The 52,907-nt window shown below is 70.8% G+C and carries 67 protein-coding genes (1 of these 67 running past the window's edge); 9 read left to right on the top strand and 58 right to left on the bottom strand.

Annotated features, from left to right (window positions below):
* Positions 1-140: 140 nt before the first annotated feature.
* The 4 genes from groL to ACFWJO_RS08010 form a co-directional block, all read right to left on the bottom strand.
* Positions 141-1,772: a chaperonin GroEL gene (gene groL, locus ACFWJO_RS07995; RefSeq protein WP_384423038.1), complete on the bottom strand. Its 1,632-nt coding sequence runs from the start codon at positions 1,770-1,772 to the stop codon at positions 141-143.
* 117 nt (positions 1,773-1,889) lie between these two features.
* Complete coding sequence (gene groES, locus ACFWJO_RS08000) at positions 1,890-2,198, bottom strand: co-chaperone GroES (RefSeq protein ID WP_057584642.1); 309 nt, start codon at positions 2,196-2,198, stop codon at positions 1,890-1,892.
* A 174-nt stretch (positions 2,199-2,372) separates the two neighbouring features.
* Positions 2,373-2,588 (bottom strand): hypothetical protein, encoded by a 216-nt coding sequence (locus ACFWJO_RS08005; RefSeq protein WP_386863948.1) that lies wholly within the window; start codon positions 2,586-2,588, stop codon positions 2,373-2,375.
* Entirely contained in the window at positions 2,585-3,520 is a 936-nt protein-coding gene (locus tag ACFWJO_RS08010; RefSeq protein WP_386863949.1) for a polysaccharide deacetylase family protein, read from the bottom strand. The genes ACFWJO_RS08005 and ACFWJO_RS08010 overlap by 4 nt, the downstream gene beginning before the upstream one ends.
* 160 nt (positions 3,521-3,680) lie before the next feature.
* On the opposite strand from ACFWJO_RS08010, the gene ACFWJO_RS08015 reads away from it, so the two are divergent.
* Positions 3,681-4,865 (top strand): methyltransferase domain-containing protein, encoded by a 1,185-nt coding sequence (locus tag ACFWJO_RS08015; protein WP_386863950.1) that lies wholly within the window; start codon positions 3,681-3,683, stop codon positions 4,863-4,865.
* On the opposite strand, the gene ACFWJO_RS08020 is transcribed toward ACFWJO_RS08015, so the two are convergent.
* The 8 genes from ACFWJO_RS08020 to tsaB form a co-directional block, all read right to left on the bottom strand.
* Positions 4,810-5,502 carry a hypothetical protein gene (locus tag ACFWJO_RS08020; protein WP_386863951.1) on the bottom strand — a complete coding sequence of 231 codons (693 nt, stop codon included), beginning with the start codon at positions 5,500-5,502 and terminating at the stop codon, positions 4,810-4,812. The two genes, ACFWJO_RS08015 and ACFWJO_RS08020, sit on opposite strands and share 56 nt — an antisense overlap.
* A 26-nt stretch (positions 5,503-5,528) precedes the next feature.
* Positions 5,529-6,752: an RNA polymerase sigma factor gene (locus tag ACFWJO_RS08025; protein WP_386864073.1), complete on the bottom strand. Its 1,224-nt coding sequence runs from the start codon at positions 6,750-6,752 to the stop codon at positions 5,529-5,531.
* A gap of 125 nt (positions 6,753-6,877) precedes the next feature.
* Complete coding sequence (locus ACFWJO_RS08030; protein WP_386863952.1) at positions 6,878-7,243, bottom strand: YciI family protein; 366 nt, start codon at positions 7,241-7,243, stop codon at positions 6,878-6,880.
* A 105-nt stretch (positions 7,244-7,348) separates the two neighbouring features.
* The gene (locus ACFWJO_RS08035; protein ID WP_386863953.1) at positions 7,349-8,215 is read right to left on the bottom strand and encodes a polysaccharide deacetylase family protein; all 867 of its coding nucleotides are present in this window, start codon (positions 8,213-8,215) and stop codon (positions 7,349-7,351) included.
* 46 nt (positions 8,216-8,261) lie between these two features.
* Positions 8,262-8,504, bottom strand: a complete 243-nt coding sequence (locus tag ACFWJO_RS08040) for a hypothetical protein (RefSeq protein ID WP_384423044.1) — start codon at positions 8,502-8,504, stop codon at positions 8,262-8,264.
* Positions 8,505-8,524: 20 nt separating this feature from the next.
* On the bottom strand, positions 8,525-9,628 hold the full coding sequence (gene tsaD / locus ACFWJO_RS08045; protein ID WP_386863954.1) for a tRNA (adenosine(37)-N6)-threonylcarbamoyltransferase complex transferase subunit TsaD: 1,104 nt from the start codon (positions 9,626-9,628) through the stop codon (positions 8,525-8,527).
* Positions 9,618-10,103 (bottom strand): ribosomal protein S18-alanine N-acetyltransferase, encoded by a 486-nt coding sequence (rimI, locus tag ACFWJO_RS08050; protein WP_386864074.1) that lies wholly within the window; start codon positions 10,101-10,103, stop codon positions 9,618-9,620. The genes tsaD and rimI overlap by 11 nt, the downstream gene beginning before the upstream one ends.
* Before the next feature lie 17 nt (positions 10,104-10,120).
* Positions 10,121-10,789: a tRNA (adenosine(37)-N6)-threonylcarbamoyltransferase complex dimerization subunit type 1 TsaB gene (gene tsaB / locus ACFWJO_RS08055; RefSeq protein ID WP_386863955.1), complete on the bottom strand. Its 669-nt coding sequence runs from the start codon at positions 10,787-10,789 to the stop codon at positions 10,121-10,123.
* 109 nt (positions 10,790-10,898) lie between these two features.
* Between tsaB and ACFWJO_RS08060 the strand changes: the two genes are divergently transcribed.
* Positions 10,899-11,468: a hypothetical protein gene (locus ACFWJO_RS08060; RefSeq protein ID WP_386863956.1), complete on the top strand. Its 570-nt coding sequence runs from the start codon at positions 10,899-10,901 to the stop codon at positions 11,466-11,468.
* Positions 11,469-11,517: 49 nt separating this feature from the next.
* On the opposite strand, the gene ACFWJO_RS08065 is transcribed toward ACFWJO_RS08060, so the two are convergent.
* The 8 genes from ACFWJO_RS08065 to glmS all read right to left on the bottom strand — a co-directional run bounded on the left by ACFWJO_RS08065 (position 11,518) and on the right by glmS (position 19,407).
* Positions 11,518-11,718 carry a hypothetical protein gene (locus ACFWJO_RS08065; protein WP_386863957.1) on the bottom strand — a complete coding sequence of 67 codons (201 nt, stop codon included), beginning with the start codon at positions 11,716-11,718 and terminating at the stop codon, positions 11,518-11,520.
* A 111-nt stretch (positions 11,719-11,829) separates the two neighbouring features.
* On the bottom strand, positions 11,830-12,321 hold the full coding sequence (gene tsaE / locus ACFWJO_RS08070; protein WP_386863958.1) for a tRNA (adenosine(37)-N6)-threonylcarbamoyltransferase complex ATPase subunit type 1 TsaE: 492 nt from the start codon (positions 12,319-12,321) through the stop codon (positions 11,830-11,832).
* A gap of 10 nt (positions 12,322-12,331) precedes the next feature.
* The gene (locus ACFWJO_RS08075; RefSeq protein ID WP_386863959.1) at positions 12,332-13,522 is read right to left on the bottom strand and encodes an alpha/beta fold hydrolase; all 1,191 of its coding nucleotides are present in this window, start codon (positions 13,520-13,522) and stop codon (positions 12,332-12,334) included.
* An 18-nt stretch (positions 13,523-13,540) separates the two neighbouring features.
* On the bottom strand, positions 13,541-14,689 hold the full coding sequence (alr, locus tag ACFWJO_RS08080; RefSeq protein WP_386863960.1) for an alanine racemase: 1,149 nt from the start codon (positions 14,687-14,689) through the stop codon (positions 13,541-13,543).
* A gap of 36 nt (positions 14,690-14,725) precedes the next feature.
* Positions 14,726-15,589: a L,D-transpeptidase family protein gene (locus tag ACFWJO_RS08085; protein ID WP_386863961.1), complete on the bottom strand. Its 864-nt coding sequence runs from the start codon at positions 15,587-15,589 to the stop codon at positions 14,726-14,728.
* A gap of 115 nt (positions 15,590-15,704) precedes the next feature.
* Entirely contained in the window at positions 15,705-17,147 is a 1,443-nt protein-coding gene (locus ACFWJO_RS08090; RefSeq protein ID WP_386863962.1) for an NAD(P)H-hydrate dehydratase, read from the bottom strand.
* Between the two features lie 3 nt (positions 17,148-17,150).
* On the bottom strand, positions 17,151-17,519 hold the full coding sequence (locus tag ACFWJO_RS08095) for a holo-ACP synthase (protein ID WP_384423012.1): 369 nt from the start codon (positions 17,517-17,519) through the stop codon (positions 17,151-17,153).
* Positions 17,520-17,559: 40 nt separating this feature from the next.
* Positions 17,560-19,407 carry a glutamine--fructose-6-phosphate transaminase (isomerizing) gene (glmS, locus tag ACFWJO_RS08100; protein ID WP_386863963.1) on the bottom strand — a complete coding sequence of 616 codons (1,848 nt, stop codon included), beginning with the start codon at positions 19,405-19,407 and terminating at the stop codon, positions 17,560-17,562.
* Positions 19,408-19,552: 145 nt separating this feature from the next.
* Between glmS and ACFWJO_RS08105 the strand changes: the two genes are divergently transcribed.
* Entirely contained in the window at positions 19,553-20,773 is a 1,221-nt protein-coding gene (locus ACFWJO_RS08105) for an acyltransferase family protein (RefSeq protein ID WP_386863964.1), read from the top strand.
* Between the two features lie 36 nt (positions 20,774-20,809).
* On the opposite strand, the gene ACFWJO_RS08110 is transcribed toward ACFWJO_RS08105, so the two are convergent.
* Positions 20,810-21,565, bottom strand: coding sequence for a hypothetical protein (locus ACFWJO_RS08110; RefSeq protein WP_386863965.1), 756 nt, complete (start codon positions 21,563-21,565; stop codon positions 20,810-20,812).
* A 404-nt stretch (positions 21,566-21,969) separates the two neighbouring features.
* Between ACFWJO_RS08110 and ACFWJO_RS08115 the strand changes: the two genes are divergently transcribed.
* Genes ACFWJO_RS08115 through ACFWJO_RS08125 form a run of 3 tightly spaced genes read left to right on the top strand, consistent with a single transcriptional unit; the run spans position 21,970 to position 25,066 of the window.
* The gene (locus ACFWJO_RS08115; protein ID WP_386864075.1) at positions 21,970-23,028 is read left to right on the top strand and encodes an acyltransferase family protein; all 1,059 of its coding nucleotides are present in this window, start codon (positions 21,970-21,972) and stop codon (positions 23,026-23,028) included.
* Between the two features lie 56 nt (positions 23,029-23,084).
* Positions 23,085-24,116 carry a type I pantothenate kinase gene (gene coaA, locus ACFWJO_RS08120; protein WP_386863966.1) on the top strand — a complete coding sequence of 344 codons (1,032 nt, stop codon included), beginning with the start codon at positions 23,085-23,087 and terminating at the stop codon, positions 24,114-24,116.
* 2 nt (positions 24,117-24,118) lie between these two features.
* On the top strand, positions 24,119-25,066 hold the full coding sequence (locus tag ACFWJO_RS08125; RefSeq protein WP_386863967.1) for a TIGR00341 family protein: 948 nt from the start codon (positions 24,119-24,121) through the stop codon (positions 25,064-25,066).
* A 25-nt stretch (positions 25,067-25,091) separates the two neighbouring features.
* On the opposite strand, the gene glmM is transcribed toward ACFWJO_RS08125, so the two are convergent.
* The 4 genes from glmM to ACFWJO_RS08145 form a co-directional block, all read right to left on the bottom strand.
* Positions 25,092-26,450: a phosphoglucosamine mutase gene (glmM, locus tag ACFWJO_RS08130; RefSeq protein WP_386863968.1), complete on the bottom strand. Its 1,359-nt coding sequence runs from the start codon at positions 26,448-26,450 to the stop codon at positions 25,092-25,094.
* Between the two features lie 146 nt (positions 26,451-26,596).
* Positions 26,597-27,109, bottom strand: a complete 513-nt coding sequence (gene rpsI / locus ACFWJO_RS08135) for a 30S ribosomal protein S9 (protein ID WP_128985116.1) — start codon at positions 27,107-27,109, stop codon at positions 26,597-26,599.
* A 42-nt stretch (positions 27,110-27,151) separates the two neighbouring features.
* Positions 27,152-27,595: a 50S ribosomal protein L13 gene (rplM, locus tag ACFWJO_RS08140; protein WP_031076703.1), complete on the bottom strand. Its 444-nt coding sequence runs from the start codon at positions 27,593-27,595 to the stop codon at positions 27,152-27,154.
* A gap of 234 nt (positions 27,596-27,829) precedes the next feature.
* Positions 27,830-29,452, bottom strand: coding sequence for an ABC-F family ATP-binding cassette domain-containing protein (locus ACFWJO_RS08145; RefSeq protein ID WP_386863969.1), 1,623 nt, complete (start codon positions 29,450-29,452; stop codon positions 27,830-27,832).
* 56 nt (positions 29,453-29,508) lie between these two features.
* Between ACFWJO_RS08145 and ACFWJO_RS08150 the strand changes: the two genes are divergently transcribed.
* Positions 29,509-30,477 carry a hypothetical protein gene (locus ACFWJO_RS08150; RefSeq protein ID WP_386863970.1) on the top strand — a complete coding sequence of 323 codons (969 nt, stop codon included), beginning with the start codon at positions 29,509-29,511 and terminating at the stop codon, positions 30,475-30,477.
* Here ACFWJO_RS08150 and truA read toward each other — a convergent pair.
* The 33 genes from truA to ACFWJO_RS08315 form a co-directional block, all read right to left on the bottom strand.
* Positions 30,448-31,305 carry a tRNA pseudouridine(38-40) synthase TruA gene (gene truA, locus ACFWJO_RS08155; protein WP_386863971.1) on the bottom strand — a complete coding sequence of 286 codons (858 nt, stop codon included), beginning with the start codon at positions 31,303-31,305 and terminating at the stop codon, positions 30,448-30,450. The two genes, ACFWJO_RS08150 and truA, sit on opposite strands and share 30 nt — an antisense overlap.
* A gap of 82 nt (positions 31,306-31,387) precedes the next feature.
* Positions 31,388-31,858, bottom strand: coding sequence for a 50S ribosomal protein L17 (gene rplQ / locus ACFWJO_RS08160; protein WP_384421355.1), 471 nt, complete (start codon positions 31,856-31,858; stop codon positions 31,388-31,390).
* An 80-nt stretch (positions 31,859-31,938) separates the two neighbouring features.
* The gene (locus tag ACFWJO_RS08165) at positions 31,939-32,961 is read right to left on the bottom strand and encodes a DNA-directed RNA polymerase subunit alpha (protein ID WP_265864056.1); all 1,023 of its coding nucleotides are present in this window, start codon (positions 32,959-32,961) and stop codon (positions 31,939-31,941) included.
* 153 nt (positions 32,962-33,114) lie between these two features.
* Entirely contained in the window at positions 33,115-33,519 is a 405-nt protein-coding gene (rpsK, locus tag ACFWJO_RS08170) for a 30S ribosomal protein S11 (protein ID WP_003956432.1), read from the bottom strand.
* A 65-nt stretch (positions 33,520-33,584) separates the two neighbouring features.
* Positions 33,585-33,965, bottom strand: coding sequence for a 30S ribosomal protein S13 (gene rpsM, locus ACFWJO_RS08175; RefSeq protein WP_384421354.1), 381 nt, complete (start codon positions 33,963-33,965; stop codon positions 33,585-33,587).
* Positions 33,966-34,154: 189 nt separating this feature from the next.
* The gene (gene rpmJ, locus ACFWJO_RS08180) at positions 34,155-34,268 is read right to left on the bottom strand and encodes a 50S ribosomal protein L36 (RefSeq protein ID WP_003956441.1); all 114 of its coding nucleotides are present in this window, start codon (positions 34,266-34,268) and stop codon (positions 34,155-34,157) included.
* A gap of 62 nt (positions 34,269-34,330) precedes the next feature.
* Positions 34,331-34,552 (bottom strand): translation initiation factor IF-1, encoded by a 222-nt coding sequence (gene infA, locus ACFWJO_RS08185; RefSeq protein WP_003956442.1) that lies wholly within the window; start codon positions 34,550-34,552, stop codon positions 34,331-34,333.
* A gap of 201 nt (positions 34,553-34,753) precedes the next feature.
* The gene (gene map, locus ACFWJO_RS08190) at positions 34,754-35,605 is read right to left on the bottom strand and encodes a type I methionyl aminopeptidase (RefSeq protein ID WP_384421352.1); all 852 of its coding nucleotides are present in this window, start codon (positions 35,603-35,605) and stop codon (positions 34,754-34,756) included.
* Between the two features lie 96 nt (positions 35,606-35,701).
* Complete coding sequence (locus ACFWJO_RS08195) at positions 35,702-36,349, bottom strand: adenylate kinase (protein ID WP_384421351.1); 648 nt, start codon at positions 36,347-36,349, stop codon at positions 35,702-35,704.
* Complete coding sequence (gene secY / locus ACFWJO_RS08200) at positions 36,349-37,668, bottom strand: preprotein translocase subunit SecY (protein WP_384421350.1); 1,320 nt, start codon at positions 37,666-37,668, stop codon at positions 36,349-36,351. The genes ACFWJO_RS08195 and secY overlap by 1 nt, the downstream gene beginning before the upstream one ends.
* A 215-nt stretch (positions 37,669-37,883) precedes the next feature.
* A complete protein-coding gene (gene rplO, locus ACFWJO_RS08205) occupies positions 37,884-38,339 on the bottom strand; it encodes a 50S ribosomal protein L15 (protein ID WP_128985125.1) in 456 nt (151 codons plus the stop codon).
* Position 38,340: 1 nt separating this feature from the next.
* Complete coding sequence (gene rpmD / locus ACFWJO_RS08210) at positions 38,341-38,523, bottom strand: 50S ribosomal protein L30 (protein WP_005313525.1); 183 nt, start codon at positions 38,521-38,523, stop codon at positions 38,341-38,343.
* A complete protein-coding gene (rpsE, locus tag ACFWJO_RS08215) occupies positions 38,523-39,128 on the bottom strand; it encodes a 30S ribosomal protein S5 (protein WP_030201551.1) in 606 nt (201 codons plus the stop codon). Before rpsE ends, rpmD begins: the two co-directional genes overlap by 1 nt.
* A 45-nt stretch (positions 39,129-39,173) precedes the next feature.
* Complete coding sequence (gene rplR, locus ACFWJO_RS08220; RefSeq protein ID WP_386863972.1) at positions 39,174-39,557, bottom strand: 50S ribosomal protein L18; 384 nt, start codon at positions 39,555-39,557, stop codon at positions 39,174-39,176.
* A 4-nt stretch (positions 39,558-39,561) separates the two neighbouring features.
* Positions 39,562-40,101, bottom strand: a complete 540-nt coding sequence (gene rplF, locus ACFWJO_RS08225) for a 50S ribosomal protein L6 (RefSeq protein ID WP_365337575.1) — start codon at positions 40,099-40,101, stop codon at positions 39,562-39,564.
* A 20-nt stretch (positions 40,102-40,121) separates the two neighbouring features.
* Positions 40,122-40,520 (bottom strand): 30S ribosomal protein S8, encoded by a 399-nt coding sequence (gene rpsH / locus ACFWJO_RS08230; RefSeq protein ID WP_384421347.1) that lies wholly within the window; start codon positions 40,518-40,520, stop codon positions 40,122-40,124.
* A gap of 223 nt (positions 40,521-40,743) precedes the next feature.
* On the bottom strand, positions 40,744-40,929 hold the full coding sequence (locus ACFWJO_RS08235; RefSeq protein WP_003956452.1) for a type Z 30S ribosomal protein S14: 186 nt from the start codon (positions 40,927-40,929) through the stop codon (positions 40,744-40,746).
* A gap of 5 nt (positions 40,930-40,934) precedes the next feature.
* Positions 40,935-41,486 carry a 50S ribosomal protein L5 gene (gene rplE / locus ACFWJO_RS08240; RefSeq protein WP_384421345.1) on the bottom strand — a complete coding sequence of 184 codons (552 nt, stop codon included), beginning with the start codon at positions 41,484-41,486 and terminating at the stop codon, positions 40,935-40,937.
* A complete protein-coding gene (gene rplX, locus ACFWJO_RS08245) occupies positions 41,486-41,797 on the bottom strand; it encodes a 50S ribosomal protein L24 (RefSeq protein WP_282694363.1) in 312 nt (103 codons plus the stop codon). The genes rplE and rplX overlap by 1 nt, the downstream gene beginning before the upstream one ends.
* 2 nt (positions 41,798-41,799) lie before the next feature.
* Positions 41,800-42,168 carry a 50S ribosomal protein L14 gene (gene rplN / locus ACFWJO_RS08250; RefSeq protein WP_003956455.1) on the bottom strand — a complete coding sequence of 123 codons (369 nt, stop codon included), beginning with the start codon at positions 42,166-42,168 and terminating at the stop codon, positions 41,800-41,802.
* A 103-nt stretch (positions 42,169-42,271) separates the two neighbouring features.
* Positions 42,272-42,553: a 30S ribosomal protein S17 gene (gene rpsQ / locus ACFWJO_RS08255; RefSeq protein WP_386863973.1), complete on the bottom strand. Its 282-nt coding sequence runs from the start codon at positions 42,551-42,553 to the stop codon at positions 42,272-42,274.
* Complete coding sequence (rpmC, locus tag ACFWJO_RS08260) at positions 42,553-42,777, bottom strand: 50S ribosomal protein L29 (protein WP_128985131.1); 225 nt, start codon at positions 42,775-42,777, stop codon at positions 42,553-42,555. The genes rpsQ and rpmC overlap by 1 nt, the downstream gene beginning before the upstream one ends.
* Positions 42,777-43,196, bottom strand: a complete 420-nt coding sequence (rplP, locus tag ACFWJO_RS08265; protein WP_030494257.1) for a 50S ribosomal protein L16 — start codon at positions 43,194-43,196, stop codon at positions 42,777-42,779. The genes rpmC and rplP overlap by 1 nt, the downstream gene beginning before the upstream one ends.
* 5 nt (positions 43,197-43,201) lie before the next feature.
* A complete protein-coding gene (rpsC, locus tag ACFWJO_RS08270; protein ID WP_362523674.1) occupies positions 43,202-44,035 on the bottom strand; it encodes a 30S ribosomal protein S3 in 834 nt (277 codons plus the stop codon).
* Positions 44,035-44,382 (bottom strand): 50S ribosomal protein L22, encoded by a 348-nt coding sequence (gene rplV / locus ACFWJO_RS08275; RefSeq protein ID WP_031012097.1) that lies wholly within the window; start codon positions 44,380-44,382, stop codon positions 44,035-44,037. Before rplV ends, rpsC begins: the two co-directional genes overlap by 1 nt.
* 43 nt (positions 44,383-44,425) lie before the next feature.
* Positions 44,426-44,707, bottom strand: a complete 282-nt coding sequence (gene rpsS, locus ACFWJO_RS08280) for a 30S ribosomal protein S19 (RefSeq protein ID WP_023547380.1) — start codon at positions 44,705-44,707, stop codon at positions 44,426-44,428.
* Between the two features lie 12 nt (positions 44,708-44,719).
* Entirely contained in the window at positions 44,720-45,556 is an 837-nt protein-coding gene (gene rplB / locus ACFWJO_RS08285) for a 50S ribosomal protein L2 (protein WP_046908246.1), read from the bottom strand.
* Between the two features lie 39 nt (positions 45,557-45,595).
* Positions 45,596-45,913: a 50S ribosomal protein L23 gene (rplW, locus tag ACFWJO_RS08290; RefSeq protein ID WP_128985133.1), complete on the bottom strand. Its 318-nt coding sequence runs from the start codon at positions 45,911-45,913 to the stop codon at positions 45,596-45,598.
* A complete protein-coding gene (gene rplD, locus ACFWJO_RS08295; protein WP_384421341.1) occupies positions 45,913-46,563 on the bottom strand; it encodes a 50S ribosomal protein L4 in 651 nt (216 codons plus the stop codon). Before rplD ends, rplW begins: the two co-directional genes overlap by 1 nt.
* A gap of 4 nt (positions 46,564-46,567) precedes the next feature.
* Positions 46,568-47,212, bottom strand: coding sequence for a 50S ribosomal protein L3 (gene rplC / locus ACFWJO_RS08300; protein WP_031012092.1), 645 nt, complete (start codon positions 47,210-47,212; stop codon positions 46,568-46,570).
* Positions 47,213-47,225: 13 nt separating this feature from the next.
* Positions 47,226-47,534 carry a 30S ribosomal protein S10 gene (gene rpsJ / locus ACFWJO_RS08305; protein ID WP_003948644.1) on the bottom strand — a complete coding sequence of 103 codons (309 nt, stop codon included), beginning with the start codon at positions 47,532-47,534 and terminating at the stop codon, positions 47,226-47,228.
* A 495-nt stretch (positions 47,535-48,029) separates the two neighbouring features.
* Complete coding sequence (locus ACFWJO_RS08310; RefSeq protein WP_386863974.1) at positions 48,030-48,983, bottom strand: hypothetical protein; 954 nt, start codon at positions 48,981-48,983, stop codon at positions 48,030-48,032.
* A gap of 14 nt (positions 48,984-48,997) precedes the next feature.
* Complete coding sequence (locus ACFWJO_RS08315) at positions 48,998-50,191, bottom strand: hypothetical protein (RefSeq protein WP_386863975.1); 1,194 nt, start codon at positions 50,189-50,191, stop codon at positions 48,998-49,000.
* A 110-nt stretch (positions 50,192-50,301) separates the two neighbouring features.
* Between ACFWJO_RS08315 and ACFWJO_RS08320 the strand changes: the two genes are divergently transcribed.
* Together ACFWJO_RS08320 and ACFWJO_RS08325 are read left to right on the top strand one after the other, a co-directional pair.
* The gene (locus ACFWJO_RS08320; protein WP_386863976.1) at positions 50,302-50,910 is read left to right on the top strand and encodes a 2'-5' RNA ligase family protein; all 609 of its coding nucleotides are present in this window, start codon (positions 50,302-50,304) and stop codon (positions 50,908-50,910) included.
* Between the two features lie 39 nt (positions 50,911-50,949).
* Positions 50,950-52,907 carry the 5' portion of a PIG-L family deacetylase gene (locus ACFWJO_RS08325; protein WP_386863977.1) on the top strand. Its footprint extends 79 nt past the window's final position, so the window shows 1,958 of its 2,037 coding nt (coding positions 1-1,958); its start codon is at positions 50,950-50,952; its stop codon lies off the right edge, out of view.

Consider the following 52,907-nt stretch of genomic DNA (forward strand, 5'->3'; position numbering starts at 1 on the left):
GGGTTTGGGGGGAGTCCTACCTTCTGGTCTGGGTGGAGCATTTCGTCTCTGTGGAGTCCGGGGTGCCCCGCCACCTGAACGCCCTGGTTCCCGGTCCCCCACCGACGGGACCCCCGGGCCTCGGTGGTCAGCTACGAGCCTCAGTGGGAGTGGCCGTGGCCACCGTGGCTGTGGCCGTGGTTCTCCGGCTCCTCCTCCTTCTTCTCCACCACGAGGGTCTCGGTGGTGAGGAGCAGGGAGGCGATCGAGGCGGCGTTCTCCAGGGCGGAGCGCGTCACCTTCACCGGGTCGATGACGCCGGCCTTGACCAGGTCGCCGTACTCGCCGGTGGCGGCGTTGAAGCCCTGGCCCTTGTCGAGCTCCGCCACCTTCGCGGTGATGACGTAGCCCTCGAGGCCGGCGTTCTCGGCGATCCAGCGCAGCGGCTCGACGGCGGCGCGGCGGACGACCGCGACACCCGTGGCCTCGTCGCCGGTCTTGTCGAGGTTGCCCTCGAGGACCTTGACGGCGTGGACCAGCGCGGAGCCACCACCGGAGACGATGCCCTCCTCGACCGCGGCGCGGGTCGCGGAGATGGCATCCTCCAGACGGTGCTTCTTCTCCTTCAGCTCCACCTCGGTGGCGGCGCCGACCTTGATCACGCACACGCCGCCGGCCAGCTTCGCGAGGCGCTCCTGGAGCTTCTCGCGGTCCCAGTCGGAGTCCGTGGCCTCGATCTCGGCCTTGATCTGGTTGACGCGGCCGAGGACGTCCTCGGAAGAGCCGGCGCCGTCCACGATCGTGGTGTCGTCCTTGGTGACGGTCACGCGGCGGGCGGTGCCCAGCACGTCCAGACCGGCCTGGTCGAGCTTGAGGCCGACCTCCTCGGAGATGACGGTGGCACCGGTGAGGGTGGCCATGTCCTGGAGCATCGCCTTGCGGCGGTCACCGAAGCCGGGCGCCTTGACGGCGACGGCGTTGAAGGTGCCGCGGATCTTGTTGACGACGAGGGTGGAGAGGGCCTCGCCCTCGACGTCCTCGGCGATGATCAGCAGCGGCTTGGAGCCACCGGCCTGGATGACCTTCTCGAGCAGCGGCAGGAGGTCCTGGATGGAGGAGATCTTGCCCTGGTTGATCAGGATGTACGGGTCGTCGAGGACGGCCTCCATACGCTCCTGGTCGGTCACCATGTACGGGGACAGGTAGCCCTTGTCGAAGGCCATGCCCTCGGTGAAGTCGAGCTCCAGGCCGAAGGTGTTGGACTCCTCGACGGTGATGACACCGTCCTTGCCGACCTTGTCCATCGCCTCGGCGATGAGCTCGCCGACCTGCTGGTCCTGCGCGGAGAGCGCGGCGACGGCGGCGATGTCGGACTTGTCGTCGATCGGGCGCGCGGTGGCGAGCAGCTCGTCCGAGACGGCCTTGACGGCGGCGTCGATGCCCTTCTTCAGGGCGGCCGGGGAGGCGCCGGCGGCGACGTTGCGCAGACCCTCGCGGACCAGGGCCTGGGCGAGCACGGTGGCGGTGGTGGTGCCGTCACCCGCGATGTCGTTGGTCTTGGTCGCCACCTCCTTCACCAGCTGGGCGCCGAGGTTCTCGTACGGGTCCTCGATCTCGACCTCGCGGGCGATCGTGACACCGTCGTTGGTGATGGTGGGGGCGCCGAACTTCTTGTCGATGACGACGTTGCGGCCCTTGGGGCCGATCGTCACCTTCACCGTGTCGGCCAGCTTGTTGACGCCGCGCTCAAGGGCGCGACGGGCGTCCTCGTCGAACTTCAGGATCTTCGCCATGGGAGCGATTCAGCCCTCTCGGAATTCGTTGAAATAACTGCGCCCCTGGACGCCCGCGGTGAAGCCAGGGGGTCAGGGGCGCAGTTCAAAGCATCTGTGCAGGTGCCTTGAGGTGACTTACTTCTCGATGATCGCGAGCACGTCGCGAGCCGAGAGGACGAGGAACTCCTCGCCGTTGTACTTCACCTCGGTGCCGCCGTACTTGCTGTAGAGCACGACGTCGCCGACCTTCACGTCGAGCGGAAGGCGCTCGCCGTTCTCGAAGCGGCCCGGGCCCACGGCGAGGACGGCGCCCTCCTGGGGCTTCTCCTTCGCGGTGTCCGGGATGACCAGGCCAGAGGCGGTGGTCTGCTCCGCGTCGAGCGGCTGGACCACGATGCGGTCCTCGAGCGGCTTGATGGCAACCTTGGAGCTGGTGGTCGTCACGATCCGACCTCCCCCTTCGGAGATCTCACGGGGTTAACTGTCTGAGGTGGCGACCAGGTGGATCCGTCGTCGCGGGTGCCGGACCTGCCCGTCGCTGTGTTGGCACTCTCCTTCGGGGAGTGCCAGAGCCGAGACTATGACCGCGATTAGCACTCGGTCAAGCGGAGTGCCAATTCACGACCCCGTGGCGTGACGGGCCGGTGCCGCTCCCTCCCGGAGAGGGGGAACGCTCGGGCGGATCTTGTGGTTCCGTACGAGCGGGCTCACCTTCTCCGCGGCCTTGCGGCCCAGCCGTTCGATCGGGTCGACCGAGGAGGCGCAGGCCGGGACGGCGGCGAGCAGCGCGCCGGTCAGGGCCAGGGCGGCGGTCAGCCGGCGCGCCCGGCTCATACGTAGTCCTCCAGCTTCGCGACCGCGTACCCCTTGGCCGTGACCGTCTTCATCACCCTCCGGATCATGTCCGGCATGCTGCCCTTCCAGTCCTCCTTGCCCCGGAAGTGGGTGAGGATGATGTCGCCGGGGTGCAGGTCCCGGTCCCATTCGCGCCATTCCATGTGGTCGGGGAAGGCCTCGGACGCCCACAGCGGGACCGCCTTGACGCCGCAGGACTTCGCCGCGCGCAGGGTGTCCTCGTTGTAGTTGCCGTACGGCGGCCGGAAGAGCGGGGGCCGCTTGCCGTAGCGCTTCTCGATGACGTCCTGCATCCCGCAGATCTGCCGCTTCTGGTCGTCGTAGTCGAGGCCCGGCAGATAGGGATGGGTGAGGGTGTGGTTGTGCAGGGACACCCCGGCGTCCCGCATCTTCTCGAAGTAGCCGTAGTCGCTCTTCACCAGGTAGTTGCTGAGGAAGGCGCTGTACGGGATCTTCAGCTCGCTCATCATCCGCAGCAGCTCGGGGTCCTTCTCCGCGCCGTCGTCGATCGTCAGGAAGACGATCTTCTCCTTGGTCGGCACGGTGGTGAAGACCGGCGGCAGGCCCGTCCCCTTGGTCTCGAAGCCCTTGCGGGTGGTGATCCTCGGCTTCACCCTGGGCGGCTCGGGCGCTTCGAGCGGCGGCTGGGCCAGGCCCCACTTCTTCGCGGCGGCGACCCTGGCGGCGCGCGCCTTGCGGACGCGCTGGACGTACGCGTCGAGCGCGCCGGCCGCGCCCTCGACGCGCGGCTGCTGGCCCGCGGCCGGCCTGGCCGGTCCGGCCGGGGCGGGCCGGTCCTCCGCGGCGGGCCCGGCACAGGCGGCGCCGAGCGCGCCGACGAGCAGGGCGGCCCCGACCGCCCGCACACCCCGGAAGAGGGGCTTCTGTTCCTTTTGTCTGACAAGCTGCATGGCGCCGCATCCTGTCAGCGGCGCGCCCTTCCGGGCCGCCGACACCACCGGCGGCCGTCCACCGTCCCCCGGCCGGCCCGCACCCGTCCGGACCAGGGCCCGTCCGGGAGGCGGCGGCCCGGCACCCCGGACCGGTCCCGGCGCCACGGGACCCGCCAGAATGGGAGGGGTGACCGACCTCGCCGCCTTCGCCGCACTGCTCGCCCCCGAGGGGCAGGCCCTCCTCGACGCCCTGCGCGACTACGACCCCGCCCAGGAGCTGGCGGTCGCCTCGCGCCTGCGCCGCGACCACCCCGCCGAGCTGGTCTCGGCGGCGCTCGGGCAGGCCCGGCTGCGGCAGCGCGCGGTCGCCAAGTTCGGCGCCGAGGACGCCCACCGGATGTACTTCACGCCCAACGGCGTCGAGCAGTCCACGCGGGCGAGCGTCGGGGCCTACCGGGCGGAGCGGATGCGGGCGCTCGGCGTGCGCTCCGTCGCCGACCTGTGCTCCGGCATCGGCGGCGACGCGATCGCGCTGGCCCGCGCCGGGATCTCCGTGCTCGCCGTCGACCGCGACCCGCTGACCGCCGAGGCGGCCCGCGCCAACGCCGCCGCGCTCGGCCTCGCGGACCTGATCGAGGTCCGCTGCGCCGACGTGACCGAGATCGACACCAGCCCGTACGACGCCGTCTTCGTCGACCCCGCGCGGCGCGGCGGACGGGGCCGCATCTTCGACCCCGAGGCGTACTCGCCGCCGCTGTCCTGGGCGGTCGAGGCGGCCCGCAAGGCGCCGCACGCGGCCCTGAAGATCGCGCCCGGCATCCCGCACGAGGCGGTGCCGGAGGAGGCCGAGGCGGAGTGGATCTCGGACGGCGGCGACGTGAAGGAGGCCGTGCTCTGGTTCGGCACCGAGCCGGGCGCCCGCCGCGCCACGCTCCTGCCCGGCGGCGCGTCGCTCACCGGACGCGCGCTGCCCGACCCGGCGGTCCGGCCCGTCGGCCGCTACCTGTACGAGCCCGACGGCGCCGTCATCCGCGCGCACCTGGTCGCCGAGGTCGCCGAGCAGCTCGGCGGCGGGCTGATCGACGAGACCATCGCGTACGTCACCGCGGACGAGCTGCGGCCCACGCCGTACGCCGCCGCGTACGAGATCACCGACGAACTCCCCTTCAACCTCAAGAAGTTGAAGGCCCTGCTGCGGGAGCGCGAGGTCGGCACGCTGACGGTGAAGAAGCGCGGCTCGGCCGTCGAACCCGAGGAGATCCGCCGCCGGGTGAAGCCCAAGGGCCCCAACGCGGCGACGGTGCTGCTCACTCGGGTCGCGGGGGCTCCGACGATGCTGATCGGGGGTCCCGCCGGCGGGTGACCGGGCCGGTGACCCGGAGCGCCAGGCGGTAGTGGGAGACGGCCTTGGTCAGCCCGATGAGGCCGTTGATCCAGAGGATCAGCGCGACGCCCATGCCGTACGCGACGAGGCCGTAGCCGCCGTCCAGGCCGATGCCGTCGGCGTCCCGGGAGGTGCCGGCCGGGACGGCGAAGCCCAGCCACAGGCCGGTGCCGCACATCGCGGCGGACAGCAGCATCCAGGAGACGCTCAGGAGTGGCGCCCGCAGCCGCGCGTCGGTGGGCCCGTGCCGGTCGAGGACCGCCCACTGGACGAGCCGCTCGCGCGCGATCCGGTCCTGCCGCACGGACCGCACGGTCAGCCACACCGCCGGCACGAGGACGCCGATGCCGAGCGCGGCCACGATCAGGCCGACGAACATCGTGATCGGGTCGAGGATCGCGCCGCCGAGCGAGGTGAGCAGCACGCCGACCATTCCCCAGCCGAGCTGGAGCATCAGGAACCAGGCGAGGAAGAGCGCGAGCCGCCCGCCGCCGAGCAGCCGCCGCCCCAGCGCGTCGAGCGCCACCGCCCGGTCGACGAGCCGCGCCTCGCGGTCGGGCCAGTTCTGGATCTCGGCGGGCGGGGGCGGCGGAGGCATCGGTATGCGCGGGGACATGGTGGAAGACCCTACCCAGGCACTCTCTACGCCCCCGTTTCCGGGCCGAGTTCACGGGCCCGCTCGCGCAGCAGGGCGCGCTCCCGTTCGTTGCGGGTGAGTCCCGCCGCGCGCGCGAACTCCGCCCGCGCCTCCTCGGTCCGGCCGAGCCGGGCGAGGAGGTCGCCGCGGACGCTCGGCAGCAGGTGGTAGCGGTCGAGGGCGGGCCCCGCGGCGGCGGCGAGCGCGTCGACGAGGGCGAGGCCGGCGGCCGGGCCCTCGGCCATGGACACCGCGACGGCCCGGTTGAGCTCGACGACCGGTGAGGGCGCGACGGCGGCGAGCCGCCCGTAGAGCGCGGCGATGGTGGCCCAGTCCGTCTCCTCGTAGGTCGCCGCCCGCGCGTGGCAGACGGCGATGGCGGCCTGGAGGGCGTACGGACCGGTGGCGCCGCCCACCGCGACGGCCCGCTCCAGGGCGGCGAGGCCGCGCCGGATCAGCAGGCGGTTCCAGCGGGAGCGGTTCTGGTCGGCGAGCAGCACCGGCTCGCCGCCGGGTCCGGTGCGGGCCGCCGTGCGGGAGGCCTGGATCTCCAGCAGGGCGGCGAGCCCGTGGACCTCGCCCTCCTTGGGCATCAGGGCGGTGAGCTGCCGGGCGAGCCTGAGGGCGTCCTCGCAGAGCGCGGGGCGCAGCAGGTCGTCGCCGGCGGTGGCCGCGTAACCCTCGTTGAAGACGAGGTAGATGACCTCGAGGACGGAGTCGAGCCGGGCCGCCCGGTCCGCCCCGTACGGCACCTCGAAGGCGACGCCCGCCCTCGCGAGCGAACGCTTCGCGCGCACGATCCGCTGCGCGACGGTCGCCTCCGGCACCAGGAAGGCCCGGGCGATCTCGTCCGTGCGCAGCCCGCCGACCAGGCGCAGGGTCAGCGCCGTGCGGGCCTCGGCGGACAGCACCGGGTGGCAGGCGGTGAAGACCAGCCGCAGCACGTCGTCGTCGATGTCGCCGGGGCCGGAGGGCTCGGGGTCGTAGGACTCCTCCGTGAGCTCCCGGCCGGCTTCGGCGAGCTTCCGGGCGTACGTCTCGCGGCGGCGCACCAGGTCGACCGCCCGGTGCTTGGCCGCGGCCGTCAGCCAGGCGCCGGGCCGCTCCGGCACTCCCTCGCGCGGCCACTGCTCCAGGGCGGCGACGAGCGCGTCCTGGGCGATCTCCTCGGCGATGCCGATGTCCCGGACGATCCGGGCCACGGTCGCGACGACGCGGGCGGACTCCATCCGGAAGACCGTCTCCACCGTCTCTTCGACCGAGCCTCCGCGGGCCTGTGCCGTCACGCCTCACATGACAGCACAGGCCACCGACAACGCGCGGGACGGGCGCCGGGACGGGTCCCGGCCCGGGTTCAGTCGGCCGGCATCTCCTCGACCTCGCGGACCTCGAGGCCCACCTTCCAGTGCTTCGGGTGGACCTCCAGGAACCGCTTCCCCCACTCGACCGCCTCGGCCATGTCCTTGCACTGCAGCATGGCGTAGCCGCCGACGACCTCCTTGGTCTCGGTGAAGGGGCCGTCGGTGTACGAGAGCTTCCCGTCCGACCAGGTGATCCGGGTGGCCTCGGCGGTGGGCCGGAGCCCGGCGGTGTCCACCATGGCGCCCGCCTTGGTGATCTCCTCGAAGAGCGCGCCCATGCGCTCCTCGAAGCCGGGGTCGGCCGACGCCATGTCGATGGTGTTCTCCTCGATGCGGACGAGGGAGAGGTAGCGGGGCATGGTGACTCCTCGGGTGCGGGTGGCGGGGCCGTTCCCCGCCTTCCACTCATACGTCGAACGGGACGGCCCCGCATCGACACCCCGCCGGAATCTTTTTTCGAGGGATCAGACGTAGTCCTCCAGGCGCGCCACGGTGAAGCCCTGCTCCTGGATGTGCCGGAGCAGGTTGGTCATCATCTGGGTCATCGTGCGGCCCTTGAGTTCGGACGGGCCGCGGAAGTGGGCCAGGATGACGTCGCCGGGGTGGAGCTTCCGGTCGCCGCGCTGGTACTGCATGTTCTGGATCTGCATGGACTCGCGCCACAGCACGATCGCGTCCACGCCGCACTCCTTCGCCGCCGCGCGCGTGTCCTCGTTCCAGTTGCCGTACGGCGGGCGGAAGAGCCGCGGGCGCTCGCCGTATCGTTTCGCCAGCTTCTCCTGCTGCCCGCAGATCTCCCGGCGCTGGGCGTCCCGGGAGAGGGTGCGCAGGTTGGGGTGGGTGAGGGTGTGGTTGGCGAGGCCGTGGCCCTGGGCGACGAGCGGCGCGAAGTACGCGTAGTCGGCGCTGATCGCGGAGTCGGTGAGGAACATCGTCACCGGCACGTCGAGGTCCCGCATCATCGCGACGAACTCGGGGTCCTTCTCCGCGCCGTCGTCGATCGTGATGAAGACGATCTTCTCGCTGGTCGGGACGTCGCTGATGACCGGCACCTGGCCGCCGGCCGTCCGGGTCCGCGGCTTCTTCGCGGGCGGGGCGGGCGGCTCCGCGAAGGGCTCCAGGCCCCACTTGCGGTACGCGGCGGCCCGCCGGTCGGGCGCCGCCGGGGCGTCCGGGGCCTTGTCGCCGGCCGAGGGGGCCGCCGAGGGGGCCGCGGAGCCGGACGCCGGGGCCGTGCGGTCGGGGGTGTCGGCGTCCGCCGCCGACGTGCAGCCGGTCGCGAACAGAGCAACGGCGGTCAGCGCCGCCCACAGCGCGAGGGTCTTCTTCACGCGCTGTGGGATGCCCGTTCGGGACGAAAGGTTGCCTCCGGTACGACTATCCGACTGACTCGAAGCGCCATCGGTGGACCGGACGGGTGACCAGACCCGCGTCCGGCTCCGGCAGCTCCGGCAGCTCGGCGTCGAGCCCGTCCGCCGTCTCCCACCAGGTGAGGACGAGGACCCGGTCCTGCGGCGCGCGGAAGGTCTCGCGGCGCAGCGGCTCGGCCGCGAGCCGCTGCGCCCGTGCCCAGTCGAGGAGTTCGGCGCCGCGGCCCTCGGCCGCGCGCGCCTCCCACATCAGGGTGACCGTCGTCGACGTCACGAGTACAGGTTCTTCCTGCTGACCTCGTGCACGTGGTCGTGGTCGTGGACGTGCGCCCCCGGCACGTGCGACTCGGTCACCGGCAGCGAGGAGTCGGCCGACAGCTCCAGGTCGGAGGCCGAACGCCCGCGCGCGACCATCTCCGCGCCGAGCGCCGCGACCATCGCGCCGTTGTCGGTGCACAGGCCCGGCCGCGGCACCCGAAGCCGGATGCCGGCCCGCTCGCAGCGCTCCTCGGCGAGGGCCCGCAGCCGCGAGTTCGCGGCCACGCCGCCGCCGATCATCAGGTGGTCGACGCCCTCGTCCTTGCAGGCCCGGACGGCCTTGCGGGTGAGCACGTCGACGACCGCCTCCTGGAAGGACGCGGCGACGTCCCGTACGGGCACGTCCTCGCCCGCGTTCCGCTTCGCCTCGATCCAGCGGGCCACCGCGGTCTTCAGACCGGAGAAGGAGAAGTCGTACGCCGGGTCCTTCGAGCCGGTCAGACCGCGCGGGAAGGCGATCGCCTCGGGGTCGCCCTCCTTCGCGAGCCGGTCGATGACCGGGCCGCCCGGGAAGCCGAGGTCGAGCACGCGGGCGATCTTGTCGAAGGCCTCGCCCGCGGCGTCGTCGATGGTCGCGCCCATCGGCCGCACGTCGGAGGTGATGTCGCTGGACAGCAGCAGCGAGGAGTGCCCGCCGGAGACCAGCAGCGCCATCGTCGGCTCGGGCAGCCGGCCGTGCTCCAGCTGGTCGACGCAGATGTGCGAGGCCAGGTGGTTGACGCCGTACAGCGGCTTGCCGAGGGCGTAGGCGTAGGCCTTGGCGGCGGAGACGCCGACGAGCAGCGCGCCCGCGAGTCCGGGGCCGGCGGTGACGGCGATGCCGTCCAGGTCGCGCGCGGTGATCCCGGCCTGCTTCAGGGCCCGTTCGATCGTCGGGACCATGGCCTCCAGGTGGGCGCGGGAGGCGATCTCGGGCACGACGCCGCCGAAGCGGGCGTGGGTGTCGACGCTGGAGGCGACGGCGTCCGCGAGGAGCGTCGTGCCGTGGACGATGCCGACACCGGTCTCGTCGCAGGACGTCTCGATGCCGAGTACGAGCGGTTCGTCAGCAGCCATCGGAATCAGTCTCAGTTTCAGTCTCAGTTGCTTGAACGGTGTGTCGCATCACGAGCGCGTCCACGTTGCCGGGCTGGTAGTAGCCGCGGCGGAAGCCGATCGGCGCGAAGCCGAAGCGCTCGTAGAGCTTCTGGGCGCGGGTGTTGTCCACGCGTACCTCGAGGAGGACCTCCTCGCACTCGAACGCGGTCGCCGCCTGGAGGAGGTCGGTGAGCAGCCGGGCGCCGAGGCCGGTGCCCCACTGGTCGCGGGCGACGGCGATGGTCTGCACGTCGCCGAGTCCGCCGGCGGCGGCGAGCCCGGCGTAACCGACGAGCCGCCCGTCGGCCGGGTCCTCGGCGACGATGTAGTGACGGGTCGCGCGCGGCCCGCGGGCGTGCGCCAGCTCCGACCAGAACATTCCCTCCGACCAGGCGTCCTCGGGGAAGAGCTCGGCTTCGAGCGCGAGCACGGGCTCCAGGTCCCACCAGCGCATCTCACGGAGCACGGCCGTCACTTGGGGGTGACCACCTTGTAGTTCTTCGGCACCTGCGCGTCGGGGCGGCGCAGGTACATCGGCAGCGGGTCGAGGAAGCCGGCCTCCGCGCCCTCGCCGCCCGCGGCCAGCTTCTCGGCCGCGAGGGCGGCGAGCGCGGCGGCCGACTGGTGCTCGGGGTCGCGGGCGTCCGGGAAGGCGTCCGGGTAGAGCCGGGCCCCCGCGCCCACCACCGGCAGCCCGGCGAGCTGCTCGGCGATGTCGGCGGGCCGGTCGACGGAGGCCTCCGAGACGCGCGTACGGGAGTCGCCGTACCGCGCCCAGTAGACCTCCTTGCGGCGCGCGTCCGTGGCGACCGCGAAGGGCTCGTCGAGCCCGGCGGCGTAGGCGAGTCCGTCGAGCGTGCACAGACCGTGCACCGGCACACCGAGCACGGAGGAGAAGGTGGCGGCCGTGACGAGGCCGACGCGCAGTCCGGTGTACGGGCCCGGGCCGACGCCGACCACGAGACCGGTCACCGCGTCGAGCGTCAGCCCGGCCTCCTCCAGGACCCGGTCGACGGCGGGCAGCAGCAGCTCCCCGTGCCGGCGGGCGTCGACCTGGCTCGACTGCGCGACGACGGTCTCACCGTCGTGGAGGGCGACGGTCACGGCGGGTGTTGCGGTATCCATGGCGAGCAAGAGCACGCGAACAGCCTACGGCGCCGCGGCGGCGGGAGCGGCGCCCCGCCCGACCCGGGGCACGGCTGCTACGGTCGGGCACCGATACGTAGGTACGACAGAAGGTGGGCGCGCGGTGGCAAGGAGCAGCTCGGGATTCGTGGCCGGGCTCACCGTGGCGGCCGTCGCCGTGATCGGCGTCCTGGCCTATCAGGCCTCGGCCACCGCGCCGTCGCCGGCCGAGCTGGCGGCGAAGCCGTCGAAGACGAGCGCGGCGCCCTCCGCCGCGCCGAGCGGCAAGCCGACGCCGCCGGCGAAGGACCCGCTGGCACTGCCGGTGAACTCCGGTACGGGCGAGCGCGTGGTGTACGCGCTGAAGGACCGCCGGGTGTGGCTGGTCGACGCGAAGAACCAGGTCGTGCAGACCTTTTCGGTGATGCCCAGCACGGTCTCCCCGCCGCCGGGCAGCTACGCGGTGACCTCGCGGTCCGGCGCGGTGCGCGGCTCGGACGGCGTGCAGATCGAGCACGTGGTGCGGTTCGCGACGGTGCAGGACGTGTCGATCGGCTTCAGCGCGGCGGTGGACGGCTCGACGCCGAAGCCGGACCCGTCGAAGCGGACCGGCGGCATCCGGATGAAGCGCGCGGACGGCGACGCGATGTGGACGTTCGCGTCGATCGGCTCGAAGGTCGTCGTCGTCTCGTAGGACGGCGGTACGGGGCCGCGCGGAGCCCCGGGCCGTGGCGGCCCGGGGCTCAGGCGGCCTCGTCGTGGACGAGGGGCGGCACGGTCCCGCGCTCCTCGTCCTCCGCCGCCGGGGCTCCCGGCTCGCGCGGCGGGGTCGAGACGGCGCTCGCCGCGGCGCAGGAGGCCAGCAGGTCGCGCATCGAGACCATGTCCGGGGCCGCGCCCGGGACCGTGTCCGCTGTGCGTTCCGCGCGCTCCGGCGTCACCATGCCTGCCTCCCGTAGGTTAGGTACACCTAACCAAGCTCGTGCATCCATGTGACCACGGTTCGGAGCACCCGCGCAACATTTTCCCGACACGTTGTCGGAACCTACGTACGTTCAGATCAACGAGAGGTCCTCGCCGGCCCAGCGGCCGCCGATCCCGTTGAGCACGACGGTGCGCCGGTCGTCGTCCGTATCTCCCACGACGCGGTGGATCAGGACGTGCAGCCGGTCGTCGGTCAGCTCCTCGACCTTGCCGTCACCCCACTCGACCACGACCACGGAATCGGGCAGCGACACGTCGAGGTCCAGGTCCTCCATCTCGTCGAGGCCGCCGCCGAGCCGGTACGCGTCGACGTGCACCAGCGGCGGCCCCTCCACGAGCGAGGGATGGACCCGGGCGATGACGAAGGTCGGCGAGGTGACCGCGCCCCGGACGCCCAGGCCCTCGCCGAGGCCGCGGGTCAGGGTGGTCTTGCCGGCGCCCAGCTCGCCGGTGAGCATCACGAGGTCGCCGGGACGGAGCAGCTTCGCGAGGCGGCGGCCGAGCTCCTGCATCCGCTCGGGCGAGTCGACCTCGACGGTGGCCTGGATGTGCGGTGTGTCCATGCCCGCCAACTTATCCGCTGCCGGAACCCGCGTTCTCCGGGCGTGGCACCGCGCCCGCCCGGGCGAGCAGATCGGCGATCCGGTCGGTGACCGCCTCGGGATGCTCCAGCATCACCAGGTGCCCGGCGTCGGGCACGATGACCAGCTCGGCGTCCGGCAGCAGATCGGCGATGGCCTCGGTGTGCGAGCTGGGCGTCACCAGGTCGCGGTCGCCGGCGAGGGCCAGCACCGGGACCGCGCGGAAGGCGGCCAGGGCGGCCGCCTTGTCGTGCTCGGCGAAGGCCGGGTAGAACTCCGCGACGACGTCGATCGGGGTCGACTCGATCATCCGCTCCGCGAACCGGACGACCGCCGGGTCGACGTCCTTCGACGAGAACGAGTACTTCTTGATCAGCCCGGCGAACAGGTCCGCGGTGGCCCGCCGACCCCGCTCCACCAGCTCGGCCTGCGAGCCGAGCGCCCGCAGCACGCCCGGAAGGACCCGGCGCACCGCGTTGACGCCGGCCGTCGGCAGCCCGTAGTTGACCTCCCCGAGCTTCCCTGACGACGTGCCCACGAAGCCGACGCCGACGACCCGCTCGCGGACGAACTCCGGGTGCCGGTCGGCGAGCGCCATCAGCGTCATCCCGCCCATGGAGTGCCCGATCAGGACCAGCGGACCCTCGGGCGCGGCGGCGTCGAGCACCGCCTTGAGGTCGCGGCCCAGCTGGTCGATGGAGACGGTCACCCCGTCCGGCCCGCGCCCGGAGCGGCCGTGGCTGCGCTGGTCCCAGTGGACGGTGCGGACCAGACCGCGCAGGGCGGCGCGCTGGAAGTGCCAGGAGTCCTGGCTGAGGCAGTAGCCGTGGCTGAAGACGACGGTGACCGGCGCGGGCGCCTTGCGCCCGAAGAGCCTGCGCCTGCGGGAGGCGGCGGCCTTCGCGGTGGTGGGCGCCGGGCCGGCGGCCGTCGGGCCCGCGGCCGCCGGGTCGACCTCGTCCACCTCGTAGTAGAGCTCGGTCCCGTCGTCGGCGACCGCCCGCCCCGGCGTGCCGCGCAGGGCGCCGTACGGACCCTCGGCGTCGAGCGCGAGCCGCGCCTTCTCCCGTACCGCACGGCCCACCGTCAGCCGCTCGATGGCGACGCCGGCCGCCGCACCGGCCGCGAGCACGCCTATCGCGGCACCGGCCCAGCCCGCGCGCCGCCAGGTGTCCTCGCCCACGGCGTCCTCCTCCCCTGTCTACTCCCCCACGTAGACGCGCGGGACGCGCGCGCCGATCCGGGTGACGATCTCGTACGCGATGGTGTCGGCGGCCTCGGCCCAGTCCTGCGCCGTCGGCTCGCCCCGGTCGCCGGGCCCGAACAGCACGGCCTCCGTGCCGGCCTCGGGCACGTCGCCGCCGAGGTCGACGACGAACTGGTCCATGGCGACCCGCCCGGCCACCGTACGCACCCGGTCGCCGACGAGCACCGTCCCGCGGCCCGAGGCGTGCCGCGGGACGCCGTCCGCGTAGCCCAGCGGGATCAGGCCCAGCGTCGTCTCGCCGGGCGTGACGTAGTGGTGCCCGTACGAGACGCCGTGCCCGCCCGGCACCCGCTTCACCAGCGCGACGCTCGCCTTGAGCGACATCACCGGCCGCAGCCCCAGCTCGGCGGAGGTCCCCAGCGCCGGGTCGGGCGACACGCCGTACATGGCGATGCCGGGCCTGACCAGGTCGAAGTGCGCCTCGGGGAGGGTGAGGGTGGCCGGCGAGTTCGCGATGTGCCGCACCTCGGGCTCGATCCCGGCCTTCTCCGCGTAGTCCAGCATCGAACGGAAGACGTCCAGCTGCGCCGGGACCGACGGGTGTCCGGGCTCGTCGGCGCAGGCGAAGTGGGACCACAGGCCGGTGACCTTGACCAGGCCCTGGGCCTCGGCCTTGAGCGCCTCGGTGACGAGCTCGGGCCAGTCGGCGGGCTGGCAGCCGTTGCGGCCGAGGCCGGTGTCGGCCTTGAGCTGGACGCGCGCGGGGCGGCCGGTGGCCTGGGCGGCCTCGGTCACTTCCCGGAGCGCCCACATCCCGCTCACGGACATGTCGAGCCCGGCCTCGATGCCCTCGGCCCACGGGTCCCCGGGCGTCCACAGCCAGCACAGGATCCGCGGCTCGCGCAGCCCGGCCGCCCGCAGCGCGAGCGCCTCGTGCGGCGTGGCCGTCCCGAGCCACGTCGCTCCGGCGTCCAGCGCGGCGCGGGCGCAGCGCACGGCGCCGTGGCCGTACGCGTCGGCCTTGACCACGGCCATCATCTGGACGTGCGGCGCGACGCGGGCGCGCAGCGTGCGGACGTTCGCACGCAGCGCGCCGAGGTCGATCTCGGCGCGGGCTCGGCGGTGGAGTGCTGTCTGAGTCATCGCGCCCAGTCTCTCAGGTGTCGGACGCGGGGGGCGTCAGGCCTCGGGCCGCCTGCCCCAGACGTAGACGTGGTCGTCCTGGCGCAGCACGTCCCAGAGCTTCTTGGCGTGGGCGTACGACAGGTTCACGCAGCCGCGGCTGCCGGTGGGCGTGGCGATCTGCCCGTAGACGCCGTGGAAGGCCTGGCCGCCGTCGAAGAACTGGGAGTAGGGCATGGGCGTGTCGTAGATCGACGACCAGTGGTCCTTGTGCCGCCAGTAGACGGTGTGCCACCCGGTCCGGGTGCGGTAGCCGGGCCGGCCGCTGCGGATGTTGACCACGCCGAACGTGACCTTCTTCCCCTTCTGCACCCACATCAGCTCACGGTCGAGGTCGACGCAGGCGACGGGGTACGTCATGACGGGGCACCGGCCGGCGGCGTTGGGGTTCTTGCGGGCGGCGAGCAGCTCGGCGCGGGACCAGGTGACGGGGCCGGCGTACCCGTTCGCCGGCTTGATCTTCTCGCGCTGCTGGAACGCCCGGATCGCCTCGCAGTCGGCGGTGGACTGCCGTCCGTCCACCGGGAGCCGCAGCAGCCGCTCGACCCGCCGCTGGTGGGGCCCGGCCGTGGCCGTGCAGGCGGCACCGGCGGCGCTGCGGGGCAGGTACTCGACGAGCTCGTCGACCTCGCCGGCCGGCACGGGCGTGGGCCTGGACACCTCCCCTTCGGACCGGGTCGGCGGCAGCACCTGGTCGGGCGTGTCCATCGGGTACTCGGACCGCCCGGCCCCGGCGACGCCGGGCACGAGCACCTCTGCGGGCTCGGGCGCGTCGGCGGCGGAGGCGGCGGGCAGGCCCGGAACGAGAACGACGGCGAGGAACGCGGCGGCGAGCCGCCGGTGGCATCGGGATCTGATCACGCGCCCATCCCACGCCGCCGCTCCGGCGTCCGCCTGCGGTGCGCCACGTGCGGAGCAACGCTTTCGCCCGAGTGGCGGCGGGGCGCCCGCGGGGCGCCGCGGCGGCCGGGTGCCCTCAGGACCGCACGTCCCGCCACGCCTCCGGCAGCGCCGTCGCCACGTCGTTCGCGGCGATCGGGGACGTGCCGCGGGAGGTGTGGCGGGCTGCCAGGCCGTGGAGGTAGGCGGCGGCCGAGAGGGCGTCGACGGGGAGGAGACCGGCGGCCAGCAGGGAGCCGGCCAGACCGGAGAGGACGTCGCCGCTGCCGGCCGTGGCGAGCCAGGGGGTGCCCGTCGGGTTCACCCGGACCGGGCCGGTGCCGCCCGGCCCGCACACCAGCGTCGTGGAGCCCTTCAGGAGCACCGTCGCGCCGTACCGTTCCGCCAGTTCGCGGACCGCCGCGAGCCGTCCGGCCTCCACGTCCTCGCGGGCCGTGCCCAGCAGCGCCGCCGCCTCGCCGGCGTGCGGGGTGAGCAGGGTGGGCGCGGTGCGGGCGCGGACCGTCGCGGCGGTCAGGCCGCGCAGCCCGTCCGCGTCGACGAGGACGGGCACGTCGGAGGCGAGGACCTGGTCGAGGGCCGCGCCCGTGCCGGGGCCCTCGCCGACCCCGGGTCCCACGACCCAGGCCTGGACGCGGCCCGCCTTGTCCGGCGGCCCGCCGTGCACCAGCGTCTCCGGATGAGCGGCGATGACCGCCTCGGCCGCCGGCCCGACGTACCGCACGGCGCCGGCCCCGCCCCGCAGCGCCCCCGCGACCGCGAGGACCGCGGCGCCGGGATAGCGCGCGGAGCCGGCGACGACGCCGACGACCCCACGCCGGTACTTGTCGCTCTCCGCCGCCGGCTCGGGCAGCAGCCGGGCCACGTCCTCGTGCTGGAGCGCCTCCAGGTCGGGCACCGACGGAAGGGAGAGCCCGATGTCGACGAGCCGGAGCGCGCCCGCGTACTCCCGTCCCGGGTCGACGAGCAGCCCCGGCTTGTACGTGCCGAAGGTGATGGTCGCGTCGGCGCGCAGGGCCTCCCCCGCGACCTCACCGGTGTCGGCGTCGACGCCGCTCGGCAGGTCGACGGCGACGACGACCGCTCCGGAGCCGCGCGCCGCCCGGGCCACGGGCACGGCGTCGGGCCGCAGCCCGCCCCGCCCGCCGATCCCGGTGATGCCGTCCAGGACCAGGTCCGCGACCGCCAGGGCCTCGTACGGATCCTCCGCGACCCGCCCGCCGGCCGCCCGCAGGGAGGCCAGGCCCGCCTCGTGCGCCCGGGAGCCGAGCAGCACCGCGGTGACCCCGGCGCCGCGCCGGGCGAGCCGGGCGCCGGCGTACAGGGCGTCGCCGCCGTTGTCGCCGCTGCCGGCGAGGACGACGACCCGCGCCCCGTACACCCGGCCGCGCCCGAGCAGCGAGCAGCAGGCGGCGGCGAGTCCGGCCGCGGCCCGCTGCATCAGGGCGCCCTCCGGCAGCCGTGCCATCAGTTCGGCCTCGGCGGCCCGTACGGTCTCCACGCGATGAGCGGTACGCATGGGTCAACCCTCCGCGATCACCACCGCCGACGCCACTCCCGCGTCGTGACTGAGCGACACGTGCCAGTGCTTCACGCCGAGTTCGGCGGCCCGGGCGGCGACGGTGCCCCGCACCCGCAGCCGTGGCTGCCCGCTGTCCTCGACGTACACCTCGGCGTCGGTCCAGTGCAGGTTGCCCGGCGCGCCGAGGGCCTTGGCCAGCGCCTCCTTCGCGGCGAACCGCACCGCGAGGGAGGCGGGCCCGCGCCGCTCGCCGCTGGGCAGCAGCAGTTCGTGCTCGACGAAGAGGCGCTGCAGCAGCCCCGGTGTCCGTTCCAGCGACGCGGCGAAGCGGTCGATCTCCGCCACGTCGATCCCCACCCCGATGATCATCCGTTCACTGCCTCACTCGCTCGCTCACGCACACACACCTTCACTCCACGGTCACGGACTTGGCCAGGTTGCGCGGCTGGTCCACCTCGTTGCCCCGGGCCGTCGCCAGTTCGCAGGCGAAGACCTGGAGCGGCACGGTGGAGACCAGCGGCTGGAGCAGCGTGGGCGTGGCCGGGATGCGGATGAGGTGGTCCGCGTACGGGACGACCGCCTCGTCGCCCTCCTCCGCGATCACGATGGTCCGCGCGCCCCGGGCCCGGATCTCCTGGATGTTGGAGACGATCTTGTCGTGGAGGACGGACCGGCCGCGCGGCGAGGGGACGACCACGACGACCGGCAGGTCCTCCTCGATCAGGGCGATCGGCCCGTGCTTGAGCTCGCCCGCCGCGAAGCCCTCGGCGTGCATGTACGCGAGTTCCTTGAGCTTGAGGGCGCCCTCCAGGGCCACCGGGTAGCCGACGTGCCGGCCGAGGAAGAGCACGGTGTCCTTGTCGGCGAGGGAGCGGGCCAGCGCGCGCACCGGCTCCATGGTGTCCAGGACCCGCTCGACCTCGTCGCCGATCCGCGCCAGCTCGCGGACCACGGCGTGGATCTCGTCGCCCCACTTGGTGCCGCGCACCTGCCCGAGGTACAGCGCGAGCAGGTAGCAGGCGACGAGCTGGGTGAGGAAGGCCTTGGTGGACGCGACGGCGACCTCGGGTCCGGCGTGGGTGTAGAGCACGGCGTCGGACTCGCGCGGGATGGTCGAGCCGTTGGTGTTGCAGACGGCGAGCACCTTGGCACCCTGTTCGCGGGCGTGCCGCAGCGCCATCAGGGTGTCCATGGTCTCTCCGGACTGGGAGATGGCGATGACGAGGGTCCGCTGGCCGAGGATGGGGTCGCGGTAGCGGAACTCGCTGGCGAGTTCGACCTCGCACGGGATGCGGGTCCAGTGCTCGATCGCGTACTTGGCGATGAGTCCCGCGTGGAAGGCGGTGCCGCACGCGATGATGACGATCTTGTCGGCCTCGCGGAGCACGGCGTCGGGGATGCGCACCTCGTCGAGGCGGAGGCGCCCGTCGGCGCCGATCCGGCCGAGGAGGGTGTCGGCGACCGCCTTGGGCTGCTCGGCGATCTCCTTGAGCATGAAGTAGTCGTAGCCGCCCTTCTCGGCGGCGGAGGCGTCCCAGTCGATGTGGTACGCCCGTACGTCGGCGGGGGCGCCGTCGAAGTCGGTGACGGTGACGCCCTCGCGGGTGAGCTCCACGACCTGGTCCTGGCCGAGTTCGATCGCCGAGCGGGTGTGGGCGATGAAGGCGGAGACGTCGGAGGCGAGGAAGTTCTCGCCCTCGCCGACGCCGACGACGAGCGGGGAGTTGCGACGGGCGCCGACGACGACGTCGGGCTGGTCGGCGTGGACGGCGACGAGCGTGAAGGCGCCGTCGAGGCGCTTGCAGACGAGCCGCATGGCCTCGGCGAGGTCGCCGACGGAGGAGAACTCCTCGGCGAGCAGATGGGCCACGACCTCGGTGTCCGTCTCGGACAGCAGGTCGTGGCCGCGCTCGGCCAGTTCGGCCCTGAGGGCGGCGAAGTTCTCGATGATGCCGTTGTGGACGACGGCGACGCGGCCCGCGTTGTCGAGGTGCGGGTGCGCGTTGGCGTCGGTGGGGCCGCCGTGGGTGGCCCACCGGGTGTGTCCGATGCCGGTGGAGCCGCTCGACAGCGGGCGGTCCACCAGTTCCTTCTCCAGGTTGACGAGTTTGCCGGCCTTCTTGGCCGCGGCGAGGCCGCCGTCGGAGAGCACCGCGACCCCGGCCGAGTCGTAGCCGCGGTACTCGAGCCGCTTGAGGCCGGCGATCACCACATCGAGCGCCGACTGTCCGCCGACGTAACCCACGATTCCGCACATGACGGCAGCCTACGGCGGAACGTCCCGGACCGGCCGGACTCGGATCGGCTCGGGTGCGGCATGTCCGTGCTCTCTTCGTGTCCTGTCCGTGCACCGGGCGTGCACCCGGCCGTCACCCGGGCGCCGCCGGGACCGCCGAGGCTCGGTGCTTTCGCCGTACGACCCGTACGCCCCTCGCAGGACTCGTACGACCCGTACGACCGCACGGACCCGGGAGTGGGACATCGTCACCGTCATCCGAAGCCGTGGTGCGGGAACCGCGACCACCGGCGCCACGACCGCCGCGGTCGTCCCGACGCGGATGGACTCCCTCACCGGCCTGCGCTGGTTCGCCGCCTTCGGGGTGTTCCTCTTCCACACCTACGGCTACGCCAAGGAAGCCCCGGCGCTGATGCGGCTGATGACGACGGGCTACGAGGGCGTGGTGTTCTTCTTCGTCCTGTCCGGCTTCGTCATGGCGTGGGTCGCCCGCCCCGGGGACACCCCGGCCCGCTACTACTGGCGCCGCCTGGCCCGCATCTGGCCGCTGCTCGCCGTCACGACGCTGGTCTTCGCCGTCCTCGAGAAGGAGTGGCTGCGGCTGCCGGTCTCGACGGCGGACGTGGTGTGGACGCTCACGCTGGCCCAGGCCTGGAGCACCGACCACTTCTACAGCCTGAACATCGTCACCTGGACGCTGTCCGTCGAGGCCTTCTTCTACCTGCTCTTCCCGCTGCTGTTCCGGCTTCTGACGCGCTGTCCGTCATGGCTGCTCGTGGCCCTGGCCGCGCTGACGCCGCTGGTCACGGCGGCCACGCACGTGGTGGCGCCGCGCCTGGACCTGGCGCCGGAGGAGGCCCGTCTGGTGACGTCCTCGCCGCTGTCGCTGACCCCGATGTTCGTGCTCGGCGTGTGCGCGGCCCTGCTGGTACGGCGCGGCCACCGCCCGCCGTTCGGTTCCGGCACCGCGCTCGCGCTGACGGCCGGCTCGCTGTTCGTGGGCTGGCTGTGGCTGGGGCACCCGGGCGCGGTTCCGTGGCTGGCGCCGGAGCCGGGCGCGCTCGACGCCCTGGTGATGCCGTCGTTCGCGGTGCTGATCACGACGGCGGCCGTGGGCGACCTCCGGGGCCGCCGCTCTCCGCCGGCGCGCCGCCCGCTGGTGAAGCTCGGCGAGTGGTCCTTCGCCTTCTACATCTGCCACCTGGTGATGCTGCGGATCTTCCGCCACCTGGGCCTCGGCCCGAGTCCGGGTCTGCGCGCCGACGCGCTCTCGGTCGCCCTGGTGCTGCTGACCACGCTCGCCCTGGCGGCCCTGCTCCACGAGTACCTGGAGAAGCCGGCCGAGCGCCGGCTGCGGGCCCTGCTGCCCGGGGACCGCACCCGCTGAGCGAGTGCGGTCCCGGAAGCCGGTGCGCCGTGGGCGTCAGCGCAGCTTGGCGACCTGCGCGGCGATGACGGCGGTGGGCTGCTCCTTGACCTCGCCCGCGAGGCTGGAGGTGGCGAAGCCGGCGAGGTTGTTGCCCTTGCGGAGGACGGCGAGCTTGCTCACCATGACCGTGCCCTCGACGTCGCTGGTGATCGTCCAGGCCAGGGCCTCGTCACCACCGGTCGCGGAGTCGGCCGCCACCTTCGTGACCTTGATCTTCTGGCCGCTGCCGAGGGCGGTGAACCCGCCGGCGCACTCGGTTCCCGCGGTCTTGAGGGAGGCGAGGGCCTGCTCGGCGCCCTGTCCCGCGTACGAGCCGAGCGTCACCGCGGTGGTGGGCGTGCCGAGGGCGCCGAGGGCGTTGCCCGGGTCGGAGGCGGCGTCCTTGCCCGGGATCCGGATGGTCTGCCGGACGGTCTTCGCGCCCGGGGTGCCGGGGGCGACCCAGGCCATGGCCTCGGCGAGCGGCTCGCACGCGGGCTTGTCGGCGCTGACGTCGCCCGGGTTCATGACGTCGGCGGCCTTGGGCTTCTGCACCTTGTAGCCCTTGAGGTCCGCCTCCTCGACGACGAGCTTCTCCAGCTCGGCGGCGGAGAGTGCCTTGACGTCCGGCTTGGCCGCGGCGGAGGCGGAGGCGTCCGCCTTGCCCGTGTCCTCGGTCTTCTTCTCCTCGCCGCCGCAGGCGGTGAGGAGCAGGGCGAGGGAGGTGACCGCGGCGGCGGCAGCGGCGTGACGAACGGCACGTGCTCTCATGACTCGACTCTCTTTTCGACTGTGAGCTGTCTGCGTGAACCCTATGTGCGCAGGTCGCGGGCGCCCAGCGAATACATCACCTCGGCCGGCCGCCGCTCCGCCGATTCACTGACATCGACCGAATTGGCCCGTTTTCCGTGGTCATAGGAAGCACACAACGACCCCACAAACCGGTCACAGGGCCGTGATACGTTGCTGGACCGAAAAAGAACGCGACCATTTTCGACGACCCCGGAATTCCTTAGGAGTGGGTCAGCATTTCCGCGACCACCACGAATTCGGCCACCCCGACCCAGGGCGTTCGCACCCGATCACCCGGCACATCCGGCACACCCGGCGCGACCGTCCGCTGGTCCCCGGCGAACCCGTGGGAGCTTCCGGTCGGCGGCACCCGGGTCGACTCACTGACCGGATTGCGCTGGTTCGCGGCGTTCGGCGTCTTCTTCTTCCACGCCCATCCCTATTTCGTGGAGATCGAGAGGGCCGGTCAGCTGGCCGTCATCGGTTACGAGGGCGTCCCGTTCTTCTTCGTTCTGTCCGGTTTCGTCATGACCTGGGTCGCCCGCCCGTCGGACTCGGCGCCGCGCTACTACTGGCGCCGCTTCGCCCGTATCTGGCCACTGCTCGCCGCGACGACGGCGATCACCGTGCTGCTGATGAAATGGTGGTGGCACGCCCGGGTATCGGTGGAAGACATTGTCTGGACCCTCACATTCGCCCAGGCGTGGAGTACCGATCACTTCATGACGATGAACATCGTCACCTGGACTCTTTCCGTCGAGGCCTTCTTCTATCTCGTTTTTCCGCTGGTCCTGCGGCTGCTGCTGCGCCGCTCGTCGGCCGTCGTCGTCCTGCTGGCCGCGCTGTGCGTCGCCGCCACCGCCGCCACCCGGGTGGCGGCCGTGCTGCTCGACCAGCCGGAGCGGCTCGAGCGGCTCCTGGTGTCCTCACCCCTCGCCCTCAGCCCCATGTTCGTCCTGGGCGTGTGCACGGGCCTCCTCGTACGGCGCGAATGGCGGCCGCCCTTCGGCACCGGCGCCGCCGCCGCGCTGACCGCCGGAACGATCCTGCTCTGCTGGCTGTGGATGCGGGAGCCCGACCTCCTGGACCCCTTCCGGGGCGCGATCGGCTTCTTCGACGCCGTCCTCATGCCCGTCTTCGCCCTGCTGATCGCCTCCGCGGCCCTCGCCGACGCCCGCGGCGCCCGCTCCCTGCTGCGCTCCCCCGCCCTGGTGAAGCTCGGCGAGTGGTCCTTCGCGTACTACCTGTGCCACGTGCTCGTCCTGAAGTGCTTCCGTCACCTCGGCCTCGGCCCCGGTCCCGGCCTCGTCCGCGACACCGCCGAGATGGCCGCGGCGGCCCTCGCGGCCCTCGTGGTGGCGGCCCTCCTGCACGAGCTGGTCGAGAAGCCCGCGGAGCGCCGCCTGCGCCGGATGCTGCCCACCCGCGCCCGCGCCACGTGACCCACCCCACCACCCCGGGTCCCCCACGACCGTCCCGCAGCCATGACAATGGCGGGGTGATCACTTCGCCGCCACGGAGCTCCAGCGGAAACGGAAACGGGAACCCCCCGCCCGGCAACGGTGCCGGCGCCGGGGGCCGCAAGCCCGCCGAGCCGACGCCGTACGTCGACCTCACCCGGGCCGAGTGGAGCGCGCTGCGCGACAAGACGCCGCTGCCGCTGACCGCCGACGAGGTCGAGCGGCTGCGCGGGCTCGGCGACGTCATCGACCTCGACGAGGTCCGGGACATCTACCTGCCGCTCTCCCGGCTGCTCAACCTGTACGTGCAGGCCACCAGCGGGCTGCGCGGGGCGCTCAACACCTTCCTCGGCGAGAAGGCCGAGCAGCGCGGCACGCCCTTCGTCATAGGAGTGGCCGGCTCCGTCGCCGTCGGCAAGTCGACCGTCGCCCGGCTCCTGGAGGCGCTGCTCGCACGCTGGCCCGAGCACCCGCGGGTGGAGCGGGTCACCACCGACGGCTTCCTCTACCCGATGGAGGAGCTGAAGGCCCGCGGCCTGATGTCCCGCAAGGGCTTCCCCGAGTCGTACGACCGGCGGGCGCTCACCCGCTTCGTCGCGGACGTCAAGGCGGGCAAGGAGGAGGTCAGCGCGCCCGTCTACTCGCACCTGATCTACGACCGGGTGCCGGACGAGAAGCTCGTCGTGCGCCGCCCCGACATCCTCATCGTCGAGGGCCTCAACGTCCTGCAGCCCGCGCTGCCCGGCAAGGACGGCCGCACCCGGGTCGGCCTGGCCGACTACTTCGACTTCTCGGTGTACGTGGACGCCCGGGCCGAGGACGTCGAGCAGTGGTACCTCAACCGCTTCCGCAAGCTCCGCGAGACCGCCTTCCAGGACCCCTCCTCGTACTTCCGGCGCTGGACCCAGGTCTCCGAGGAGGAGGCCCTGGACTACGCGCGCGCGATGTGGCGGACCGTCAACAAGGTGAACCTCCTGGAGAACGTGGCCCCCACCCGCGGCCGCGCGACGCTCGTACTCCGCAAGGGACCGGACCACAAGGTGCAGCGCCTGAGCCTCCGTAAGCTCTGACCATGCTGCATCTCAGGTTGATCGTCCCGCCCGACCGGACGGACGAAGCGGTCCGGCTCATCGAGCGGACCGTGGGCACCACCCACCTGGTCGTCCTGCCCGGTGCGGCCCGCGACCCCGCGGGCGACCTCGTCCTGTGCGACGTGGCCCGCGAGGCGGGCGACGAACTCCTGCACGGCATACGGGAGCTGAAGATCGATCAGGACGGCTCCATCGCCGTCGAGAACATCGACTTCTCGCTGTCGAAGCGCGCCGAGGCCGCCGAGGAGGAGGCCCCCGGCGAGGCCGCGGACGCGGTGATCTGGGAGCAGCTGACCGAGGCGACCCACGAGGAGTCGACCCTCACCATCACCTACTCCGCTTTCATGATCCTCGCGACGATGATCGCGGCCTGCGGTGTGGTACTGGACAACGCGGTCCTGATCGTGGGCGCGATGGCCGTCGGCCCGGAGTTCGGGCCGCTCGCGGGCGTGTGCACCGCCGTCGTGCAGCGCCATCCGAAACTGGCCCTGCGCTCGCTGTCCGCGCTGCTCGTCGGCTTCGCCGCGGCGATCGTCGCGACGACGGTCTTCAGCCTCGGCATGGACGCGCTCGACCTGTTCAGCAGGGAGCAGCTGGACGCCGACCGGCCCAACACCAGCTTCATCTGGCAGCCGGACCCGTTCTCCTTCGTCGTCGCCGTCCTCGCCGGCATCGCCGGCGTGCTCTCGCTGACCTCGTCGAAGTCCGGGGCACTGGTGGGCGTGGCGATCTCGGTGACGACCGTCCCGGCGGGCGCGAACGCGGCCGTGGCGCTCAGCTACGGCGATTTCGGCCAGATGTGGGGCTCCGTCGAGCAGTTGCTGCTCAACCTGTTCGGCATCATGCTCGCCGGCGTCCTGACCCTGTACGGGCAGAAACTGCTGTGGCGCACCCAGCGCGGACACTGGGTGCGCCCCACGAAGCCGTGAAGAGCCGGACCGTGAAGAGCCGGGACTAGCCGAGCGCCGACTTCACCACGTCGGCGAGCCGCCCCGCGACCGAGCGGGCCTGCTCGATGTCGGCGGCCTCGACCATGACGCGGACCAGCGGCTCGGTGCCGGAGGGGCGCAGCAGCACCCGGCCGGTGGAGCCCAGCTCGCGCTCGGCGTCGGCCACGGCGGCGGCCAGCTCGGCGGAGGTGCCGACCCGCGTCTTGTCCACGTTCGGCACGTTGACCAGGACCTGCGGCAGCCGCTCCATGACCGCGGCCAGCTCGGTGAGGGACTTGCCGGTGGCGGCGACCCGGGCCGCGAGCATCAGACCGGTCAGGGTGCCGTCGCCGGTGGTGGCGTGGTCGAGCACGATGACGTGCCCCGACTGCTCGCCGCCGAGGGCGTAGCCGTGCTCCTTCATCGACTCCAGGACGTAGCGGTCGCCGACCGCCGTCTGGACGAGCGACAGGCCCTCGCGCTCCATCGCCAGCTTGAAGCCGAGGTTGGACATCACGGTGCCGACGACGGTGTCGCCGCGCAGGGTGCCGGCCTCGCGCATCGCGAGGGCGAGGATCGCGAGGATCTGGTCGCCGTCGACCTCTTCGCCCCGGCCGTCGACGGCGAGGCAGCGGTCGGCGTCGCCGTCGTGGGCGATGCCGAAGTCGGCCTCGTGCTCGACCACGGCGGCCTTGAGGAGGTCGAGGTGGGTGGAGCCGCAGCCGTCGTTGATGTTGAGGCCGTCCGGCTCGGCGCCGATGGTGACGACCGTGGCGCCGGCCCGGGAGAAGGCCTCGGGCGAGACGCGGGCGGCGGCGCCGTGCGCCTCGTCGAGGACGATCTTCAGCCCGTCGAGGCGGTTGGGCAGGACGGCGACGAGGTGGGCGACGTACTTGTCGAAGCCCTCGTCGTAGTCGCGGACCCGGCCGACGCCGCCGCCGGTGGGACGGTCCCACGGCGCGCCGGTGCGGTGCTCCTCGTAGACGGACTCGATGCGGTCCTCCAGCTCGTCGGCGAGCTTGTGGCCGCCGCGGGCGAAGAACTTGATGCCGTTGTCGGGCATGGCGTTGTGGGAGGCGGACAGCATCACGCCGAGGTCGGCGCCGAGCGCGCCGGTGAGGTACGCCACGGCGGGCGTGGGCAGCACGCCGACGCGGAGGACGTCGACGCCCGCGCTGGCGAGGCCCGCCACCACGGCGGCCTCCAGGAACTCTCCCGAGGCACGCGGGTCGCGCCCCACCACGGCGGTCGGCCGATGGCCCTCAAAGGTGCCCGTCTCGGCGAGCACGTGCGCGGCCGCGACCGACAGGCCGAGCGCCAGCTCCGCCGTCAGGTCGGCGTTGGCCACGCCGCGTACCCCGTCCGTGCCGAAGAGTCGTCCCACAGCTGTCCTCCGAAAGTCCTTGTGCCCAGGTCCCAGGGTCGTGCCCCCCGGCCCAAGATTATGAAAGCAAGGTGTGAAAAAGCCGTACGCCCCGGGGCACGGGAAGTGCCGCCGGGGCGTACGGGCCGAGCAGACCGAGCAGGCGATTAGCGCTTGCTGTACTGCGGGGCCTTGCGGGCCTTCTTGAGACCGGCCTTCTTGCGCTCGACCGCACGGTCGTCGCGGGAGAGGAAGCCGGCCTTCTTCAGCGGGCCGCGGTTGTTCTCGACGTCGGCCTCGTTGAGGGCGCGGGCCACGCCGAGGCGCAGGGCGCCGGCCTGGCCGGACACGCCGCCACCCGCGATGCGGGCGATGACGTCGTAGCGGTTGTCGAGCTCGAGCACCTTGAAGGGCTCGTTGACTTCCTGCTGGTGCACCTTGTTGGGGAAGTAGTCCTCAAGGGTGCGACCGTTGATCTTCCACTTGCCGGTGCCCGGGACGATGCGGACGCGGGCGATGGCGTTCTTGCGACGGCCCAGGCCGGCGGCCGGCTGCGGGTCGCCGAAGCGGGACGCGAGGGACTCGGAGGTGTAGTCACCCTCGACGATCTCGGTCTCGGTGGTGTACTCCTCGACGCCCTCGAACTCGTCGACGGGGGTCTCGGGGGTGGTCTCGGCCACGATGCTCCTCAGATTTCTTTCGTTCTTAGGGGGTGGCCGGAATTACTGCGCGACCTGGGTGATCTCGAACGGGACCGGCTGCTGGGCAGCGTGCGGGTGGTTCTCACCCGCGTAGACCTTCAGCTTCGAGAGCATCTGACGGCCCAGGGAGTTCTTGGGGATCATGCCCTTGATGGCCTTCTCGACGGCCTTCTCGGGGTTCTTGTCCAGCAGCTCGTCGTAGCGGACGGAGCGCAGACCACCCGGGTAGCCAGAGTGGCGGTAGGCCATCTTCTGGGTCTTCTTGTTGCCGGACAGGTGGACCTTGTCAGCGTTGATGATGATGACGAAGTCGCCCATGTCCATGTGCGGCGCGTAGACGGGCTTGTGCTTGCCTCGCAGGAGGTTCGCAGCCGTCGTCGCCAGACGGCCCAGGACGACGTCCTGCGCGTCGATGATGTGCCACTGGCGAGTGACATCGCCAGGCTTGGGGCTGTACGTACGCACTTCGTAGCCTTCGCTTCTTCAGTGGATGGAGTCCAGACACACCTGAAGCGATCATGCAGCTGGGGCCCACACTGCCGGGACGACGCCCGTATGCGAGCCACTGGTAACTGCTCCAGGGAACCTGCGTAGGGCCCCTTCGCGTGAGAACGACGAAGCCGATACGCATAACAAACCGCTACGGTACCCGCGCCACCCCCGGTGGGTCAAAATGCCGCGGGCCGCTCACCGCGCCGACTACCGCGCCCGCTCCACCCGCCGCTCGTCCCACACCGGCTCGCTCGTCTCGCGGACCACGCCGTCCGAGCCGAAGACCAGGTAGCGGTCGAAGGAGCGGGCGAACCAGCGGTCGTGGGTGACGGCGAGGACCGTGCCCTCGTACGACTCCAGGCCGTCCTGCAGCGCCTCCGCCGACTCCAGGTCCAGGTTGTCCGTCGGCTCGTCCAGGAGGAGGGCCGTGGTGCCCGCCAGCTCAAGCAGCAGGATCTGGAAGCGCGCCTGCTGGCCGCCGGAGAGCTTGTCGAAGGGCTGGTCGCCCTGGCGCTCCAGCTCGTAGCGCCGCAGCATCGACATCGCCGCGCCCCGGTCCTTGGCGTGCTCCGTCCACAGGATGTCGACGAGGGAGCGGCCGAAGAGCTCCGGGTGCGCGTGGGTCTGCGCGAAGTGGCCGGGCACCACCCGGGCGCCGAGCTTCCACGTGCCCGTGTGGGCCACCGACCCGTCGCCGGCGAGCAGCCGCAGGAAGTGCGACTTGCCGGAGCCGTTCGAGCCGAGGACGGCGACCCGCTCCCCGTAGAAGATCTCCAGCGAGAACGGCTTCATCAGGCCGGTGAGCTCCAGGTTCTCGCAGGTCACCGCCCGCACCCCGGTCCGGCCGCCGCGCAGCCGCATCCGGATGTCCTGCTCGCGCGGCGGCTCCGGCGGCGGGCCGGCCTCCTCGAACTTCTTCAGCCGGGTCTGCGCCGCCGCGTACCGCGAGGCCATCTCGTGGCTGACCGCGGCCGCCTGCCGCAGGTTGATCACCAGCTTCTTCAGCTGGGCGTGCTTCTCCTCCCAGCGCCGCTTCAGCTCCTCGAAGCGGGCGAACCGCTCCCGCCGCGCCTCGTGGAAGGTGTCGAAGCCGCCGCCGTGCACCCACACGTCCGAGCCGGCCGGACCGGGCTCCACGGCCACGATCTTCTGCGCGGCCCGGGACAGCAGCTCCCGGTCGTGGGAGATGAAGAGCACGGTCTTGCGGGTCTCCCGCAGCCGCTCCTCCAGCCAGCGCTTGCCGGGCACGTCCAGGTAGTTGTCCGGCTCGTCGAGGAGCAGCACCTCGTCGTTGCCGCGCAGCAGGTACTCCAGGACCAGCCGCTTCTGCTCGCCGCCGCTCAGCGTGCGCACCTGCCGGAACTGGGCCTTCTCGTACGGCACGCCCATCGCGGCCGTGGTGCACATGTCCCACAGGGTCTCGAACTCGTACCCCTGCACCTCGGCCCAGTCGCTCAGCGCCTGCGCGTACGCCATCTGCGCGGCCTCGTCGTCGACCGTCATGATCCGGTGCTCGGCCTCGTCGACCGCCTTCGCCGCCTCCCGGATGCGGGCAGGCGCCACCGAGACCAGCAGGTCACGGACGGTGGACTCGTCCCGTACGGAGCCGACGAACTGCGGCATCACGCCGAGCCCGCCGCTGACGGTGACGCCGCCGCCGTGCGGCTGGAGCTCCCCGGAGATCAGCCGGAGCAGGGTGGTCTTCCCCGCTCCGTTCGCGCCGACCAGGGCGACCACGGCACCCTCGCCGACCCGGAAGGAGGCGTCCCCGAGCAGGACCCTCCCGTCCGGAAGGTAGTACTCCAGGTGTGCGGCCTCGACATGTCCCATGAGGGGCATTGTCACCGCCGACGCCCCTGGAACCCAACCGGTTTAGGATGCGCGGCATGAGCTTTGGGGGACCGCGGCCGGGCGGCGAGCAGCAGGGACAGCAGGGATACGGGTACGGATACCCGCAGCAGCCACAGCAGCCGTACGGATACGGGTACCCGCAGCAGCAGCCCCAGCAGCCTTACGGGCAGCAGCCGGCGGACCCGTTCCCGGGCGCGCAGGCCACGGGCACCCCGGACTGGGGCGCGCTCGCCGAGGCCTCGGAAGCCCGCGGCAAGCGCAAGCGCTGGCTCCTGATCGGCGGCGCGGCCGTCGCCGCGCTCGCCGTGGGCGCGGTCGTCGCCACCGCGATCGTCACCACCAACAGGAACAACGAGCAGGCCAAGAACGGCGGCACCACCCCGACCGGCTCGGCGGCGCCCACCGACACCGCGAGCCCGGCCCCGACCTTCTCCTCGGTGTCCCCGCTGCCGCCGCCGAACCCCATGGACTTCATCTCGGACGCCGGGAAGGACAAGGCGCCGCTGAGCCCCGAGGGCCTCTACCCGGGCAAGAAGCTCACCATGAACAAGCGCCCGTACCAGAAGGGCGCCACCTCCTCCACGAACGACTGCGCGGCGGTCACCCAGGGCGGCCTCGGCGCGGTCCTGAAGAGCAACGGCTGCACCCGGGTGATCCGCGCCACGTACGTCAAGGACGGCGTCGCCGTCACCGTCGGCGTCGCCGTCTTCCCCACCGACGACCAGGCCCTCAAGGCGAAGAAGCAGGCGAGCGGCGGCATCGCGCCGCTCGCCGGCGCCGGCGTGAAGGACTTCTGCCACGCCACCGTCTGCCTGCGCCGCACCAACTCGATCGGCCGTTACGTCTACCTCACCCAGGCCGGCTTCCTGAACGGCAAGAAGGTCACGACCGGCGACCGGGAGATCTTCCAGGCCAGCGACGACGTGGGCACCTTCACGTTCAACCAGATCTACGCCCGCGGGCGCGCCCAGGCCTCAGCAGCAGCCGGCGCTCCCGGGGAGTGACCGCTTGTTGCGGGCCTCCTTGTTGCGGGCCGCGAGCTGGTCGTCGGCCGGGTAGCCGACCTCTTCGAGGGTGAGGCCGTGCGGCCGCACGACGTGCACGGCCGAGTCCCGCACGCCCGCGGCGAGCACCTTGCCCGGCCACTCCACCGGCCGGTGGCCGTCGCCGACGAACAGCAGCGCGCCGACCAGCGAGCGGACCATGTTGTGGCAGAAGGCGTCGGCCTTGACCGTGGCCTCCAGGATCCCGTCGGGGCGGCGCTCCCAGCGCAGCTCCTGGAGCGTGCGGATGGTGGTGGCACCCTCGCGCTTCTTGCAGTACGCGGCGAAGTCGTGCTCGCCGACGAGCCGCTCGGCGGCGGCGTTCATGGCGTCCATGTCGAGCGTCCAGTCGTGCCACAGGACGTGACCGCGCAGCAGCGGGTCGACGCCGCCCGGGTGGTCGGTGACCCGGTAGGCGTAACGGCGCCAGACGGCCGAGAAACGGGCGTTGAAGCCCTCGGGCGCCTCGCTGAGCCGCCAGACCCGTACGTCGTGCGGGAGCCGCCCGGCGAGCCGCCTGAGCAGCTTCTCGCGGTGCTCCTCCCACAGCGCGACGGGCAGGTCGACGTGCGCGACCTGGCCACGGGCGTGCACCCCGGCGTCGGTGCGGCCGGCGACGGTCAGCTCGTACGTCTCCTGGGAGCGGGTGACGGTGCGCAGCGCGTCCTCGATCTCGCCCTGGACGGTGCGCTGGCCGCGGGCCTGCTTCGCCCAGCCGGAGAAGTCCCTGCCGTCGTACGAAAGGTCGAGCCGCACCCGTACGAACCCGGGCTGTACGTCATCACTCACCTGGAAATCCTCTCAGACACACGGGAGCGGGCCCGCACCCCCAGGGGTGCGGGCCCGCTCGCGAGAATCGTCCGAAGAACGCTTACGCGTCCTTCGACTCCTCCTCGGTCGCCTCGACCGCGGCGGCCTCGTCGGCCTCCTTGACGGCGCGCTTGGTGGCGGCCTCGGCCTCGGCGACGGTCGCCTTCTTGGCGATCTCGCCCTCGACCAGCTCGATCACGGCCATCGGGGCGTTGTCGCCACGACGGTTGCCGATCTTGGTGATGCGGGTGTAGCCACCCGGGCGCTCGGAGTAGCGCGGGGCGATCTCGGTGAAGAGCGTGTGGACGATGCCCTTGTCCGTGATCGTCTGCAGCACCAGGCGACGGTTGTGGATGTCGCCCTTCTTCGCCTTGGTGATCAGGCGCTCGGCGACCGGACGCAGGCGGCGGGCCTTGGCCTCGGTCGTGGTGATGCGGCCGTGCTCGAAGAGCGACTTCGCCAGGTTGGCGAGGAGCAGCTTCTCGTGCGCGGCGGAGCCGCCGAGGCGGGCGCCCTTGGTGGGACGCGGCATGGTGTTTCTCCTTGAGATCTGCACCGGCCGTATCAGGTACCGGTGTCAGGGCCCCGCAGGCGGATGCCTGCGGGCAGCTATCAGTACTGCTCGGTCTCGACGAAGCCCGCGTCCGCGTCGTCGTCGGCGCCGAAGGCGTCGGCGGCGGCGGTCGGGTCGAATCCGGGCGGGCTGTCCTTGAGGGCCAGGCCCATGCCGGCCAGCTTCGCCTTGACCTCGTCGATCGACTTCGCACCGAAGTTGCGGATGTCGAGCAGGTCGGCCTCCGAGCGGGCGACGAGCTCACCCACGGAGTGGATGCCCTCGCGCTTGAGGCAGTTGTACGAACGAACGGTGAGCTCGAGCTCCTCGATCGGCAGCGCCAGGTCGGCGGCCAGGGCGGCGTCCGTCGGGGACGGGCCCATGTCGATGCCCTCGGCGTCGATGTTGAGCTCGCGGGCCAGACCGAACAGCTCGACCAGGGTCTTGCCGGCCGACGCCATGGCGTCACGCGGGCGCATGGCCTGCTTGGTCTCGACGTCGACGATCAGCTTGTCGAAGTCGGTGCGCTGCTCGACTCGGGTCGCCTCGACCTTGTAGGTGACCTTGAGCACGGGGCTGTAGATGGAGTCGACCGGGATGCGGCCGATCTCCTGGCCCACCTGCTTGTTCTGGACGGCGGAGACGTAGCCGCGACCGCGCTCGACGGTCAGCTCCATCTCCAGCTTGCCCTTGCCGTTGAGCGTGGCGAGGACCAGGTCGGGGTTGTGCACCTCGACACCGGCCGGCGGCGCGATGTCGGCGGCGGTGACCACACCGGGGCCCTGCTTGCGCAGGTACATCACGACCGGCTCGTCGTGCTCGGAGGAGACGACGAGCTGCTTGATGTTCAGGATGAGGTCGGTGACGTCCTCCTTGACGCCCGGCACGGTGGTGAACTCGTGCAGGACACCGTCGATGCGGATGCTGGTGACAGCAGCGCCGGGGATCGACGAGAGGAGGGTGCGGCGGAGCGAGTTGCCGAGGGTGTAGCCGAAGCCCGGCTCCAGCGGCTCGATGACGAACCGGGAGCGGAACTCGTCGACGACCTCTTCGGTCAGCGAAGGACGCTGAGCGATAAGCATGTCTTCGTTTCCTTCGTTTGTGGACGCCCACTATTTGACGTCCGACTCACCGGGCGGGAGCCCGACAGTGGTACTGCAAGGGTACGGGCGGTACGCCCCCTTACGGAGCCGTACCGCCCGGACACCTAAAGACGCACAGGTGCGTCCGCTGCGTCAGACGCGGCGGCGCTTCGGCGGACGGCAGCCGTTGTGCGGGGTGGGGGTGACGTCCTGGATCGAGCCGACCTCGAGGCCGGTGGCCTGGAGGGAGCGGATCGCGGTCTCACGGCCGGAGCCGGGACCCTTGACGAAGACGTCGACCTTGCGCATGCCGTGCTCCTGCGCGCGGCGGGCGGCCGACTCGGCGGCCATCTGCGCGGCGAAGGGGGTGGACTTGCGCGAGCCCTTGAAGCCGACGTGGCCGGCGGAGGCCCAGGAGATCACGTTGCCGGACGGGTCCGTGATCGAGACGATCGTGTTGTTGAACGTGCTCTTGATGTGCGCGTGGCCGTGAGCGACGTTCTTCTTTTCCTTGCGGCGCACCTTCTTGGCAGCGCCCTGACGTCCCTTGGGGGGCATCTACTTACTCCTACGGGAGGTGGTCGGTCCTACAGCGAAGACCGTGGACAGTCGTCCGCTGTGGACTACTTCTTGCCCGGCTTCTTCTTGCCGGCGATGGCGCGACGCGGGCCCTTGCGGGTACGGGCGTTCGTGCTGGTGCGCTGACCGCGGACGGGCAGGCCACGGCGGTGACGCAGACCCTGGTAGCAGCCGATCTCGACCTTGCGGCGGATGTCGGCGGCGATCTCACGGCGGAGGTCACCCTCGGTCTGGAGGTTGGCGTCCACGTACTCGCGGATCTTGACGAGGTCTTCCTCGGCAAGGTCGCGGACACGGGTGGACGGGTTCACGCCGGTGGAGGCGAGGATCTCCTCGGACCGGGTGCGCCCGATACCGAAGACGTAGGTGAGTGCGACCACCACACGCTTGTCACGCGGGATGTCAACACCGGAAACGCGTGCCATTCAATGGCTCCTGTGTGTTCGGGGGTCTTCCGCAGAACCGGCCCCGGCCGCCGTACGAGGTACGAACCGGGTCCCCGGCCCCCGCCGGAGGTGCCGTCAGCCGTGGTGCACGGCCGGACGGGCTCTGCGTATGTACGTGTTGCTATGCGTCGCGCGAAGAACTGCGAGATGCAGGTCGGTCGGCGTGCGTCAGCCCTGGCGCTGCTTGTGGCGCAGGTTGTCGCAGATGACCATGACCCGGCCGTGGCGGCGGATCACCTTGCACTTGTCGCAGATCTTCTTGACGCTCGGCTTGACCTTCATGGGATGTGAGGTTCTCCGGGTCAGTGCCACCACCCGCTCGGAACGGCGGGTGCGGGCAAGATCTACTTGTACCGGTAGACGATCCGGCCACGCGTCAGGTCGTACGGAGACAGCTCCACGACGACCCGGTCGTCCGGGAGGATTCGGATGTAGTGCATCCGCATCTTGCCGGAGATGTGCGCGAGGACCTTGTGACCGTTCTGGAGCTCCACCTTGAACATGGCGTTCGGCAGGGACTCGATCACGGTGCCCTCGATTTCGATGGCACCTTGCTTCTTGGCCACGCTTCGCCCTTCGAATCGGCTACCTTGATCGACTCTCGCCTCCGAGTGCGGACACACGGGTACACGAGAGCCGACGCATCAGTCTACGCCAGGCCCCGTGAAAACACGAATCGAGAAGTCTGCCCAGCGCGGGCCGTGTCTATCCCCGACGCAGCCCTCGCGTGCTCGGCGCCCGGGGGCGCCTCACAAGCGGCTCGGGTGCTACGCCAGCGGGTCCGGTGCCGCCGTGACGCCCAGCTCGGCCAGCTTCGCCTTGCCACCGTCGACGGCCGTGAGGACCAGGGGGCCCTCCTCCGTCAGGGCCACGCTGTGCTCCCAGTGGGAGGACCAGGTGCCGTCCGTGGTGATGACGGTCCAGTCGTCGGCGAGGACCTCGGTGCGCGGGGTGCCGAGGGACACCATCGGCTCGATCGCCAGGCAGAAGCCGGGGACCAGCTTCGGGCCCTTGCCCCGCTTGCGGGAGACGTAGTTCAGGAGGTGCGGGTCCATGTGCATCTCGGTGCCGATGCCGTGGCCGCCGTAGTCCTCGATGATCCCGTAGCGGCCGAGGCTGTGGTCGCCGACGGCCGGGCGCGGCTGGCGCTTGATGTAGGTCTCGATCGCCTTCGAGATGTCGACCAGGCGGGCACCCAGGCGCATCGCGGCGATGCCGGCCCACATCGACTCCTCCGTCACCCGGGAGAGCTCGACCAGCTCCGGCGCGTGGCCGGTGCCCACGAAGGCCGTGTACGCGGCGTCGCCGTGCCAGCCGTCGACGATGGCGCCCGCGTCGATGGAGATGATGTCGCCGTCCTTGAGGACGGTCTTGTCGTCCGGGATGCCGTGGACGACGACCTCGTTCACCGAGGTGCAGATGGTCGCGGGGAAGCCGCCGTACCCGAGGAAGTTCGACTTCGCCCCGTGGTCGGCGATCACCTTGCGCGCGACCTCGTCCAGGTCCTTCGTCGTCGCCCCCGGCACCGCCGCCTCGCGGGTCGCCGCGTGGATGGCGGCGACGACCAGCCCCGCCTCGCGCATCTTCGCGATCTGCTCCGGGGTCTTGATCTGCACCATCTCGGCCGCGGCCTTTCCTCGATTACAGGGGTCGGAACAACGATACGGCCGCGGTGCCCCTCACGGGCACCGCGGCCGTACCGCAGCGATCAGTGGTTACTTCTTCAGCGCGGCCATGGCGCGCGCCGTGACCTCGTCCACCTTGCCGAGCGCGGAGATCGTCACGACCAGGTTCTGCGCCCGGTAGTAGTCGATGATCGGCTCGGTCTGCGTGTGGTAGACCTCCAGGCGCCGGCGGACGGTCTCCTCGGAGTCGTCCGGACGCTGGAAGAGCTCGCCACCGCAGGTGTCGCAGACGCCCTCGGTCTTCGGGGCGTTGTACTGCACGTGGAAGACGTGCGCGGAGTCGTTGCGGCAGACGCGGCGACCCGCGATCCGCTTCACGACCTCGTCCTCGGGGACCTCCAGGTCCAGGACCGCGTCGAGCTGCATGTCCTCGGCCTTCAGGACGACGTCCAGGGCCTCGGCCTGCGCCACGTTCCGGGGGAAACCGTCGAGCAGGAAGCCGTTCGCGGCGTCGTCCTGCTCCATGCGGTCCTTGGCCATCCCGATGGTGACCTCGTCCGGGACGAGGTCACCGGCGTCCATGAACGCCTTCGCCTTGAGGCCCAGCTCCGTGCCCTGCGAGATGTTGGCACGGAACAGGTCACCCGTGGAGATGTGCGGGATGTCCAGGTTCTTGGCAAGGAACGCGGCCTGCGTTCCCTTGCCGGCCCCGGGCGGTCCGACGAGGACGATTCGCATCAGCGGAGGAACCCTTCGTAATTGCGCTGCTGGAGCTGGCTCTCGATCTGCTTCACGGTCTCGAGACCCACACCCACGATGATGAGGATGCTGGTGCCGCCGAACGGGAAGTTGGCATTGGCCCCGCCGAAGCCTGCCAACGCCATCGTCGGCACGAGAGCGATCAGACCCAGATACAGCGAGCCCGGCCAAGTGATCCGGTTGAGCACGTAGCTCAGGTACTCGGCAGTAGGTCGACCAGCCCGGATACCCGGGATGAAGCCACCATACTTCTTCATGTTGTCGGCAACTTCCTCGGGGTTGAACGAGATCGCCACGTAGAAGAAGGCGAAGAACACGATCAGGAGGAAGTACGTAGCGATGTAGTAGGGGTGGTCACCCTTGACGAAGTGGGCTTCGATCCAGGTCTTCCAGCCGGCGGTGCTGTTCGAGAACTGAGCGATCAGCGCCGGGATGTAGAGCAGCGACGACGCGAAGATGACAGGAATCACACCTGCCTGGTTCACCTTCAACGGGATGTAAGTGGACGTACCGCCGTACGACCTGCGGCCGATCATCCGCTTCGCGTACTGCACCGGGATGCGGCGCTGGGCCTGCTCGACGAAGACGACGAGGGCCACCATCACGAAGCCGATCAGGATGACGGTGCCGAACTCGATCCAGCCACCGGCCAGGTCTCCGCTCTTCTTGATGGCCCACAGGGCACCCGGGAAGCCGGCGGCGATCGAGATGAACATGAGGATCGACATGCCGTTGCCGATGCCACGGTCGGTGATGAGCTCGCCGAGCCACATCACGACGCCGGTGCCCGCGGTCATGGTGATGACCATGGTGGCGGTGGTGAAGATCGACTGGTCGGGAACGACCTGGCTGGCGACGGTGCAGCCGCTGAACAGCGCGCCGGTACGGGCGGTGGCGACGAGGCCGGTGCCCTGGAGGATCGCGAGGGCAACCGTCAGATAACGCGTGTACTGCGTGATCTTGGCGGTGCCGGACTGCCCCTCCTTCTTGAGGGCCTCCAGGCGCGGGATCACCACGGTCAGCAGCTGCAGGATGATGCTCGCCGTGATGTACGGCATGATGCCGAGCGCGAAGATGGTGATCTGCAGCAGCGCCCCGCCACTGAACATGTTGACCAGGCCGAACAGGCTGTTGTTGCCCTGGCTCGCCTGGTCCACACACTGCTGGACGGCCTCGTAGCTGACGCCGGGGACGGGGATGTGTGCCCCGAGCCGGTACAGCACGATGATGCCGAGCGTGAAGAGCAGCTTCTTGCGCAGGTCGGGCGTCTTGAACGCCCGGGCGAACGCGGTGAGCACGGTGCCTCCTGCGACCCCCGCGCACGTGCGTCAGAGGTGACGGTCTTGAGGTTCGACTGGATAGTGATTCCGCCCAGAGGGCCCTCGGACCCACCTCACGCACTCTGGACAGTGGAGGCCACCTTACCGGCGACTACGCCCCCCTAGGAACGACCAACCGGGGATGCCCCTTTTGAGAGGCATCCCCGGTCGGATGTTCAGGCCATCGAGTCGTCTCAGACGAGCTCGGTGACGGTGCCGCCGGCGGCGGCGATCTTCTCCTTGGCGGAGCCGGAGACGGCGTCGACCGTCACCTGCAGCGCCACGGAGACCTCGCCCTGGCCCAGGACCTTGACGAGCTGGTTCTTGCGAACCGCACCCTTGGCGACCAGGTCGGCCACCGTGACCTCGCCACCCTGCGGGTAGAGCGCGGCCAGCTTGTCCAGGTTCACGACCTGGTACTCGGTGCGGAAGGGGTTCTTGAAGCCCTTCAGCTTCGGGAGGCGCATGTGGAGCGGCATCTGGCCACCCTCGAAGCGCTCCGGAACCTGGTAGCGGGCCTTCGTGCCCTTCGTACCACGACCGGCCGTCTTACCCTTCGACGCCTCACCACGACCCACACGGGTCTTGGCGGTCTTGGCGCCCGGGGCGGGACGGAGGTTGTGGACCTTCAGCGGGTTGTTCTCCGCCATGTCAGTCGACCTCCTCGACCGTCACGAGGTGGCGGACGGTGTGCACCATTCCGCGGAACTCGGGGCGGTCCTCCTTGACGACCACGTCGTTCAGGCGCTTGAGCCCGAGCGAACGCAGGGTGTCGCGGTGGTTCTGCTTGCTGCCGATGTACGACTTCGTCTGCGTGATCTTGAGGCGAGCCATTACGCACCCGCCCCGGCACGCGCACGAAGCAGAGCCGCGGGAGCGACGTCCTCGAGGGGCAGACCGCGGCGGGCCGCGATCTCCTCGGGACGCTGCAGGCCCTTCAGGGCCTCCACGGTCGCGTGCACGATGTTGATCGCGTTGTCCGAGCCGAGCGACTTCGACAGGATGTCGTGAACGCCGGCGCACTCGAGCACGGCACGCACCGGGCCACCGGCGATAACACCGGTACCGGGGGAAGCCGGCTTGAGCAGGACGACGCCCGCCGCCTTCTCACCCTGGATCGGGTGAGGGATGGTGCCCTGGATACGGGGGACCTTGAAGAAGTGCTTCTTGGCCTCCTCCACACCCTTGGCGATGGCGGCCGGCACCTCCTTGGCCTTGCCGTAACCGACACCCACGGTGCCGTCACCGTCACCCACCACGACCAGCGCGGTGAAGGAGAAACGACGACCACCCTTGACAACCTTGGCGACGCGGTTGATCGCGACTACGCGCTCAACGTACGCGGTCTTCTCGGCGGCAGCAGCGCCACCGTCGCGACCCTTCCGGTCCCGCCGCTCGCCGCCACCGGCACCGCTGCCGCGGCGCTGGGGTCCAGCCATTGGAATACCTCTCTCTGTTACGTCCGTTAGTCCCGGAACCGGGGCTTAGAACTTCAGCCCGGCTTCGCGGGCGGCGTCAGCCAGAGCGGCAATGCGCCCGGCGTACCTGTTGCCACCACGGTCGAACACGACGGCCTCGACACCGGCGGCCTTGGCGCGCTCGGCGACCAGGGCGCCGACCTGCTTGGCCTGCGAGGACTTGTCGCCCTCGCCACCGCGGATCGACGCGTCCAGGTGGGACGCCGACGCCAGGGTGTGGCCCTTCAGGTCGTCGATGACCTGCGCGGTGATACCGCGGTTGGAGCGCGTCACGACGAGGCGCGGACGCTCCGCCGTACCCGACACGCTCTTGCGGATGCGCAGGTGACGGCGCGCCTTGGCAGCGCGCTTGTAAGCATCGCCCTTGGCGATCTTCACACCGTATGCCATGGCTTTACTTACCAGCCTTTCCGACCTTGCGGCGGATGACCTCGCCCGCGTACTTGACACCCTTGGCCTTGTACGGGTCCGGCTTCCGCAGCTTGCGGATGTTGGCGGCGACCTCGCCGACCTTCTGCTTGTCGATGCCCTCGACCGAGAACTTGGTCGGCGACTCGACCTTGAAGGAGATGCCCTCGGGGGCCTCCACCAGGATCGGGTGGCTGTAGCCGAGCTGGAACTCCAGGTCGGAGCCCTTCGCGGCCACGCGGTAACCGACACCGCTGATCTCGAGCGCCTTCGTGTACCCCTGGGTCACACCGGTGATCATGTTGGCCACCAGCGTGCGGGACAGGCCGTGGAGGGCCTTGTTCTGACGCTCGTCGTTCGGACGGGTGACGTTCAGAACGCCGTCCTCGCCCTTAACGATCTCGATCGGAGCGGCAACGGTGTGGGTCAGGGTGCCCTTGGAACCCTTGACGGTGACCGTGCGGCCCTCGATGGTGACGTCCACGCCGGCGGGAACCGGGATGGGGAGCTTGCCAATGCGAGACATAGCTTTTCCTCCGTTCCCGACTACCAGACGTAGGCGAGGACTTCCCCACCCACGCCCTTCTTCTGCGCCTGCTGGCCGGTCAGGAGACCGTGGGACGTGGAGATGATCGCCACGCCCAGGCCGCCGAGAACCTTCGGCAGGTTGGTGGACTTCGCGTAAACCCGGAGGCCCGGCTTCGAGATCCGCTTGATGCCCGCGATGGAGCGCTCACGGTTCGGACCGAACTTGAGGTCGAGCACGAGGTTCTTGCCGACCTCGGCGTCCTCGACCTTCCAGCCGGAGATGAAGCCCTCCTGCTGGAGGATTTCCGCGATGTGCGACTTGATCTTGCTGTGCGGCATCGTCACGGAGTCGTGGTACGCCGAGTTCGCGTTGCGCAGACGCGTGAGCATGTCTGCGATCGGATCAGTCATGGTCATGAATTGGCCTTCGGCCTCTCTCGCCGGGGTTTCCTGGTGCACCATCCCTCTCCCCGATCCGAGACGGGGCGGGTGCGGTGCGGTGGACCTACGGCGTAGTAAGTCGTACGGGCGGCGGACGCCCAACCCTTCAAGCCTACGGCATCAAGGGTCGGGCCTCCGCCAGCCCACTGCTTACCGAGAGACTCCGGTCATTCACCAACGCCCAGTGGGCGAAGGGGAATTACCAGGAGCTCTTGGTCACGCCCGGCAGCTCGCCACGGTGAGCCATCTCACGGAGGCACACGCGGCACAGGCCGAACTTGCGGTACACGGAGTGCGGGCGACCGCAGCGCTGGCAGCGGGTGTACGCACGCACACCGAACTTGGGCTTACGAGCAGCCTTGGCAATCAGAGCCTTCTTCGCCATCTCGCTTACGCCTCCTTGAACGGGAAGCCGAGGTGACGCAGAAGGGCACGGCCCTCGTCGTCGTTGGTCGCCGTGGTGACCACGGTGATGTCCATACCCCGGACGCGGTCGATCTTGTCCTGGTCGATCTCGTGGAACATGACCTGCTCCGTGAGACCGAAGGTGTAGTTGCCACGGCCGTCGAACTGCTTCGGGGACAGGCCGCGGAAGTCGCGGATGCGCGGCAGCGCGAGCGACAGGGTGCGGTCCAGGAACTCCCACATGCGGTCGCCACGGAGCGTGACGTGGGCACCGATCGGCTGACCCTCACGCAGCTTGAACTGCGCGATGGACTTGCGGGCCTTGGTGACGGCCGGCTTCTGACCGGTGATCGTGGTGAGGTCGCGGATGGCGCCCTCGATCAGCTTCGAGTCACGGGCGGCGTCGCCGACACCCATGTTGACCACGATCTTCACGAGGCCCGGGGTCTGCATGACGTTCTCGTACTTGAACTCGTCACGCAGCTTGCCCGCGATCTCCTCGCGGTACTTCGTCTTCAGACGCGGAGTGGTAGCCATCAGATGTCCTCACCCGTGCGCTTGGCAACGCGGATCTTGTTGCCCTCGTCGTCGAAGCGGTAACCGACGCGGGTGACGACCTTCTTGCCGTCCTTCTCCACGACGAGCTGAACGTTGCTCACGTGGACCGGGGCCTCGGTGGTCACGATGCCACCGGCCTGGTTCGGGCCGGCCTTCGTGTGCTTCTTGACCCGGTTGACACCCTCGACCAGGACGCGGGACTCGGCGGGGTAGGCCGCGATGACCTTGCCCTGCTTGCCCTTGTCCTTGCCGGTGATGACCTGGACCAGGTCGCCCTTCTTGATCTTCATGCTTACAGCACCTCCGGCGCGAGCGAGATGATCTTCATGAACTTCTTCTCGCGCAGCTCACGGCCGACCGGGCCGAAGATGCGGGTGCCGCGAGGGTCGCCGTCGTTCTTCAGAATGACGGCGGCGTTCTCGTCGAAGCGGATGTACGAGCCGTCCTGGCGGCGGCGCTCCTTGACGGTGCGAACGATGACCGCCTTGACGACGTCACCCTTCTTCACGTTGCCACCGGGGATCGCGTCCTTGACGGTGGCGACGATGACGTCACCGATGCCCGCGTAGCGGCGACCCGAACCACCGAGAACACGGATGCAAAGGATCTCCTTGGCACCAGTGTTGTCGGCGACGCGAAGTCGCGACTCCTGCTGGATCACGTCTATCTCCTGATTGTCTGCCGGTTCCCGGCGGGGGCCTCAGCGAGTGAGGCCCCACACCGAGCCTGGCGGAACTGTTCCTAGGGGGTCCCCCTAGGAGGGATTACTTGGCCTTCTCGAGGATCTCGACGACGCGCCAGTGCTTGGACGCCGAGAGCTTCCGGGTCTCCATGAGGAGGACGCGGTCGCCGACGCCGGCCTGGTTCTGCTCGTCGTGAGCCTTGAGCTTGTTCGTACGGCGGATGACCTTGCCGTACAGCGCGTGCTTGACGCGGTCCTCGACAGCGACGACGACGGTCTTGTCCATCTTGTCGCTGACGACGAGGCCCTCACGGACCTTGCGGGCGTTGCGCTCGGTCTTCTCAGTCACGTTGTTCTCGCTCATCAGGCGTTCTCCACCGTCTCGATGCCCAGCTCGCGCTCACGCATCAGGGTGTAGATCCGGGCGATGTCCTTACGGACGGACTTGAGCCGACCGTGGTTCTCGAGCTGGCCCGTCGCCGCCTGGAAGCGGAGGTTGAACAGCTCTTCCTTGGCCTCGCGGAGCTTGGCGACAAGCTCCTCGTTGCCCAGCTCGCGCAGCTCGGACGCCTTGGTACCGGCCGACATCACAGCTCACCTGCCTCGCGCTTAACGATCTTGCACTTCATCGGCAGCTTGTGGGCCGCACGAGTCAGAGCCTCACGCGCGATCTTCTCGTTCGGGTAGGACAGCTCGAACATCACCCGACCGGGCTTGACGTTCGCGATCCACCACTCCGGCGAACCCTTACCGGAACCCATGCGGGTCTCGGCAGGCTTCTTCGTGAGCGGACGGTCCGGGTAGATGTTGATCCAGACCTTGCCGCCACGCTTGATGTGGCGGGTCATCGCGATACGCGCGGCCTCGATCTGGCGGTTGGTCACGTAGGCCGGGGTGAGGGCCTGAATGCCGTACTCGCCGAACGCAACCTGCGTGCCACCCTTGGACATACCGTTGCGCTTCGGGTGGTGCTGCTTGCGGTGCTTGACCCTACGGGGGATCAGCATGTCGGTCAGGCCTCCGTTCCGGTGCTCTCAGCAGCCGGAGCGGCGGCGGGAGCCTCGGCCTTGGGGGCCTCGGCAGCCTGAGCCTGCTGCGGCTTGCGACCGCGACCGCCACGCTCGCCACCGCGGCCACCGCGGCCGGCCGGACGGTCAGCGCCGCCACGGGCCGGGCGGTTGCCCGCACGGGCAGCAGCGTTCTCGGCGCGGACCTCGGCGATGTTCTTGACGTCGCCCTTGTAGATCCAGACCTTCACGCCGATGCGGCCGAAGGTGGTCTTGGCCTCGAAGAAGCCGTACTCGACGTTCGCGCGCAGCGTGTGCAGCGGCACACGACCCTCGCGGTAGAACTCCGAGCGGGACATCTCGGCGCCGCCGAGACGGCCACCACACTGGATCTTGATGCCCTTGGCGCCGGCCTTCATGGCGGACTGCATGCTCTTGCGCATGGCCCGACGGAAGGAGACGCGGGAGGACAGCTGCTCGGCGACGGCCTGGGCCACCAGCTGAGCGTCGACCTCGGGGTTCTTGACCTCGAGGATGTTCAGCTGGACCTGCTTGCCGGTCAGCTTCTCGAGCTGGCCACGGATCTTGTCGGCCTCGGCGCCACGGCGACCGATGACAATGCCCGGGCGAGCGGTGTGGATGTCCACGCGGACACGGTCACGGGTGCGCTCGATCTCCACCTTGGAGATGCCGGCGCGCTCCATGCCGGACGTCAGCATCCGACGGATGGCGACGTCTTCCTTGACGTAGTCCTTGTACAGCTTGTCGGCGTACCAACGCGACTTGAAGTCGGTGGTGATGCCGAGCCGGAACCCGTGCGGGTTTACCTTCTGGCCCATTACCGGGTTCCTTCCTTGCTGCTGACGACCACGGTGATGTGGCTGGTCCGCTTGCGGATCCGGTAGGCACGGCCCTGAGCACGCGGACGGAACCGCTTCAGGGTCGGACCCTCGTCGACGAACGCCTCGCTGATGTACAGCGAAGAGGCGTCCGTGTGGTCGTAGTTGTGCGCGGCGTTGGCGATGGCGCTGTCGAGCACCTTGCCGACCGGCACGGAGGCTGCCTGCGGAGCGAATCGCAGAACAGCCTGAGCCTCCGTGGCGTCCATGCCACGGATCAGGTCCACCACGCGGCGGGCCTTCATGGGCGTGACGCGGATGTACCGCGCCTGGGCCCTGGCTTCCATGGTTGTCCCTTCAGTTACTTACGTGTCTGAATGCGATCCGCTACTAGCGGCGCTTCGACTTCCGGTCTTCCTTGACGTGACCCCGGAAGGTGCGCGTCGGCGAGAACTCGCCGAGCTTGTGGCCGACCATCGACTCGGTGACGAACACCGGGATGTGGGTCTTGCCGTTGTGCACCGCGAGCGTGTGGCCGAGCATGGCCGGCACGATCATGGAGCGACGGGACCAGGTCTTGATGACGTTCTTGGTGCCGGCTTCGTTCTGGGCGTCCACCTTCTTGATCAGGTGGTCGTCGACGAAGGGCCCCTTCTTGAGACTGCGCGGCATCTAAACCCGCTCCTAGCGCTTCTTGTTCGTCTTGCGGCGGCGGACGATGTACTTGTTCGAAGCCTTCTTCGGCGAACGAGTACGACCCTCCTTCTGACCCCACGGGGAGACCGGGTGGCGACCACCGGAGGTCTTGCCCTCACCACCACCGTGCGGGTGGTCAACCGGGTTCATCGCCACACCGCGGACGGTCGGGCGAACGCCCAGCCAGCGCTTGCGGCCGGCCTTACCCCAGTTGATGTTCGACTGCTCGGCGTTGCCGACCTCACCGATCGTGGCGCGGCAGCGGGCGTCGACGAGACGGATCTCGCCGGACGGCATGCGGAGGTGGGCCATCGTGCCCTCCTTCGCGAGCAGCTGCACGGAGGCGCCGGCGGAGCGGGCGAACTTGGCGCCACCACCGGGACGGAGCTCGATCGCGTGGATCGTGGTACCGACCGGGATGTTGCGGAGGGCCAGGTTGTTGCCGGGCTTGATGTCGGCCGTGGGGCCGTTCTCCACCCGGTCGCCCTGCGAGAGACCACGCGGGGCGATGATGTAGCGCTTCTCGCCGTCCGCGTAGTGCAGCAGCGCGATGCGAGCGGTGCGGTTGGGGTCGTACTCGATGTGAGCGACCTTGGCCGGCACGCCGTCCTTGTCGTGACGACGGAAGTCGATCACACGGTAGGCGCGCTTGTGGCCACCGCCCTGGTGACGGACGGTCACACGACCGGTGTTGTTACGGCCGCCCTTGCTGTGCAGCGGGCGGACCAGCGACTTCTCCGGCGTGGACCGCGTGATCTCGACGAAGTCGGCTACGGAGGAGCCACGACGGCCCGGCGTAGTCGGCTTGTACTTGCGGATACCCATTTCTCAGTCCTCGTCCGATATCGGACGACTCGACCGCCGTCAGGCGGTCGGGCCGCCGAAGATGTCGATTCGGTTGCCCTCGGCGAGGGTCACGATGGCGCGCTTGGTGTTGGCGCGCTTGCCGAAACCGGTGCGGGTGCGCTTGCGCTTGCCCTGGCGGTTGATCGTGTTGACCCCGGTGACCTTGACCGAGAAGACCGCCTCGACGGCCTGCTTGATCTGGGTCTTGTTGGCGGTGGGCGCGACGATGAACGTGTACTTGTTCTCGTCGAGCAGCGCGTAGCTCTTCTCGGAGACAACCGGCTTGACGAGGACGTCGCGCGGGTCCGTGAAGGTCTTGCTGGTGATCTCGGCCATCAGGCCTCGCTCCCCTCGTTGTTGTCGGCCTTGGGGCCAGACACGAAGGACTCGAGGGCGGCCTGGGTGAAGACCACGTCGTCGGATCGCATCACGTCGTACGTGTTCAGCTGGCCCGGCTCCAGGATGTGCACCTGGGGCAGGTTGCGGGCGGACAGCCACGCGGCCTCGTCGGAACGCTCGGCGACCAGGAGCAGGTTCTTGCGCTCCGAGATCTTGCCGAACAGCGTCTTGGCGGCCTTGGTGGAGATGTCACCCTCGACCACGCCGGTGACGACGTGGATGCGGGAGTGGTTCGCCCGGTCGGAGAGGGCACCGCGGAGGGCGGCGGCCTTCATCTTCTTCGGGGTCCGCTGCGAGTAGTCACGCGGCACGGGACCGTGCACGACGCCACCACCGGCGAACTGCGGGGCGCGGGTCGAACCCTGACGGGCGCGGCCGGTGCCCTTCTGGCGGTAAGGCTTCTTGCCACCACCGCGGACCTCGCCACGCGTCTTGGTCTTGTGGGTGCCCTGGCGGGCAGCCGCAAGCTGCGCGACGACGACCTGGTGGATCAGCGGGATGCTGACCTTGGCCTCGAAGATCTCGGCCGGGAGCTCGATGGTCCCGGTCTTGTCGCCGGAGGGCGACAGAATGTCAATGGTGCTCATATCCTCAGGCCCCCTTGGCCGCGGTGCGGACCAGGACGAGGCCGCCGTTCGGACCAGGAACCGCACCCTTGATCAGGAGCAGGCCCTTCTCCGCGTCAACGGCGTGAACGGTCAGGTTCTGGGTGGTCACGCGCTCGTTGCCCATGCGGCCGGCCATGCGCATGCCCTTGAAGACACGGCCCGGGGTGGCGCAGCCACCGATCGAACCGGGCTTGCGGTGCACGCGGTGGGCACCGTGGGAAGCCTTGCCACCACGGAAGTTGTGGCGCTTCATGGCACCGGCGAAGCCCTTGCCCTTGCTCTTGCCGGTCACGTCGACCTTGATGCCCGCCTCGAAGACCTCGGCGGTGATCTCCTGGCCGAGGGTGTACTCGCTGGCGTCAGCGGTACGGATCTCGACAAGGTGACGGCGCGGGGTGACGTCGGCCTTGGCGAAGTGGCCCTTGAGGGGCTTGTTCACCTTGCGCGGGTCGATCTCGCCGAAGGCGATCTGGACCGACTCGTAGCCGTCAACGTCGTTCGTACGCACCTGGGTCACGACATTCGGGCCGGCCTTGACGACGGTCACCGGGACGACCCGGTTGTTCTCGTCCCAGACCTGCGTCATGCCGAGCTTCTCGCCCAGGATGCCCTTGATGTTCTTAGCCATCTCGCGCGTCACCTCAGAGCTTGATCTCGATGTCGACGCCAGCCGGCAGGTCGAGACGCATCAGCGAGTCAACCGTCTTCGGCGTGGGGTCGAGGATGTCGATGAGGCGCTTGTGCGTGCGCATCTCGAAGTGCTCGCGCGAGTCCTTGTACTTGTGCGGCGACTTGATGACGCAGTACACGTTCTTCTCAGTGGGCAGCGGCACCGGGCCCGCGACCGACGCACCAGTACGGGTCACCGTCTCGACGATCTTCTTCGCCGAGGAGTCGATGACCTCGTGGTCGTAGGCCTTGAGCCGGATGCGGATCTTCTGTCCCGCCATGGCTACTTCGTAGTCCTGTCTCTCGTTAACGCTCTGGAACCCGGCCGGCCGCGCCTGAGCGCCGCCTCTCCTCCGACCCACGCGGTCGGGCGTGTCGCACTCCCTCTACGAAGAAGCCCGGAGGACTTCCCAACCAAGGGGGTGCGGTCCACGACCGCGAGACGGGGGTGAAACACCCACCGGGTGCCTGGTCGGGGCCCCGCTGACACTTCCCGGAAGATTCCCGTACGTCCGCCCCAGCCCCTCTCATCGGAGAAGCGTGAGACGACGAGTACTGTGGGACTCGCTTCCGGTCCTCCCGGCGGGAGGCGCGCAGCATCGGCACTCAACCGAGCAACCCCGCTAGTCTGCCATACCAGGCCTGGCGGCCGCCAATCGGGGGCGAAGACTGTACCCCACGTCACGCCGGGGTACACACAGGGCCACACCTCCCGCCCCTGCGCGCCCCCGGCTCCCGGCTGCGGCCCGGCTCGCGCCCCCGGCCCGGCCCCTCGCTCAGGTGCGCGAGACGGTCCCGCACTCCTGGGACAGCTGGTCCAGGTCCTTGCTCCGGTCGTACGGGTCCTCCTCCGGCCCCGCGGGCTCCGCGTCCGGGTCGGCCGCGAGGTCCGAGTCGAACTGCGGGTGCAGGAAGCCGTCGTTCCGGTCACAGGCGCTGTTGCCGACGTTGGCGTTCCACTCCCAGATCGCCAGCCTGCCCTTGGTGACCTCGAACTCCTCCGGGTCGGACAGACCGAACACGACCGTGCGGCGGACGATGGTCCGCGTCACCTCGTCGGAGCCCGGGGCGCTCTTCACGAGCGGGTAGACGAAGGTGTAGTCCGCGCGGATCAGGACCGCGCCCGCGTCCTCGCCCCTGCCCGCCTCGACGGTCATCCGGCCCCGCGTCTTGACCACCGTGCCCGCCTGACGGACGTCCTTCGGGTCGAAGCGGCTGAACAGCGACGTCGGGTCGTTCTCCTCGGTCGGCGCGGTCAGCGACTTCTCCAGGTCGGCGAGCACGTCGGGCTGCTTCGGGTCGACGAGCGCGAGCGCGGCGGCGGGCTTCCCGCCCTTGATCACCGCCGGGTCCAGGTTGGCCGCGACCAGGAACTCCTTCGACTTCTTCAGCGCGTCGGCGACCTGCGCCTTCGACATCCAGCCGGTCGCCTTCGCCGCCGGCAGCTCGATGCCCGCCGCGCCGTCCGCCCAGCGCAGCGCGGGAGAGCCCTTGAACGGCTCCCGGAGGGTCGGCAGGTCCGGGAAGGCCTCCTGCGACGGCGCGGCGGACGGCCGCTCGGTCTCGGCGCCGAGCGGACTCGTGTCCCCGGCGTCCCGCCACGGCATCAGCTCGGGCCGCAGTACGAGGATCGCGAGCCCAGCGGCCACGACGATCCCGACGGCGCCGGAGGCGATGCGGGCGGCGGGGCTCTGCGCCCCGCCGTCGTGGCCGTCGTAGTCCCATCCCATGTGCTTCTCCTCTGTCAGCTGCGAGTGACCGTGCCGCAGCCATCGGGCTCCTGGTCGAGCGGCTTGCTGCGGTCGTACGGGTCGATGGCGGGGCCCGTCTGGGCGGGGTCGGGGGCGGTGGTGTGGTCCTCCGGGAACATGGGGTGGAAGAAGCCGTCGCCGGTGTCGCAGGCGCTGTTGCCGAACTGGCTGTCGTAGTCGTTCAGAATCAGCCGGCCCTTGGTCACGGCGTACCGTCCCGGCTGGTAGAAGGCGAAGATCACCTCGCGGCGGACGACCGTGCGCGCGACCTCGTCGGCTCCCGGCCGGGCCTTCACCAGCGGATAGACGAAGGTGTAGTCCGCATGGACCAGGACCGCGCCCTCCTCCTTGCCCTTGCCGCGCTCGACGGTCATGTGGCCGCGGGCCTTCACCACGGAGCCGACGAGGCGGAACCGGGACGGGGAGAAGCGGCTGACGAGGAAGGTCGGGTCGTTCTCCTCCGTCGGCTTCGCCAGCGCCTTCTCCAGGCGCTCGCGCATCTCCGGCTGCTTCGGGTCGATCAGCTTCAGCGCCGCCTCCGGCCGGCCGCCCGCGAGGACCGCCGGGTCCAGGTTGGACGCCACCAGGAAGTCCTTCGAGCGCTTCAGCGCGGTCTCGACCTGCGTCTTCGACATCCAGCCCGTCGCCTTCGCCGCCGGCAGCTCGATGCCCGCCGCGCCGTCCGCCCAGCGCAGGGCCGGGGAGCCCTTGAAGGGTTCCTCCAGGGTCGGGCGGTCCGGATCGACGTACTCCGGGGGCGCGGTCGGGGCGGCCGTCTCGGCGGTGAGCGGGGTGGTGTCCTGCGGGTGGTCCGTCCAGCTCGACGGCAGGGCCGAGGTGACGCTCTCCGGCAGCACGCCGGTCACCAGCTGCGGCCGTACGGCGACCAGGGCGACGGCCGCCACCAGGGTGATGCCGAGGCCCGCCTTGATCCGGCGCCTGCGCTGGGCCCGGCCGTTCATCTCCTGCCAGGCCGGGCCGGTGCGCCAGCCCGGCGGCTCCTGGCGCCTGGCCGCCTTCGGCGCCTTGGGGGCCTTGGGCTGCTTCTTCGGCTTCGCCTTGCGCAGGGCTCGTTCCTGGGCCTCCGTGCCGAGGCCCTGCTCCTTCGCGGCCTCCACGAAGGAGGCCCATTCCTCGTCCGAGACCGACGGTCTGTCGGGCCCCTTGTCGGACGGCTTGTCGCTCATCTTTCCCACCCCTGGTGTCGCATAGTGCGAAGCGGACGTTCTCACGCCCTCCGACCTGCGGAAAAGGCGGGTCCATAACCCTTGATCGGTTCGTGACGTACGGAGGTCCCGTGCCCGTGCCCGAGGTCCCGCTGCTCGCCGCCGAACCCACCTACCGGACCGCCGTGGCCTGGCTGCCGCCCGACGAGCTGTGGCCAGGCATCCAGGCCGTCCGGCGCGTGCACGACCGGCAGATCCGGCGCTGGCCGCCGCACGTCAACGTCGTCTACGGGTTCGTGCCCGAGTCCGAGTTCCCGCGGGCGCTGCCCCTCGCCGCCGAAGCCCTGCGCGCGCTCCCGCCGTTCACCGCGCGACTGTCCGGAGTGCGCTGGTTCCGGCACCGGCACGACGCGACCGTCTGGCTCGACCCCGCGGCCGGCGGCTCCGCCCCCTGGCTCGCGCTGCGCGAGGCCCTGGAGGAACGCTTCCCCCGCTGCGCCGACCCGCGCCCCTTCACCCCGCACCTCTCCCTCGGCCGCAGCCGCGAGCCCGCCGCCCTGGCGGCCGAGTGCGCCGCGTTCCTCGGCACGGCGACCGCGCCCGTACGGGAACTGGTGCTGCTGTCGCGGCGCGGCGACGGCCCCATGGAGGTGCGCGCGACCGTGCCGCTCGGCGGACCCGCCGCACCGGACCGGACCCGGCGCACCGGACTGAACCCCGTGCCCGGAAAATCCGTCTAGCCGGTCGCACGAGGGACACGACGGACCAGACCGGGCACCATGAGCACGTACGGGGGCACAGGAGCGGTGGACACCAGAAGACCGGCACGGCGCACCGTGCTCGTGGGAGCGGCGGCCGGGGCCGCCGCGGTCGCGGTCGCCGGATGCTCCGTACCCGCCCCGCCCGGCCGGACGGCCTCCGCCGACCCGGCGCCCGGCCGGCCGGTCTCCACGGGCCACCGGGCCCTGCTCATGCAGTTCGCCGCCCACCCGGACGACGACCTGTACTTCATGAACCCCGACACCCAGCGGCTGCTCGACGCCGGGGTGCCCGTCGTCTCCGTGTACGTCACCGCCGGCGAGCACACCGGCAAGAACCGGATCAAGGGCATGCCGGAGACGCCGCCCGACAAGGCCGCCTACTCCTCCGCCCGCCATCAGGGGCTGCGCCAGGCCTACGCGGAAGCGCTCGGCGCCGAAACGTTCACGCCCTGGCGGAAGCATGTCGCCACCCTCGCCGGCGGCCGCCGCGCCGAGGTCGACACGCTGGAGCACGACGGGCGCCGGGTCGAGCTGGTCTTCCTCAACCTGCCCATGCACACCCCGCGCCGCTACATGGCGCTGCCGGCGCTCTGGCAGGACCGCGCCCTCGAACTGCGCACCCACCTGTCCGCCGACTCCCCCGTCACCCGCGCCGACACCTACGACCACACCGGCCTGATCGAGGTCCTCGCCGGGCTGCTCGCCGAGTACCGGCCGACGGTCGTGCACACCCTCGACCCGGACCCGGACATCCAGCACAGCTCCGAGGCCGCCCGCAAGCGCGACAGCGAGCAGCCCGGCTACTCCGACCACGGCGACCACACCGCCGTCGCCTCCTTCACCTGGGCCGCGCTGCTGCGCCGGGTCGCCGACGCCACCGCGGACGGCGGCCCCGTCCCGGCCTTCACCACGACGGCCTTCCGCGGCTACTACAACCGCCACTGGCCCAAGAACCTCCCGCCGCGGGTCCTCGCCGAGAAGGCCGCCCACCTCGTCCCGTACGGCGGCGACCCGTCCTGGGAGTGCGGCAACCCGTCCGGCTGCGGCGACTACGGCGTGGGCGGCGACCGCCCGCTCACCAACTGGAAGGGCTGGGTGCGCGCCACCCACTACCGCTGGCCCGCCGCCGGTCCCGCGGTCACCGAGGAGGCGGGCGGGCGACTCGTCGCGTACGGGGTGCTCGGGCTGCGCGCGGTCCGCTGGCGCGAGCGGGAGGAGCGCACCGGCGTGTTCGGGGAGCCGGAGGACCTCGGCGGCGGCCCGCTGGCGCCGGCCCTCGCCCCCGCGGTGCTCGCCGACGGCAGGGTGCTGCTCTTCGGCATGCGTTTCGCCGCGCTCTCGGGCCGGGGCGGCGCCGACCGGCGCGAGCTGGTGCTGCTGGAGCAGCGCTCCCCCGGCGGGCCCTTCCTCGCGTGGCGCGGCCTCGGCAGTCCGGAGCGCGGCGACGACCGCGGCCGCCGGATCGGCGCCCCGGTGGCCCTCGCCGCTCCCGACGGCCGGGTCCACCTCTTCGTACGGAACGCGGACAAGGGCGTCTCGACGCGGGTGCGGGCGGCCGACGGGTCCTGGAGCCCGTGGCGGGCACTGCCCGTCCAGGAGGAGGTGCAGGACGGCCTGACGGCGCTGGCCGACACCAGAGGCCGGGTGCACCTGCTGGCGGCGGGCCGCACCGCCGTACGGCACTGGGTGGACGGCGCGCCCGCCGCGCCGCTCCCCCTCGCCGGCGACCCCGTCGCCGCGGTCCCGGCGGGCGACGGCGACGTCCAGGTCTTCTACCGCGCGCCCGCCGACGGCCGGCTGCGCTCCGCCTCCGGCACGGCGCCCGCCTTCGAGGGGTACGGGCCGCTGGCCGCCGCGCCCGGCGCCCGCGGCCCGGTGCTGCTCGGCCGGGACGAGCGCGGCCGGGTCCAGCTGCACCGCGACGGCCGGCTCCTCACCCGCACCCACGGCGTCACCCCGGCCGGCCCCGCCCCGGT

The organism is Streptomyces sp. NPDC127092, assembly GCF_042722475.1.
GTDB lineage: Bacteria > Actinomycetota > Actinomycetes > Streptomycetales > Streptomycetaceae > Streptomyces.

What these genes read in the sequence shown, in the direction of transcription:
- ACFWJO_RS08030 (WP_386863952.1), bottom strand. Translation starts at nt 7,243, where the DNA reads ATGCCCCGCTACCTCTCCCTCGTCCGCATCGAGGAGAACACCATCGAC.
- rplQ (WP_384421355.1), bottom strand. Translation starts at nt 31,858, where the DNA reads ATGCCGCGTCCCACCAAGGGCGCCCGCCTCGGCGGCTCCGCCGCGCAC.
- rpsH (WP_384421347.1), bottom strand. Translation starts at nt 40,520, where the DNA reads ATGACCATGACTGATCCGATCGCAGACATGCTCACGCGTCTGCGCAAC.
- ACFWJO_RS08095 (WP_384423012.1), bottom strand. Translation starts at nt 17,519, where the DNA reads ATGATCATCGGGGTGGGGATCGACGTGGCGGAGATCGACCGCTTCGCC.
- rpsS (WP_023547380.1), bottom strand. Translation starts at nt 44,707, where the DNA reads ATGCCGCGCAGTCTCAAGAAGGGGCCCTTCGTCGACGACCACCTGATC.
- ACFWJO_RS08195 (WP_384421351.1), bottom strand. Translation starts at nt 36,349, where the DNA reads ATGCGAATCGTCCTCGTCGGACCGCCCGGGGCCGGCAAGGGAACGCAG.
- map (WP_384421352.1), bottom strand. Translation starts at nt 35,605, where the DNA reads ATGGTGCAGATCAAGACCCCGGAGCAGATCGCGAAGATGCGCGAGGCG.
- rplC (WP_031012092.1), bottom strand. Translation starts at nt 47,212, where the DNA reads ATGGCTAAGAACATCAAGGGCATCCTGGGCGAGAAGCTCGGCATGACG.
- rpsJ (WP_003948644.1), bottom strand. Translation starts at nt 47,534, where the DNA reads ATGGCGGGACAGAAGATCCGCATCCGGCTCAAGGCCTACGACCACGAG.
- ACFWJO_RS08020 (WP_386863951.1), bottom strand. Translation starts at nt 5,502, where the DNA reads ATGTCCCCGCGCATACCGATGCCTCCGCCGCCCCCGCCCGCCGAGATC.
- ACFWJO_RS08125 (WP_386863967.1), top strand. Translation starts at nt 24,119, where the DNA reads ATGCTGCATCTCAGGTTGATCGTCCCGCCCGACCGGACGGACGAAGCG.
- alr (WP_386863960.1), bottom strand. Translation starts at nt 14,689, where the DNA reads ATGACTCAGACAGCACTCCACCGCCGAGCCCGCGCCGAGATCGACCTC.
- rpmC (WP_128985131.1), bottom strand. Translation starts at nt 42,777, where the DNA reads ATGTCGGCCGGTACCAAGGCGTCCGAGCTGCGCGAGCTGGGCAACGAG.
- ACFWJO_RS08010 (WP_386863949.1), bottom strand. Translation starts at nt 3,520, where the DNA reads ATGCAGCTTGTCAGACAAAAGGAACAGAAGCCCCTCTTCCGGGGTGTG.
- rpsQ (WP_386863973.1), bottom strand. Translation starts at nt 42,553, where the DNA reads ATGAGCGAGAACAACGTGACTGAGAAGACCGAGCGCAACGCCCGCAAG.
- ACFWJO_RS08315 (WP_386863975.1), bottom strand. Translation starts at nt 50,191, where the DNA reads ATGAGCGACAAGCCGTCCGACAAGGGGCCCGACAGACCGTCGGTCTCG.
- glmS (WP_386863963.1), bottom strand. Translation starts at nt 19,407, where the DNA reads ATGTGCGGAATCGTGGGTTACGTCGGCGGACAGTCGGCGCTCGATGTG.
- ACFWJO_RS08090 (WP_386863962.1), bottom strand. Translation starts at nt 17,147, where the DNA reads ATGCGTACCGCTCATCGCGTGGAGACCGTACGGGCCGCCGAGGCCGAA.
- ACFWJO_RS08110 (WP_386863965.1), bottom strand. Translation starts at nt 21,565, where the DNA reads ATGAGAGCACGTGCCGTTCGTCACGCCGCTGCCGCCGCCGCGGTCACC.
- ACFWJO_RS08015 (WP_386863950.1), top strand. Translation starts at nt 3,681, where the DNA reads ATGGGAGGGGTGACCGACCTCGCCGCCTTCGCCGCACTGCTCGCCCCC.
- rpsM (WP_384421354.1), bottom strand. Translation starts at nt 33,965, where the DNA reads ATGGCACGCGTTTCCGGTGTTGACATCCCGCGTGACAAGCGTGTGGTG.
- rplW (WP_128985133.1), bottom strand. Translation starts at nt 45,913, where the DNA reads ATGGCCGAGATCACCAGCAAGACCTTCACGGACCCGCGCGACGTCCTC.
- ACFWJO_RS08165 (WP_265864056.1), bottom strand. Translation starts at nt 32,961, where the DNA reads ATGCTTATCGCTCAGCGTCCTTCGCTGACCGAAGAGGTCGTCGACGAG.
- ACFWJO_RS08150 (WP_386863970.1), top strand. Translation starts at nt 29,509, where the DNA reads ATGAGCTTTGGGGGACCGCGGCCGGGCGGCGAGCAGCAGGGACAGCAG.
- rplO (WP_128985125.1), bottom strand. Translation starts at nt 38,339, where the DNA reads ATGGCGGAGAACAACCCGCTGAAGGTCCACAACCTCCGTCCCGCCCCG.
- ACFWJO_RS08145 (WP_386863969.1), bottom strand. Translation starts at nt 29,452, where the DNA reads ATGGGACATGTCGAGGCCGCACACCTGGAGTACTACCTTCCGGACGGG.
- rplP (WP_030494257.1), bottom strand. Translation starts at nt 43,196, where the DNA reads ATGCTGATCCCCCGTAGGGTCAAGCACCGCAAGCAGCACCACCCGAAG.
- rplX (WP_282694363.1), bottom strand. Translation starts at nt 41,797, where the DNA reads ATGAAGATCAAGAAGGGCGACCTGGTCCAGGTCATCACCGGCAAGGAC.
- tsaD (WP_386863954.1), bottom strand. Translation starts at nt 9,628, where the DNA reads ATGGCTGCTGACGAACCGCTCGTACTCGGCATCGAGACGTCCTGCGAC.
- ACFWJO_RS08310 (WP_386863974.1), bottom strand. Translation starts at nt 48,983, where the DNA reads ATGGGATGGGACTACGACGGCCACGACGGCGGGGCGCAGAGCCCCGCC.
- rplD (WP_384421341.1), bottom strand. Translation starts at nt 46,563, where the DNA reads ATGAGCACCATTGACATTCTGTCGCCCTCCGGCGACAAGACCGGGACC.
- rplF (WP_365337575.1), bottom strand. Translation starts at nt 40,101, where the DNA reads ATGTCTCGCATTGGCAAGCTCCCCATCCCGGTTCCCGCCGGCGTGGAC.
- rplR (WP_386863972.1), bottom strand. Translation starts at nt 39,557, where the DNA reads ATGGCATACGGTGTGAAGATCGCCAAGGGCGATGCTTACAAGCGCGCT.
- rpsE (WP_030201551.1), bottom strand. Translation starts at nt 39,128, where the DNA reads ATGGCTGGACCCCAGCGCCGCGGCAGCGGTGCCGGTGGCGGCGAGCGG.
- rplB (WP_046908246.1), bottom strand. Translation starts at nt 45,556, where the DNA reads ATGGGTATCCGCAAGTACAAGCCGACTACGCCGGGCCGTCGTGGCTCC.
- ACFWJO_RS08065 (WP_386863957.1), bottom strand. Translation starts at nt 11,718, where the DNA reads ATGGTGACGCCGGAGCGCGCGGAACGCACAGCGGACACGGTCCCGGGC.
- groL (WP_384423038.1), bottom strand. Translation starts at nt 1,772, where the DNA reads ATGGCGAAGATCCTGAAGTTCGACGAGGACGCCCGTCGCGCCCTTGAG.
- ACFWJO_RS08040 (WP_384423044.1), bottom strand. Translation starts at nt 8,504, where the DNA reads ATGTGGGAGGCGCGCGCGGCCGAGGGCCGCGGCGCCGAACTCCTCGAC.
- rplV (WP_031012097.1), bottom strand. Translation starts at nt 44,382, where the DNA reads ATGGAAGCCAGGGCCCAGGCGCGGTACATCCGCGTCACGCCCATGAAG.
- ACFWJO_RS08005 (WP_386863948.1), bottom strand. Translation starts at nt 2,588, where the DNA reads ATGAGCCGGGCGCGCCGGCTGACCGCCGCCCTGGCCCTGACCGGCGCG.
- rpsC (WP_362523674.1), bottom strand. Translation starts at nt 44,035, where the DNA reads ATGGGCCAGAAGGTAAACCCGCACGGGTTCCGGCTCGGCATCACCACC.
- rpmJ (WP_003956441.1), bottom strand. Translation starts at nt 34,268, where the DNA reads ATGAAGGTCAAGCCGAGCGTCAAGAAGATCTGCGACAAGTGCAAGGTG.
- rimI (WP_386864074.1), bottom strand. Translation starts at nt 10,103, where the DNA reads ATGCGCTGGTGGGACCTGGAGCCCGTGCTCGCGCTCGAAGCCGAGCTC.
- ACFWJO_RS08235 (WP_003956452.1), bottom strand. Translation starts at nt 40,929, where the DNA reads ATGGCGAAGAAGGCTCTGATTGCCAAGGCTGCTCGTAAGCCCAAGTTC.
- rpsK (WP_003956432.1), bottom strand. Translation starts at nt 33,519, where the DNA reads ATGCCCCCCAAGGGACGTCAGGGCGCTGCCAAGAAGGTGCGCCGCAAG.
- tsaE (WP_386863958.1), bottom strand. Translation starts at nt 12,321, where the DNA reads ATGGACACACCGCACATCCAGGCCACCGTCGAGGTCGACTCGCCCGAG.
- rplE (WP_384421345.1), bottom strand. Translation starts at nt 41,486, where the DNA reads ATGGCTACCACTCCGCGTCTGAAGACGAAGTACCGCGAGGAGATCGCG.
- rpmD (WP_005313525.1), bottom strand. Translation starts at nt 38,523, where the DNA reads ATGGCTCGCCTCAAGATCACGCAGACGAAGTCGTACATCGGCAGCAAG.
- ACFWJO_RS08025 (WP_386864073.1), bottom strand. Translation starts at nt 6,752, where the DNA reads ATGGAGTCCGCCCGCGTCGTCGCGACCGTGGCCCGGATCGTCCGGGAC.